At 50.2% G+C, this 57,671-nt stretch carries 49 protein-coding genes, 3 tRNA genes and 1 riboswitch (2 of these 53 cut by a window edge); of the genes, 28 read left to right on the forward strand and 24 right to left on the reverse strand.

Annotated elements, in window-relative coordinates:
• The 4 genes from TH63_RS09350 to TH63_RS09375 form a co-directional block, all read left to right on the forward strand.
• Nucleotides 1-484 carry the final stretch of a DUF6371 domain-containing protein gene (locus tag TH63_RS09350; RefSeq protein ID WP_156180499.1) on the forward strand. Its footprint begins 488 nt before the window's first position, so only the last 484 of its 972 coding nucleotides appear in the window; its start codon lies beyond the left edge, outside the window; its stop codon occupies nt 482-484.
• A gap of 110 nt (nt 485-594) precedes the next feature.
• Nucleotides 595-909 carry a hypothetical protein gene (locus TH63_RS09355; RefSeq protein ID WP_048920714.1) on the forward strand — a complete coding sequence of 105 codons (315 nt, stop codon included), beginning with the start codon at nt 595-597 and terminating at the stop codon, nt 907-909.
• Nucleotides 910-2,068: 1,159 nt separating this feature from the next.
• Nucleotides 2,069-2,578, forward strand: a complete 510-nt coding sequence (locus TH63_RS09370; protein WP_048920717.1) for a GAF domain-containing protein — start codon at nt 2,069-2,071, stop codon at nt 2,576-2,578.
• A gap of 42 nt (nt 2,579-2,620) precedes the next feature.
• Nucleotides 2,621-3,199 carry a heme NO-binding domain-containing protein gene (locus tag TH63_RS09375; RefSeq protein WP_048920718.1) on the forward strand — a complete coding sequence of 193 codons (579 nt, stop codon included), beginning with the start codon at nt 2,621-2,623 and terminating at the stop codon, nt 3,197-3,199.
• A gap of 927 nt (nt 3,200-4,126) precedes the next feature.
• Here the strand turns inward: TH63_RS09375 and TH63_RS09385 are convergent.
• The 8 genes from TH63_RS09385 to TH63_RS09420 form a co-directional block, all read right to left on the reverse strand.
• Complete coding sequence (locus tag TH63_RS09385) at nt 4,127-4,564, reverse strand: hypothetical protein (RefSeq protein ID WP_048920720.1); 438 nt, start codon at nt 4,562-4,564, stop codon at nt 4,127-4,129.
• Nucleotides 4,561-4,983: an STAS/SEC14 domain-containing protein gene (locus TH63_RS09390; RefSeq protein ID WP_048920721.1), complete on the reverse strand. Its 423-nt coding sequence runs from the start codon at nt 4,981-4,983 to the stop codon at nt 4,561-4,563. The genes TH63_RS09385 and TH63_RS09390 overlap by 4 nt, the downstream gene beginning before the upstream one ends.
• Before the next feature lie 239 nt (nt 4,984-5,222).
• Nucleotides 5,223-5,585 carry a CZB domain-containing protein gene (locus TH63_RS09395; protein ID WP_048920722.1) on the reverse strand — a complete coding sequence of 121 codons (363 nt, stop codon included), beginning with the start codon at nt 5,583-5,585 and terminating at the stop codon, nt 5,223-5,225.
• Between the two features lie 59 nt (nt 5,586-5,644).
• Nucleotides 5,645-6,937 carry a PAS domain S-box protein gene (locus TH63_RS09400; protein WP_048920723.1) on the reverse strand — a complete coding sequence of 431 codons (1,293 nt, stop codon included), beginning with the start codon at nt 6,935-6,937 and terminating at the stop codon, nt 5,645-5,647.
• A gap of 429 nt (nt 6,938-7,366) precedes the next feature.
• On the reverse strand, nt 7,367-7,714 hold the full coding sequence (locus TH63_RS09405; protein ID WP_048920724.1) for a hypothetical protein: 348 nt from the start codon (nt 7,712-7,714) through the stop codon (nt 7,367-7,369).
• Nucleotides 7,715-7,716: 2 nt separating this feature from the next.
• Complete coding sequence (locus tag TH63_RS09410) at nt 7,717-8,103, reverse strand: hypothetical protein (protein ID WP_156180505.1); 387 nt, start codon at nt 8,101-8,103, stop codon at nt 7,717-7,719.
• Between the two features lie 277 nt (nt 8,104-8,380).
• Nucleotides 8,381-8,950, reverse strand: a complete 570-nt coding sequence (locus TH63_RS09415) for a hypothetical protein (protein ID WP_048920726.1) — start codon at nt 8,948-8,950, stop codon at nt 8,381-8,383.
• Nucleotides 8,941-11,136, reverse strand: a complete 2,196-nt coding sequence (locus TH63_RS09420) for a PAS domain-containing sensor histidine kinase (RefSeq protein ID WP_048920727.1) — start codon at nt 11,134-11,136, stop codon at nt 8,941-8,943. Before TH63_RS09420 ends, TH63_RS09415 begins: the two co-directional genes overlap by 10 nt.
• Nucleotides 11,137-11,408: 272 nt before the next feature.
• On the opposite strand from TH63_RS09420, the gene TH63_RS09425 reads away from it, so the two are divergent.
• Complete coding sequence (locus TH63_RS09425; RefSeq protein ID WP_048922718.1) at nt 11,409-11,918, forward strand: GAF domain-containing protein; 510 nt, start codon at nt 11,409-11,411, stop codon at nt 11,916-11,918.
• 723 nt (nt 11,919-12,641) lie between these two features.
• Here TH63_RS09425 and TH63_RS09435 read toward each other — a convergent pair.
• The gene (locus tag TH63_RS09435) at nt 12,642-14,171 is read right to left on the reverse strand and encodes a sensor histidine kinase (RefSeq protein ID WP_082161611.1); all 1,530 of its coding nucleotides are present in this window, start codon (nt 14,169-14,171) and stop codon (nt 12,642-12,644) included.
• Between the two features lie 456 nt (nt 14,172-14,627).
• Nucleotides 14,628-14,855 carry a hypothetical protein gene (locus tag TH63_RS09440; protein WP_156180507.1) on the reverse strand — a complete coding sequence of 76 codons (228 nt, stop codon included), beginning with the start codon at nt 14,853-14,855 and terminating at the stop codon, nt 14,628-14,630.
• A gap of 370 nt (nt 14,856-15,225) precedes the next feature.
• Here TH63_RS09440 and TH63_RS09445 point away from each other — a divergent pair, with 370 nt between their 5' ends.
• Complete coding sequence (locus TH63_RS09445; RefSeq protein ID WP_048920731.1) at nt 15,226-15,627, forward strand: response regulator; 402 nt, start codon at nt 15,226-15,228, stop codon at nt 15,625-15,627.
• 382 nt (nt 15,628-16,009) lie between these two features.
• Here the strand turns inward: TH63_RS09445 and TH63_RS09450 are convergent, their stop codons facing one another.
• Nucleotides 16,010-17,962, reverse strand: a complete 1,953-nt coding sequence (locus TH63_RS09450; protein WP_048920732.1) for a KUP/HAK/KT family potassium transporter — start codon at nt 17,960-17,962, stop codon at nt 16,010-16,012.
• A gap of 235 nt (nt 17,963-18,197) precedes the next feature.
• Between TH63_RS09450 and TH63_RS09455 the strand changes: the two genes are divergently transcribed.
• Nucleotides 18,198-19,100, forward strand: coding sequence for a magnesium transporter CorA family protein (locus TH63_RS09455; RefSeq protein ID WP_048920733.1), 903 nt, complete (start codon nt 18,198-18,200; stop codon nt 19,098-19,100).
• 596 nt (nt 19,101-19,696) lie between these two features.
• Here TH63_RS09455 and TH63_RS09460 read toward each other — a convergent pair.
• The 3 genes from TH63_RS09460 to TH63_RS09470 form a co-directional block, all read right to left on the reverse strand.
• The gene (locus TH63_RS09460; protein ID WP_048920734.1) at nt 19,697-20,614 is read right to left on the reverse strand and encodes a GlxA family transcriptional regulator; all 918 of its coding nucleotides are present in this window, start codon (nt 20,612-20,614) and stop codon (nt 19,697-19,699) included.
• A 102-nt stretch (nt 20,615-20,716) separates the two neighbouring features.
• Complete coding sequence (locus TH63_RS09465) at nt 20,717-21,898, reverse strand: DJ-1/PfpI family protein (RefSeq protein WP_076606454.1); 1,182 nt, start codon at nt 21,896-21,898, stop codon at nt 20,717-20,719.
• 617 nt (nt 21,899-22,515) lie between these two features.
• Nucleotides 22,516-23,184, reverse strand: a complete 669-nt coding sequence (locus TH63_RS09470; protein ID WP_048920736.1) for a recombinase family protein — start codon at nt 23,182-23,184, stop codon at nt 22,516-22,518.
• Between the two features lie 363 nt (nt 23,185-23,547).
• Between TH63_RS09470 and TH63_RS09475 the strand changes: the two genes are divergently transcribed.
• A complete protein-coding gene (locus tag TH63_RS09475; RefSeq protein WP_048920737.1) occupies nt 23,548-23,943 on the forward strand; it encodes a hypothetical protein in 396 nt (131 codons plus the stop codon).
• 46 nt (nt 23,944-23,989) lie between these two features.
• Here the strand turns inward: TH63_RS09475 and TH63_RS09480 are convergent, their stop codons facing one another.
• A complete protein-coding gene (locus TH63_RS09480) occupies nt 23,990-24,937 on the reverse strand; it encodes a hypothetical protein (RefSeq protein WP_048920738.1) in 948 nt (315 codons plus the stop codon).
• Nucleotides 24,938-25,064: 127 nt separating this feature from the next.
• On the opposite strand from TH63_RS09480, the gene TH63_RS09485 reads away from it, so the two are divergent.
• A complete protein-coding gene (locus tag TH63_RS09485) occupies nt 25,065-25,295 on the forward strand; it encodes a helix-turn-helix domain-containing protein (protein ID WP_048920739.1) in 231 nt (76 codons plus the stop codon).
• 436 nt (nt 25,296-25,731) lie between these two features.
• Here TH63_RS09485 and TH63_RS19955 read toward each other — a convergent pair whose 3' ends face one another.
• The 5 genes from TH63_RS19955 to TH63_RS09505 form a co-directional block, all read right to left on the reverse strand.
• A complete protein-coding gene (locus TH63_RS19955) occupies nt 25,732-25,896 on the reverse strand; it encodes a type I restriction endonuclease (RefSeq protein ID WP_082161612.1) in 165 nt (54 codons plus the stop codon).
• Nucleotides 25,897-25,973: 77 nt separating this feature from the next.
• A complete protein-coding gene (locus TH63_RS09490; protein WP_048920740.1) occupies nt 25,974-28,589 on the reverse strand; it encodes an AAA family ATPase in 2,616 nt (871 codons plus the stop codon).
• 1,136 nt (nt 28,590-29,725) lie between these two features.
• Nucleotides 29,726-29,799, reverse strand: a tRNA-Arg gene (locus TH63_RS09495).
• Nucleotides 29,800-29,860: 61 nt separating this feature from the next.
• Nucleotides 29,861-29,934 (reverse strand) — tRNA-Pro (locus TH63_RS09500).
• A gap of 111 nt (nt 29,935-30,045) precedes the next feature.
• A tRNA-Ser gene (locus TH63_RS09505) sits at nt 30,046-30,133 on the reverse strand.
• A 285-nt stretch (nt 30,134-30,418) separates the two neighbouring features.
• Between TH63_RS09505 and TH63_RS09510 the strand changes: the two genes are divergently transcribed.
• The 9 genes from TH63_RS09510 to TH63_RS09550 all read left to right on the forward strand — a co-directional run bounded on the left by TH63_RS09510 (nt 30,419) and on the right by TH63_RS09550 (nt 40,823).
• A complete protein-coding gene (locus TH63_RS09510; RefSeq protein ID WP_048920741.1) occupies nt 30,419-31,387 on the forward strand; it encodes a vWA domain-containing protein in 969 nt (322 codons plus the stop codon).
• Nucleotides 31,384-32,295, forward strand: a complete 912-nt coding sequence (locus TH63_RS09515) for a hypothetical protein (RefSeq protein ID WP_048920742.1) — start codon at nt 31,384-31,386, stop codon at nt 32,293-32,295. The genes TH63_RS09510 and TH63_RS09515 overlap by 4 nt, the downstream gene beginning before the upstream one ends.
• 326 nt (nt 32,296-32,621) lie before the next feature.
• Complete coding sequence (locus tag TH63_RS09520; protein ID WP_048920743.1) at nt 32,622-33,806, forward strand: acetyl-CoA C-acyltransferase; 1,185 nt, start codon at nt 32,622-32,624, stop codon at nt 33,804-33,806.
• A 71-nt stretch (nt 33,807-33,877) separates the two neighbouring features.
• On the forward strand, nt 33,878-35,203 hold the full coding sequence (locus TH63_RS09525; protein WP_048920744.1) for a toxin-antitoxin system YwqK family antitoxin: 1,326 nt from the start codon (nt 33,878-33,880) through the stop codon (nt 35,201-35,203).
• A gap of 280 nt (nt 35,204-35,483) precedes the next feature.
• Nucleotides 35,484-36,521, forward strand: a complete 1,038-nt coding sequence (gene bioB, locus TH63_RS09530; RefSeq protein ID WP_048920745.1) for a biotin synthase BioB — start codon at nt 35,484-35,486, stop codon at nt 36,519-36,521.
• Nucleotides 36,522-36,531: 10 nt separating this feature from the next.
• Complete coding sequence (locus tag TH63_RS09535; RefSeq protein ID WP_048920746.1) at nt 36,532-37,683, forward strand: aminotransferase class I/II-fold pyridoxal phosphate-dependent enzyme; 1,152 nt, start codon at nt 36,532-36,534, stop codon at nt 37,681-37,683.
• Nucleotides 37,641-38,291, forward strand: a complete 651-nt coding sequence (bioD, locus tag TH63_RS09540) for a dethiobiotin synthase (protein WP_048920747.1) — start codon at nt 37,641-37,643, stop codon at nt 38,289-38,291. The genes TH63_RS09535 and bioD overlap by 43 nt, the downstream gene beginning before the upstream one ends.
• Nucleotides 38,284-39,570, forward strand: a complete 1,287-nt coding sequence (bioA, locus tag TH63_RS09545) for an adenosylmethionine--8-amino-7-oxononanoate transaminase (RefSeq protein ID WP_048920748.1) — start codon at nt 38,284-38,286, stop codon at nt 39,568-39,570. The genes bioD and bioA overlap by 8 nt, the downstream gene beginning before the upstream one ends.
• Nucleotides 39,571-39,602: 32 nt before the next feature.
• Nucleotides 39,603-40,823, forward strand: a complete 1,221-nt coding sequence (locus TH63_RS09550) for a beta-ketoacyl synthase N-terminal-like domain-containing protein (RefSeq protein WP_048920749.1) — start codon at nt 39,603-39,605, stop codon at nt 40,821-40,823.
• 330 nt (nt 40,824-41,153) lie between these two features.
• Here TH63_RS09550 and TH63_RS20535 read toward each other — a convergent pair whose 3' ends face one another.
• Nucleotides 41,154-41,378 (reverse strand): hypothetical protein, encoded by a 225-nt coding sequence (locus TH63_RS20535; protein WP_197088665.1) that lies wholly within the window; start codon nt 41,376-41,378, stop codon nt 41,154-41,156.
• 346 nt (nt 41,379-41,724) lie between these two features.
• Between TH63_RS20535 and TH63_RS20540 the strand changes: the two genes are divergently transcribed.
• The 4 genes from TH63_RS20540 (at nt 41,725) to lysA (ending at nt 47,389) form a co-directional block, all read left to right on the forward strand.
• Nucleotides 41,725-42,480, forward strand: a complete 756-nt coding sequence (locus TH63_RS20540) for a T9SS type A sorting domain-containing protein (RefSeq protein WP_197088666.1) — start codon at nt 41,725-41,727, stop codon at nt 42,478-42,480.
• Nucleotides 42,481-43,140: 660 nt separating this feature from the next.
• Nucleotides 43,141-44,571, forward strand: a complete 1,431-nt coding sequence (locus TH63_RS09560) for a T9SS type A sorting domain-containing protein (RefSeq protein ID WP_048920751.1) — start codon at nt 43,141-43,143, stop codon at nt 44,569-44,571.
• A 345-nt stretch (nt 44,572-44,916) separates the two neighbouring features.
• Entirely contained in the window at nt 44,917-46,251 is a 1,335-nt protein-coding gene (locus tag TH63_RS09565) for an aspartate kinase (RefSeq protein WP_048920752.1), read from the forward strand.
• Complete coding sequence (gene lysA / locus TH63_RS09570; RefSeq protein WP_048920753.1) at nt 46,244-47,389, forward strand: diaminopimelate decarboxylase; 1,146 nt, start codon at nt 46,244-46,246, stop codon at nt 47,387-47,389. The genes TH63_RS09565 and lysA overlap by 8 nt, the downstream gene beginning before the upstream one ends.
• A gap of 427 nt (nt 47,390-47,816) precedes the next feature.
• Here the strand turns inward: lysA and TH63_RS09575 are convergent, their stop codons facing one another.
• The 3 genes from TH63_RS09575 to TH63_RS09585 are packed head-to-tail and all read right to left on the reverse strand — an operon-like array spanning nt 47,817 to nt 51,447.
• Nucleotides 47,817-49,070, reverse strand: coding sequence for a homoserine dehydrogenase (locus TH63_RS09575; RefSeq protein WP_053093772.1), 1,254 nt, complete (start codon nt 49,068-49,070; stop codon nt 47,817-47,819).
• A complete protein-coding gene (gene metX, locus TH63_RS09580) occupies nt 49,049-50,104 on the reverse strand; it encodes a homoserine O-acetyltransferase MetX (RefSeq protein WP_048920754.1) in 1,056 nt (351 codons plus the stop codon). The genes TH63_RS09575 and metX overlap by 22 nt, the downstream gene beginning before the upstream one ends.
• Nucleotides 50,105-50,112: 8 nt before the next feature.
• Complete coding sequence (locus tag TH63_RS09585) at nt 50,113-51,447, reverse strand: O-acetylhomoserine aminocarboxypropyltransferase/cysteine synthase family protein (RefSeq protein ID WP_048920755.1); 1,335 nt, start codon at nt 51,445-51,447, stop codon at nt 50,113-50,115.
• A gap of 267 nt (nt 51,448-51,714) precedes the next feature.
• Nucleotides 51,715-51,827: riboswitch (SAM riboswitch) on the reverse strand.
• 350 nt (nt 51,828-52,177) lie between these two features.
• On the opposite strand from TH63_RS09585, the gene TH63_RS09590 reads away from it, so the two are divergent.
• The 6 genes from TH63_RS09590 to trpS form a co-directional block, all read left to right on the forward strand.
• A complete protein-coding gene (locus TH63_RS09590; protein WP_048920756.1) occupies nt 52,178-53,113 on the forward strand; it encodes a phosphoribosylaminoimidazolesuccinocarboxamide synthase in 936 nt (311 codons plus the stop codon).
• Nucleotides 53,114-53,181: 68 nt separating this feature from the next.
• Nucleotides 53,182-53,559 carry an STAS domain-containing protein gene (locus tag TH63_RS09595; protein ID WP_048920757.1) on the forward strand — a complete coding sequence of 126 codons (378 nt, stop codon included), beginning with the start codon at nt 53,182-53,184 and terminating at the stop codon, nt 53,557-53,559.
• Nucleotides 53,560-53,580: 21 nt separating this feature from the next.
• Nucleotides 53,581-54,498, forward strand: coding sequence for a ribonuclease Z (locus TH63_RS09600; RefSeq protein ID WP_048920758.1), 918 nt, complete (start codon nt 53,581-53,583; stop codon nt 54,496-54,498).
• A gap of 646 nt (nt 54,499-55,144) precedes the next feature.
• Nucleotides 55,145-55,939, forward strand: a complete 795-nt coding sequence (locus TH63_RS09605; protein WP_048920759.1) for a queuosine precursor transporter — start codon at nt 55,145-55,147, stop codon at nt 55,937-55,939.
• 28 nt (nt 55,940-55,967) lie between these two features.
• Nucleotides 55,968-56,621, forward strand: a complete 654-nt coding sequence (locus TH63_RS09610) for an alpha/beta fold hydrolase (RefSeq protein ID WP_048920760.1) — start codon at nt 55,968-55,970, stop codon at nt 56,619-56,621.
• Nucleotides 56,622-56,722: 101 nt separating this feature from the next.
• Nucleotides 56,723-57,671 carry the 5' portion of a tryptophan--tRNA ligase gene (gene trpS, locus TH63_RS09615; protein ID WP_048920761.1) on the forward strand. The gene runs 26 nt beyond the window's last position, so the window shows 949 of its 975 coding nt (coding positions 1-949); it begins with the start codon at nt 56,723-56,725; its stop codon lies off the right edge, out of view.

The following is a 57,671-nucleotide window of genomic DNA, read 5'->3' on the forward strand; positions in this document are numbered from 1 at the left end:
TAGGCGCGTAAAGGAGCCGGTGAGCAGAATCCACTGGGCGCACCGCTTCTCAAACGACCCCCACTTCTGCCTCAGCCAGTGCCTCTTCGGGGAGCACCTGCTCAGGCTGGAGCCAGAAAAGCCGGTGGCCATCGTGGAGAGCGAGAAGACGGCCATCATCGCCAGCGCCTTCTACCCGCAGTATCTCTGGCTGGCCTGCGGGGGTATTTCCCAGCTCAGCCTAGATAGGTGCCTGCCCCTGAGGGGAAGGGATGTAACACTCATCCCTGATGTCGATGCCCTCCAGGCCTGGCAGGACAGGGCAAGGAGACTGGAGGATGGGCTGCTCCAAAGGATAAAGGTGACAGAAGTATTGAAAGGAATGGCTTCGGAGGGGGAAATGGAGGCGGGCTGGGACATAGCGGATTTCCTGGTGGAAGGAAGGATTGGAATGATTGAATCCGCAAGTATGTCAGAACCAAGGAATGCAACGCCAAGTTCCTGAACCGCAAGCAGAATAGCACCTGGAAGCCCACTTTCATAGGCTTGTATGACTGCCAAACCCCCATCCATGTAGGAAATGAAATAGAAACAGTTTAAAATCTTTTTAAAGACATGAATATTGATCAATTGATTGAGGCACTGAAGAATGACCACAACCGAAACCACCCTGTGATGCGTGGGTTGAGGGAGGAAATAGTAAAATACGAGTACTTTCAGTTCGTAATGGAGACGTGCCTGGATTTGGCCAGGAATGACCTAGACACCCTCAGTGAGAGAATCCACGTGATTAAGATAATGGAGGGGGATGTCTATCCCTCGTCAAAATATTTTTCTGAGTTCCTGGAATCCATACAAAAGGCCGACAACCTTCGCGTACTCATCGAAAGTTTGGAGGAGGCAAAAGTAAAAGGATCCTTTAGCGTATGACCAAGTAAGGATAGGGCCAACAGAATGGGCTTTCCTCTTGCTGCTTACCTCAAGGACTGGCAATCATTAGATGAACTTCGAAGTAATATCTTAGTTTAGGAGACAGCACGGCCTCCTCAATTTCCTGTCGGCAAGAGAGCTGATTTCTTCTAGTATTTATATTTGGTTCCCGAGGAAATGGAGTTTAGGGTGCATGTTGACAAGTTTCGAAAAAAAGCCGGGTTTGAATTCGATTTCCTACGCGACCACAGTTAAGTTCAGAAACGCCTGTTTTGCAATACATTACAGGCGTTTTTTTTTAATACGTACATATATCCTCACCCACTGTAATGCATCCCTTAAAAAGACCTGTTTTAGTATGTATAATTTTCTGCGGATCGGCAACTTGTATTCAGTAGGTGGGAGTATGGTCTCTCGATTGGAACGCTTTGGGTAAGACCGGGTGGGTCCGTTTTCACAGACTGCCCTTTTAGATGGGCGGCAGGCAAGTCAGGGGAATAGAGGCTGCCTGAGGGGTTTTGGAACCTCCCCTTTTCCTCAGGCAAAGGTTGTGTGCCTGGGCAGTCATAGGATGGCAGGCGAGGTTCGGTTTGGGCTGGGCCGCATTATCTGCACTTTCCGCCCTGAAGGCGCGTCTAGTCTCCATTAAGGACCGGTTACCTTTTATCTTCATCCTTCCGCCAGTGCCCTCTTTACCTTAGAGAAGGTTTAGGGAGCGGCACCGTCAGCTTGTTGATTTCCTTATAAGACCTGCCTAGTTTCAGGTCCTTAATTACTTCTTTATGCTTGCCCAAGAACTTCTCATGGCACTCCGTAGAGCCCACCTTTAGGCCCGTGTGCAGGCTGCTGGCCTTCCGGTTCTTTATCACCCTATTAACCCTGAGCTTCAACCTACGTGCATCACTACCCAGCCGAGGTGCAGCATATTGGAGATTGTCAGCTAAGTGAAGAAGAAATGTTTGACATATTAAAGTTAAGTAAACAACCAGCTTTATATGTAGACGCATTTTTTAGGGAACGGCATTTGTTTTGCATAGGCGGGTTAGTTAAAACCAGAGAATTCTAAAAAACAAGGGGTACCTTTACTTTCCATTGCTTCCTTTGGCAATAAGTTCAATTGCTATTTAAGACATTAGGCTTGACATTTGACGCATAAATCATGGAAAATACATTCGGATTGCCCATAATTCCCTCCAATGAGGAGCAACGGCTGGAAAAGCTTCATAGCTTGGACCTAATCGGCTCCTATCAGGAGGAGGGTAACTTCAAGCACATCGCCGGAATGGCCTCCAGGATGTTCAATGTCCCGATCGCTCTCGTTAACTTTGTTGACAGAGATTATGTGCTGACGAAAGCCAGCCAAGGGTTAGAGGAGCCACAGCCTGTGCCACGAGGCACCAGCCTCTGTTCCCTTGCCATCCTGAGGGACAGCACCACAGTGTTTGAGAATGCGCTGCACGAGCCCTGCCTGCTGGCCAACCCCATGGTGACGGGTGAGTTCGGACTGCGGTTCTACGCAGCGGCTCCTTTGACTACTTCAGACGGATACAATATCGGAGCGCTGTGTATCTTAGATAAAGAGCCCCGCGAGTTCTCTGAGATAGACCAAAGAATCTTGGAGAACCTGGCTTCAATCATCATCAATGATATTGAGACCGGGGCTGCTTGATAAGGCCTAAATAATGAAGACTTTACTTTTGAGAGAAACAATATGGAAGGAGTAGAACATGGGCAGGACGTAATGCACGGCTCAATTTTCGTATTGCTGAAGCGTTATGTAGAGAACACGTTTGACTACAGCACCTGGATAAGGCTTTTGGAGTCGGTAGGCATAGAACGCACCTCCTACCTCATGCACGAGATGTACCCGACGGACGAGCTGTTCGCTATTGTAGGAAAGGCATCCGAGGCAACCGGTACCCCGGCCTATGACTTGATGGAGAGCTTCGGCGAGTTCCTGGTCCCTGACCTGCTGCTGGTGTACAAAAAATACGTGAAGCCTGAATGGCGCACCTATGAGATGCTGCTCAACACCGAGGTGGCCATGCACGGCGCCGTCAAGAAAGAAGACGCCAGGACCTCCCCTCCTAAGCTACTGGTGACCAAACAGGGACCTAGCAGGTTGATTGTAGACTACTACTCCAAACGCCGTATGGCCGGGGTCGCGGTTGGCATCATCAGAGGCATCGCAAAGCACTACCATGAGAGCGACAAGGTAAGCGTGACCCGCCTTACCGAGCCGCATGCGGAAAGGGTGCAGATTTTGGTAGATTTCAGGAACCGGACTTAATAAAGAAGAGTCCGCCATGATTATCTACGAAAACGGGTTTGTAAGGCTTCTCTATGAACCTGCAAACGACGTCATCCACGCCACACTGCCTGGGCTCGACAACAACCTTTTCACGGAAGCAAGGCGTTCTTACGACATAGTGGTGGACCATGTCAAAAGTTATGAAGCCTGGACTCCTGCTTGACTCCTCCCAGATACAGGTAACTGTGCCGGAGGAAGTATTGTTGCCGATCCTATCCGACTTTTTCAGGCCACTAGGCACTTCCCGGCTCCAGAGGCTGGCCCGGGTCCTTTCCCCTCTCGCCTCCAGAGAAAGAGCCATAGAGCAGGCTTTAATGGGCTTTACCCCCCAATTCGATTATAAATGCTTTCCACACCCCGCCCAAGCACTTAGTTGGTTGGAGGCATAGCCCATTACTTTAGCCTCTGATCAAGGGCTAAAATAGAAATCCAAAGGAGTGGCCATTGCGAGTGGCACCTTTGTGGGGGGGAACTGCTTCTGAGGAATTTTCCCTGTTCGCCGGGGAAAAACTATCACCTTGTCGTCTCCTCACATAGCAAGTGTATGGCAAAGGGATTATCTCCATAAATAGTTATTTCCCAATTCAGGCAATATGAGACACCTTTTAGATATTGAAGGGCTAAAATCTAAATAGAAACCCTGCATTAGTTTAATGGAACATTTTCCAAAACTCAGCGTATTGAGACTGTGCTATATTTTACTTACCGAAGAGAAGGTGACCCATATTTTAGGGTTACCTTCTTTTTTCGTTTGAATCTAACACATAACCATCTAAATCCTGACCATTAAATTGGGTGTCACTATACTGCTGTGGAAGTAGTGAAATCACCAAAAACAGGTTGGATTTGATTAGGAGAATGTAATTGAAGAAATTTCGGTTTCTGGGTTTTGCCGCAAGGTTTGGCTTAGCCGGCTTGGGAAAGGAGCCAAGTCAGGGCCTTTTGTTCATCGTCGAAGGTCCTGATCTCAAAAGTATCATCTATTCGCTGTATCAGGGACTCGACTGTCATAATAGCGTAGATACTGGTTGGAACTACATAAGCCAGGTATTGCAGACCTTCTTTCCTCATTTGGGGCGCCCACTCACTCTGGACCCATTCCAGCGCCATATCCCAAGAACCTATCACTTCCCTGTTGCAATTGAGAAGCTTGGCATAGGGCTTCCCCGACATCAATTCGAGAAGCTTTTGCCCCCCCTCTTTGACTGTCTCCTCAGACTGAGGCCCGAACCAGCGGGCATGCACGATGGAGTTTTCGCTGTTTCTGGAGATGCGACAAAATACGTTACCGTACACTCTCTTCAACTCTACCTGTTCCTCCGGTTCCATTCCTATAGGGCTCATATGGTGACGTTGCTAAGGCTGTATTGCCGTAGCCACTGGCGTGCTTCCTGGATATTGTCAAATACCCTCGCCTCAAAGTCTTTCAGACTGGAGTAGAAGGCAGAGGCAGAGCCCTCGGCAAAGGATTGGGGGGCGGTGACCATGGCGAAGTGCCTCAGGCCTGCTTTCGCCGCCATGGGCGCCCACTGGTTCACCACCCAGTCCACAGAATGGTCCCAGCTCCCTATAACCTTGGTGGTGTCATTCAATACGCAAAAGAGATCCGCTTTACGTAGGGCGTCAGTGTAGGCCAGGGCGCCGGCCTTGACGCTCTCCTCGGTCAGGTACCCCATCCAATCCGTATGCACCCATCTATTCTCGCTGTCCACCGTCACCGTCAGGTAGACATTGCCGAACGCGTTCCTATATTCTTGTGTCATAATGACTACCTAGACGTAAGTCGCTGTCCAGGGTTACGGAGACATTGTAAATAAAAAATATCCCTTACAATCATCGGCAATAAGAATTTTAAAGGCTGGAATACAAAATGTATTGGCTTTTCACCTAGAAAGTAATAGCAGTGTTTCAGAAAGTAATAGGCTGTCCTAGCCTAAGCAACAACGGTTTATTAGGTGATTGCAATTGCCTGACATTCAAAACAGGAAAACCATAAGTACCATCAGACTTTGCTTTCAATCTCCTCCAGAAGGCGTATAAGTTCCCTCTCGCTCCCGTCTAGGTGCGTCAGCCCCGCGCGGGCTTCGTCTATCTTACCCCCGTTATAAAGGTTAACCAAATCCTTGGCTTTGCCGGTGATGGATAGATTTATCTTTTCGATCTCCCTTATCTCCGGCAGGTGGCCATATTTCGTCAGTGCGGAACTATAGAGCCATTGGCCTAGGGAGTTTTCCCGGGCTGAAAACAATGAATCATCCGTGGAGCTTCCGTACAGGATGGAACGCAGCTTTGACTTGAACAGGATGAATTTCACCCTGGCCTGCTTTATGTCTAAACTCTGAAGGCTATCCTGGCTTTTTAACATGTTGGGAGATTGTCCAAGGGGAACGCCACCGGCGCTAAACAAGTTTATTATTACCTATCTTATTTAACTTGGATGGCTTGCTTTGACTTTACCAAGTCAGTTACCTCAAACCCAAAGGTCACGATACCCGCAACTTTCCCGTCCTCCTTGAAGGCCTGGTACACGAAATTATAGTAGGTCTCCTCCATTTGCCCATTGTCGTGCCTGTCGATTTGGGCCAGCATCTCATTCCCGATATAAGGCTCTCCGGTTTGGAATACCTGGTCCAGCAAATTGAAGAAACCTTGACCTTTCAACTCCGGCCATGCCTGCTCTACGGTTTTCCCTATGAATTGCCTGCTGGGGGCCAACCTCTGGTAGTTCGGGTTCACCAATTCGTAGATATGCTCAGGACCTCTTTGGATGGCCACTAAGGCGGGGGCCTGCATGAACAGGTCATGCAGCATCTGGCGCTGGGATTCTACTTTCCGTGCGGCCTCCACCTCACGGTCGAAGGAGGCCAACAGTTCCTCATTGGTCGCCACGAGTTCCTCCACCATGCTTTTCTGCTCATGGTAGTCGGTGGTGCTCCCCACCCACATCACAACCTGCCCACGCTCATCCAGACGGGGCATACCCTTGGTCAGGTGCCAGCGATAGACGCCATCGTGCCGCCGCACCCGGTACTCCACCTGGTAGGCTGCCTTGGTTTCCACGGCCCTGCTCCAGGCATAGCTGGCATTCTGCGCATCAGCCGGATGGACGGCCTGCAGCCACCCGTAGCCGTACAGTCTATCAAGCGGTATCCCGGTGAAGTCCACCCATCTCTGGTTGTAGTAGTCGCAGTATCCATCGGGCCGGGTGGTCCAGAACATCTGGGGCATGGACTCGGCCATGAACCTGAACTTCTCCTCGCTTTCCCGTAGCGCTTTTTCGGCGGCCTTCTCCTCCGTGAGGTCTTTCACCTCGATGACCGTGGCAACGGGAACCCCGTTCTCGAAGATCGGGCTGGCCGCACAGCTCACCGGGAAAAACGCGCCGTCCTTCCTGATGAAAACGTCCAGGTGCGCCCGTACGCTGTTGTTGGTGGGGAGCGCCCTGTCTATGGGGCAATCTTCCATGGGGTAAGGGGTGCCGTCCGGGTGATGGTGATGGATGATATCATGTAGCGGCTTGTCCTGCACCTCGGCAAAAGTGAAGCCGGTCATCTTCTCGGCCGCCGGGTTCATGAACGTGCAGTAGCCTTTGTCATTCATCATGAACATGGCGACCGTGGCGTTATCGGTGATGGTGTTGGTTATCTTCAGCTGTTTCTCCAGCGCTGATTCATAATCATTATGTTTGGTCGTCTTCTCAGATATGTTGTTTTCCATTTGATATGGGAATATGTCGTCAATCGGATTATTACAGGGTACAAGATAAACAATTAAGGTTAGCAAAGCCTTTGAATGTCCAGCAGGTAGCATGAGAATAAGTCATACTTTGCTTTAAGCAACAGCCGGCTTTGGCTCCAAATGTAAATCCAAGACCAAGCAATCTAGTATAAAAAGGGAGTAACTTTTTAGGTGTGCTCCATACGTCCTTCTAATAGCTTTGGTTCTTCCCTTATACTTAACTAAACAGCAATCTAGGGAGGATAACACTTTAATCCCTTAGCCAGGTCATATCTCTGAATTTGCCGAACTAACTTCAAAGTGTTTCTAAATCAATCTAGATTCTTGGACACAAAGTGCAAATGCCAAAATATGCACTAAGCTGTAACATCACGCATTTGCTTTGAATAACTACTATAAAGCCATGATTTACCTATTGACCATTCGCTTCTCCAGACGGGAAAGTGTATCCATGAACTGCTCCCCCGTAGACTCTATCTCCAGAAACTTCTCCTTGGCTTCTGATTCTTTACCGCTGTTCCAGAACTTTATCAATCCATTCGTCTTATCGGTGAGTTCGTTATGTAGGTAGTTCGCCTCCATTACCTCATCCGTCTCAAGGTGGAAGCGGGTGGCGAGCGCCTCCACCCAGGACCCGAGTTCCTTCAGGTAGGCTTTGAAGTTTTCCGGGTTCGCCTCGCTGCCCAGGAGGAAGCCCCTCACCCTAGCCTTAAAAAACATGTGCTTGGTCCGGGCCTGGTTGAAATCTATGGACATGTCTATTGGGAAAGGATTGCAGGGTCGACTCCTAGCCAATGGCACGCTTCCTTTAGGGAGTCAAAATATTGGAACTCAAATGGGATTCGGTCACCGATGGTCTGCAGGATATTCTTGGTGGCCATCCTGTTGAAGACGTCCGTGGACTCGATGGAGGCCGATTTTCGGATTTTGGACAGTCTAAGAAACTCCGGAAACCAAACCGTGTTGATGTATTCCTGGTCGGCGGGCCGGATTACTTTCATGTTGCGGCTGTCACCCAGCCCCAGTTCTACCTCCTTGGTGGAGACCAAATCCAATACCGCAGCAAGGATTCTACGCAGTTCCTCGCTTGGGGTGAAACCATGGTACTGGGTAAAGACCAGCCTTTCCCGCTCGAAGTATTTCATGGTCGCGTATTCCGACTCGTAGTAAACCATTTAGACTGTTATTAATAAAAAGCTTAATAAGGAAAACCCTTTTAGCACCAAGTGCTTGTAACCAAAGGTAAGACTTATAATAAGCGCCGCGGTGAATTTATGGTAATGGCTTTCATTAAGGACACATTAAGCTGGCTTTGCATCTGACATTTACAGCTTCAAAAGGGCTTACGCTTACAGAACTGTCGCACGCCCTCGCCTAGGCCCAATGTTACGATGCAACTGATTGTAAACCCTAATTTAGGGTTTAGTGTATTAGATTATCCTCTAAAAGCCATGCTTTAGCGGCATCGTAATTCTTGAACTCGCTGAAGAGAAAAGGCAGGCCCTCGATATCGAGTTTTTCTTTTATGCCATCCGAACTGATCTGGCTGAAGATATCCTGCGCCTGCACGCGGGCCATCTTAGTTATTCCTTTGGAGAAAGGGAGGAACCTGGGAAACCAATCCTTGGCCGCCCACTCCTGGTCTTCCAGCCTCACGACCCGGGCCAACCGGTAGTCACCCAGCCACAGCCGGATATCATTCCCGCCCACTGCCTGCAGGTACTGGTTCAGCCCTTCTCGGTATTCGTCACTGGAGGCGAACCCGAGCCATCTCGTCTCTATCAAGTTGTGTTGTCCGTGGTATTCAATTTCGAGGCACTCGGATTTATATAAAAGCATGGTAAGGATTCTCTTTAGCCAACCACTCGCTTCCTCCACTACAGAAGTTCGGTGGGATCGGTAGAAATACGGCTGAACCTGCCAGAAGGATTTGGTAAAATCCTTCAAATTCAGATTTACCTTCTGGCCATATTTGGCGTGATTCAAGGACATACCGCGTCTTTCCTAAACTTTATGCTCACCTTGGTTCCCTTGGATGGGATAGACTCCAGTCTTATCTTGCCTCCGAGTGCATCCGCGTAGGTCTTCGAGAGGAAAAGGCCTGCTCCTCTTCCCGCGTACCCCCTATGGAATTTCTTGTACAGCCTGAACAGATTGGGCTCGACTACGCCCATGTCCATGCCGATGCCATTGTCCACCACCGCCAGTTCCATATTTTTGCCTTTTATGGCCGCCTTCAGGGAAATGTGGAGTGGCACATCCGGCCTCCGGAACTTAATGGCGTTGGAGAGCAGGCATTTAAGGATTTCGTACAGGTACGCTTTGTTGGTATAGATGACTGGCAGCTCTTCGAATTCCACCCTAGGCGCAGGCTCTACCCCAAGTAGGTCAACGCGGAAGTCCGCGACCACCTCCCTGCAGAATACGTTGAGGTCGACCTGCTCCCTGTTTGGCGCGGACCTACTGTCTTTCACCGACAGTACATTATTCATGTCCAGGATGACCCCGTCAAGTCGGTGCGCGCACTCCCCAACCATGCCCAACAGGCGGCCGAAGTCCGGGGAGGCCCTGTCTACGGTAGAGAGGGCGTTCGCCAGCCCGATGAGGTTGGCGGCCGGGGACCGCAGGCCGTGGGAGACGATGTAGCTGAACTGCCGGAGGTCCCTGTTCTGCTCCGACAGGTCCTGGGCCAGGCGCACCATCTCCTCCTCCTTCTGCTTGCGGTCCGTGATGTCCGTCCTTACCCCTATGATCTTTTTGCTGCCCGAGTCATCCAGCGCTGGCGTGATCTCATTATAGAACCACAACTTCCTCCCTGACTTGGAGTAGCTGAAGACCTCGCCCTTGAAGGATTTCCCGGCGGCCAGCCTCTTCTTAATAGTTTTGAGCATACCGGGCTGCGCGTCGCCACCCCCCAAGACCTCCTCCGGCCGTCGCATGAGACACTCTTCCAGGGTGAACCCAGTGGACTTCTCGAAAGCCTCATTCACCCACTCTATTCTCCTCTCCTCATCCATGACCATGATACCGGTGGTTGTCTTGCTGGCCACCAACGCCATCTTCTCCAGTCTGTCCTTTTCCTGCTTTCTCTGGGTGACATCCACGAAATGCACCGCCACCCCCTTGCCCGCGGGATATATCTGGAAGCTGATGATGGAATCCGCCTTATAGGGGATCACCTCCTCGAAAAAGGAGGGTGTCTTATTTCCCAGCACCTGGAGGCACTCCCGGTAGAACCGGGTGGAGGTAGCAAGGGGAAAGACCTCCCAGATGCTTCGGCCCAGCAGTTCCTCCTTTTTTTTGCCCATGTAGGAGGCGTAGTAGGCGTTCACATAGGTGTACTCCCAGTTCTCGTTCAGGGAGTAGAAACTCTCCGGGATATTCTCCATGATACCGCTCACTACATCCACCTGCTCCTTTAATTGGGCCTCGTCCCTCTTCTGAGCCGTGATATCCTTCGCTATCCCCTGAAGACTCACAACCTCGCCCCCTACGAGCACCGGTAGCACGGTGATGCCTAGGTCCGAGACCACCCCGTCCCCCCGCCGAATGGCAAGCTCTAGGTACTGGGTGTTGCCTGACATGGTGTTTGCAAAGGCGTTCTGCGCCAGGGGTAGGTCATCCTCATGGACGAACTTGCCGAAGTGGCTGCCCAGGACCTGACCGTCGGGGAAGCCCAGCAGTTTGGAGACGCCGTGGTTCACCTTGGTGAAGAAGCCGCCCCTGTTCAGCTCGAACACGGCGTCCGGGTGGTTATGGAAAAGGGCCTCGTAGTGGGCCTGGCTCTTCTTCTTCCGCTGTTCCTCTAAAACCCGCTCAGTGACGTCCCGGGAATTGGTGACGTAGCCGCTGACCGCCTCATGCTGCGCCATGTTGGTGACGGAGCATTCCAGCCACAGCCAGCGCCCGTCCTTGGCCCGAAACCGGAAAGGGGAAAGCGTGGCGTAATCGGCTGACACGGCATAGGCCAGTGCCTCCAGCGCGCCCTGCAGGTCTTCCGCGTGGATGAAAGAGAAGGCATTGCAACCGACCAGCTCCTCAGGGTCATAACCTAATATCTTTTTTACCGAACCGGCCACGTACTTATATTGTCCTTGCGCGTCGATAATAGACATAAGGTCGGTACTGTTCCCGAGGATAGCTTCCAGGAAGCCGTCGCCTTGCTCAATTCTACCCATAAACCTGCTTTTTATTCATCACTAATATACATCCAAACAGTCCTGTATCAGTATTAATACCGAATATTGATGAATAAATTTTCAGAAAGCATGGTTCATTTCCTTCCCGAAGAAAGAAGGCAATTCGATGATTTGCAGAATTTTTAATGGAGGGGCAACTTGAACTTCATGACGTTTCCCTTTATTTTTTATAATGTAAATAATTGTATGGTTTAATAGTCATGGCGTATGCGCCGCTACCAAAGGGAAATTGGAATAATAACTCACATAGAATGGAGAATACCTTCGGAATTCCGATCCTGCCAAACAATGAGGAGGAAAGTTTAGCGAAGCTGCGCAGCTTATACTTGCTGAACGCCTACCAGGAGGAGGGCGAGTTCAACCACATCGCGGCCAAGGCATCGAACATGTTCAATGTGCCTATCGCCCTAGTAAATTTGGTTGACAGCGCCTACGTGTTGACAAAGGCCAGCGCAGGGCTTGAAGCCGTTGCGTCAGTTTTAAGTGGGACAAGTCTATGCTCATTGGCCATCCTCAAGGATGGGACCACCGTTTTTGAGAATGCCGTGGAGGAGCCTTGCCTACTGGCTAACCCCATGGTAACGGGTGAGTTTGGCCTCCGCTTTTATGAGGCCGCACCGTTGAACACCAGCGATGGGTATAACATCGGCGCGCTCTGTATCCTAGACAAGGAGCCTCGGGTATTTTCACAGACCGACCAACGGATACTGCAGAATCTCGCCTCAGTGGTAATGGAAAACATTGAGAAAGGTGTGGCATAAACAGGAAACCATGAGTTTAACCTTTTGGGAGACATACCTCTTCTAATAGTGTAACGTGCAGAGCTATGGGAAGAAAATAACCCATTTATTTCCCAATAGGTAAGTCTACTCTGCCTGCAGGTGTTCATGATGGACCCTAGTCAGGAGAGGCGCTATTCCTTAACGCTGTTCATATAAACCAAGCAGCAACCCCCAAAGTAAAGCTGCCTGTACCAGGACAATTTAAATCAAGTCGCCATTTCCCATTGGAGGTGCAGCCAATCGCCCCTCTCCGTTTTCTTCTCCACTTCCCACCTAAGGTTTTGGAGTTGGGTCGGGCTAAGCAGGCCCGGCTCTTGGAGGAGAGTCAGCTTCCTATACAGCATACCCATCATCTCTTCTTGCTGGATTTGCCCGTCCTTAACAGCCGACGGGTTGCGCCTTAGATAAATTTCCCTTTCCATAACACAGGTTATTAAATTTTAAGTGATGTTATTTATTGTATAGGTTATATACGTGAAGGCCTTATTTCCGGCTGACGGTCGTACCTGGGAAGCTGGCAGGATAACGTACTCATGAACTTAACTATTCCAAGGCCTTGTCCTAGTCGGAGAAGGTTTCCATCAGGAAAGTGACCGATAACTCTTGCCTAATATGGTTGATAGTGTTCACAGCCCTGGCGGCCTCGGAGGGAAGAATTGAATGGAGATACGCTAGCTTCAGAAGCGGGGTCCGGGCCAGGCCCTAGGCATGCCTGGCCAGTAGGATGGTGAAGGTCGTACCCAAGTCTTTCCTGCTATCTACCTCAATCTTGCCCCCCATGGCCTCTACCTGGGATTTGACCAGAAACAGGCCTATGCCCTTCCCCTCGCAGTCCGGGTGGAACCGCTTGTAAAGCTGGAAGACCTTGCCGCGCGCCTTTTGCATGTCAATGCCGGTCCCGTTGTCAGACAACGTGACTTTGACGTAGTCATGGGCAGTCATTCGAGATTTGACCATGATTTTCAATGGCCGGCCCTCTGAGCGGTATTTGATAGCGTTGGAGAGTAGGTTGAGGAAGATGCTGTGCAGGTAGGCGCGGTATCCCCGCACCTCGACTCCTGGCCCCAGGTCCGCCTCCACCTCGCCGCCAGACTGCTCCAGCGGCGCGCGCAGGTCCGAGACCGCCTGGTCGAAAACCTCCCGGAGGCTGACCTTCGAATAGACTGCGGAGTCTTTCCTGTCCCGTATGGAGAGTATGTGCGTCAGGTCCATGAGGATTTCATCCAGGCGGATTGCACTCTCTTGGAGGTAACGCAGGGCGACGTCAAACTCCTGTGACTCCTTCGGTTTTTCCGTGAGTAGCCCGCAGAGGCCGAGGAGGTTCGCCACAGGCACGCGCAGGTTGTGCGAGACAATGTAGTTGAACTGCTGCAGGTCCAGGTTCTGCCGGGCGAGTTCCTTGCCGAGTCGCTCCTGCTCCCGCTCCGCCGTCTTGAACTCGGTGATGTCATGGACCATGCCAATCAGACGAGCGCACCTGCCCTGCGCGTCGAAGACAGGCACCGCCACCACTTGCCCGGTCTTCTGGCCGGCGGGGTACTCGGAGACTTCCAGCCAGGAAACCTCCCTGCCGGTCCGGATCGCCTCTGCGTATTTTCCCTTCACGTGCGACAGGGAGGGTTCGGGGATTATCTCGTCCACCAGGCTCCCCTCCACTTTGCCGATGGGCAGCCCGGTCGTCACCTGAAAGGCCTTGTTGGCGAAGGAGAACCTGAACCTGTCCCGCCCCTCTACCTCCAGCACGAAGATGACATTGGCCAGGCTGTCCAGAATCAAGGGAAGAAGGCGGTAGTCGACGTGGGAGGTCTCCCCATCGCGGGCCTTGTCTACCGGGAATGGCTCGATGGTCGTGAGGGGCTGAACCCTTGCCACCAGCGCCCCAACCCGGTCCTTATCCATAATGGGGTAAACCTCCAGTATGTAGCCTTCCTTTACAGGCAGTTTGGCGCCTGCCTTTCCCAAGGGCGCCACCCTTCGTTTGAAGGCTGACCCCGTGGCTAAGACACCTTCTGCTATCTGGGTCAAGGTGGCAGGTGGGATGCCCAGCAGGCTGCCCATTTTCTCTAAAGCCAGGGAAGACGACGGCCGGAGTATCTCGCCCGGGTCGGCGGCGCCCCACTCACAAAAGGCCTTGTTCACGGAGATAGCCGGGAAACCTGTTTCCGCGGAGAGTACCACGTGAGGGGTATTCGATTGGGCGAAGGCGGCCCCTAACGTATCTGCATGTAACATTCCTCTGGTCTTGGTGGATAGGTTCTCGGTAGTTCTAGGAAACTTATCCTAAAATTATAATACGTTATTGTGCCTGGTATTGATTGGCCTACATCAATTGTTGAAGTCCCTGTTTTTACTAAAAGGTCCTTAACCTGATTTAATTTCACCTTAAACTTTCAGTAAGCAAAAAACGCTCACTAGATATTAATATGGTTCAAATATAAAGGACAATAGGAAAAGTATTGTTAGCCTTCTAGGCAGAGGGAATAACAGCCTGTGGCATATACAGAAAGGACGGGGGTATAAATTTCCGATTGAAACGCTCAAGGTCAAATCGGGTACCCCATCGCTTGGGAAGGGGCAAAACTCGCTACTTAAGTGAATGTGGACATATATCTTTTGAATGTCTATCACAGAAATACGGCAACAAGCCACAGGAAGCTTGGCCTATTTCTACAATTCAGTCAGTCGACCTCACTTAGGGCTAGGCTTGCTTAATCGATTCCCCCTTGCTCGCCGGGGGAACCGGGGCAGCCACTCCTTCTCCAGCCACGTGACTGAGTCTGACCAAGGCCCTGAGGACCCCGTGTTGTAATTGAGCCGGAAGGCGCAGCGGGTGCGCTCGTGCAGTTCCAGCCCGGCCACAACGGCTTTCCTCAAATCCTGCTGGGTGGCGGCGCCATGCCATTCGGCCTCCACCATATTGGACTGGGCGTTATACCTTATCCGGTAGAAGGTCCTCCCGAAGACGTTCTTCACTTCCTGCTGCATCGGTGTTGATCGTATGGTTTCGGTGGGTATTTAACACCTGTTATTTCTACAATTACAGCATTAAAGGTATAATGTTTTTCAGTATTCCAAAGCAGGTAAAGAATAAGTCAGCATTTATGTCTAGAAGGATGAATGTTTTCCCGTCCCCGTCGTAATAGCACACTATTACCCGGCAAATCCTTGTCGGGCATTGTTTTTCGTCTCCTCAGGCCCCTGCCTATCGCGTGGACTGGCCGGTGAGAAGAGGCAGGGGTGGGAGGCAAGCGATTCGGCCCATTCCCTTTTACATGCAGGATTGACCATGAAAAAATTTGACCTAGTCATGGTGGTAGAGGACGACCCCACCGCCACGTTCGTTGCCCACCGCATCCTAGAGCGGAGCGCCCTGGCCGAGAGGCTCTGCACGGCCAGGAACGGTAAACAGGCGCTCACCTTCGTGCAGGACCACTTCTGCTCCCCGGACCCTGCCCCAGGGCTTCCCTCAGTTATCCTGGTAGACATCAGCATGCCGGTCATGGACGGGTTCGAGTTCCTGCGGGAGGTCAACCTGCTGGGGCTTGCCAGGAGGCCCCTCATTGCCATGCTTTCCTCCTCCAGGAAAGAGGAGGATGTGCGGAAATCCTTCCAGCTCAAGGCCGATGCTTACTTCACCAAGCCCTTCAGAATAGAGTACCTTGAGCAACTCCTCGTAGAGGCGCCGTAATGTGCCGCCAGGCTTGGCTAGGGCCTTTACGGATACAGGACGTATTTTTCAAGACCTAGGTAATGCTTAGGCCATACTGGGTGGGTCTTTTTTCGGGTAACCCTATTTTCTTGGCTAAGCGGGAAAAACAGGGGCTGTATTTCCCCTCAAACGCCAGAGAAATAGTGTCCAAGGCATATCTTTTGCAGGGGTGTGGAAGGGAAAGAAGCGGACAAAGACCCCATCGTAGTTGATTTCCCTCTCCAGGCGTCAGGCCAGCATGAGTGGGGACACTATCAAACCCAGGCCTACATCCGCAGCTTCCGGAACCGCTGCTGCTCCTAGGGTAGTATACCATTCTACATACCCTTTCTTCAATACGAGTTCCTAGGTCTTGCTAACTTTACCCTATGCGGGTCAGTTCCACGTCCTGCACCGGATTAATGAGCAGGGGAACCTTCTCTATCTTGACCGAGCTGGTGTCCAGGCCGAACCACTTGTCCTCCGAAGCGATGAAGTCCTTAAGGATGTAGTAGGCCTTCATCACCAGGTTCTCCTTCCAGGGCAGGTCGTTCTCCACCGACATGTATTTCTCCAGCACCACAAACCGGAAATCACCTATCACGTTCTGCCGGCTGAGCGACTCGTAGCGGCTGGTGATGTCCACTTCCCCGTTCTCCACCAGGTTCTCCACCACCTTCCGGAAGTACAGGTTGATGCGCTGCTCCACCCGGAAGCCCAGGCGGAAGTCCACCCGGATGACGTCGTTGGGGACGATGTGATGCACCGTGTAATCCATGGTGTAGGGCTCGTCGGTGGTGTACACGTGCAGAAACCAATAGATGTCGGCCCGCTTGGGCCTTTTCTGGAAGATGGAGTAGATGATCTTGGACTCAATGTAGTTCTTGCGGTCGGCGCCGGTCATGAACACCAGGTGCGTGGAGTACTTGGGGACGGACTCGTCCTCGCTCAGCTCCTTGAGCCCCTCCACGTACTTGTCCAGCCGCACCTCCTCGGTCAGGCGGCGCTTGATGTAGAAGGCCTGCAGCATCACGTACATCACCGTGATGAGCGCCGCCCCGATGGCCACCGACACCCAGCCGCCGTGCGGGAACTTGATGAGGTTGGCCACCAGGAAGGACAGCTCGATGGCCATGTACACCCCCACGAACAACCCGATGAGGATTTTGGACACCTTCCGGAGGTGGAGGTAATAGGCCATGAGCACGGTGGTGGCCAGCATGGTCACGGTGATGGCCAGCCCGTAGGCGGCCTCCATGTTCTCTGACTCCCTAAAGTAGAGGACCACGGCCACGCAGCCGGCCCAGAGCAGCCAGTTCACGCTCGGCACGAACAGCTGGCCCTTCACGTTGGTGGGGTAGCGGAGGCGGACCTTGGGCCAAAGGTTCAGGCGGATGGCCTCCCCGATGAGGGTGAAGGAGCCGGTGATGAGGGCCTGGCTGGCGATAATGGCGGCCAGCGTGGCGATGGCGATCCCGATGGGCAGGAACCAGCCCGGCATCACCCCATAGAAGGGGTTGACCTTATCGGAGAGCGACTCGCCCGTGTGCTGGGTAAGCCAGGCGGCCTGGCCGAAATAGTTGAGCAGCAGGCACAGCTTCACAAACAGCCAACTGACCCTGATGTTGTCCCGGCCACAGTGGCCCAGGTCGGAGTAGAGGGCCTCGGCCCCGGTGGTGCAGAGGAAGACGGCGCCCAGCAGCCAGAAGCCCTGGGGATACTCCACCAGAAGCCGGTAGGCATACGCGGGGTTGGCTGCCTGAAGGACCTCCGGGTGGAGGAAGATACTGTGCATGCCCAGTATGGCCAGCATGGCGAACCAGACGAACATGATGGGCCCGAAGGCCTTGCCCACTATCTGGGTCCCGAAACTCTGGGCCACGAAAAGGACCGTCAGGATGGCCAGCACGATGGGCACGGTGGGGATTCCCGGGTTGATGATGCGCAGCCCCTCGATGGCCGAGGAGACGGAGATGGGCGGGGTGATGATGCCGTCCGCCAGCAGGGCGCTGCCCCCAATGACCGCCGGGACTATGAGCCACCTGGCCTTCTTGCGCACCAGGGTGTAGAGCGAGAAGATACCCCCCTCGCCGTTGTTGTCGGCCTGCAGGGTGAGCAGCACGTACTTGACCGTGGTCTGCAGGGTAAGGGTCCAGAAGACGCAGGAGACGCCGCCGTAGACCAGGTCCATGTTCACCACGCTCCCCCCGCTCAGGATGATGGCCTTCATCACGTACAGGGGCGAGGTCCCGATGTCACCGTAGATGATGCCAAGGGCGATGAGAAGCCCGCCCGTGGTGAGGCGGCTGTGGGCGTGGGCAGATTGTTTTTCCATAGGACCCTTAATAGTTTTTACCGTGATTCAGGTGCAATGTACTGCATATTCCCAGTTTTGTTTAGGCAAGTTATCGGGCAGGGTCTTGGCGGAGGGGAACCGGTATTCAATTCTTCCTTATCACCCCGCAAGCTGGGGAGGAATGGAAGGCCCAAAAACGCAGGGCCCTTCGGTTGCTTTATTATCCCCGGATTGCGTAACATTGCCATCCCTTAACGCCAACGTTTAGTCGATCATGAAGAAAGTACTGGTATCCGGGGGAGCCTCCGCCTGGCAGTGGATAGACCTGGAGAACCCCTCAGAGGCCGAACTCCTGGCGGTGGCGGCTGAGTTCGGGCTGCACCGCACCTCCGTGGTGGATTCCCTCCAGCCAGAGCATTTACCTAAGTATGAGGCCATCGGGGCAACGGCCTTCATGATTACGCGGGTATTCGACAGCGGGGCCGACCGGGAGGCGGACACCATCCAGGAACTCACCAACAAGGTGGGCATCTTCTACGCCGAGGGCTATATCATCACCATCCACCGGGGCTCCTCCCTGCTGATCCAGGACATACAGGAGAAATACGTGGCCACCGGGCTCGTGAATTCCACCTCTGAGTTGCTGCTGAAGCTGGTCAAGGCCATCTTCAAAACCTATGAGTCCCCGGCCCATAAATTGGCCGAGGAACTGGACTTCTACGAGGCCAAAACCTTCCTGAACCAGAAGATGCCCCCGCTCATCAAGGGGCTCTACCACCTCAAGCGGAAGGCCACGGTGTGCCGCCGCGTGCTGCGCCTGTCCGAGGTGGTCATCGACAGCATGGGGCAGGCCGGCTTCCAGGCCACCGCCGTGCAGGACCTCAGGGATTTGTACATCCACCTGCAGACGCAGCTCGAGGAGGTGAACGAAGGCACCAACAACCTCATCAACACCTACCTCTCGCTCTCCTCCCAGAAAACCAACGAGGTGATGCGGGTGCTGACCCTTTTCTCCGCCTTCTTCCTGCCCCTCACCTTCATTGCCGGCATCTACGGGATGAACTTCGAGTTCATGCCCGAACTCAGGAAAACCTACGGGTACCCCGGCGCGCTGTTGGCCATGGGGGTGGTGGCCCTTGCCATCTACCTGTGGTTCCGGAAGAAGAACTGGCTGTAGCGAGGTTTTGGATGCCTGATCCATCAAGTATTTGGGGTATGCCGCCCTTTAGCTGGGAATGTGGTCAGAAGGACACGGCCATGGAGGTGGTGAGGGATGCGAACCATAATCACAAACTGAGTCGATCCTTCATCTTTCCTTCGTTTTATGGCAGGTGAAATGACGAATTACCGACGGTTCCCCTTCCGTCAGGCCATTTATTTTAGTTAATGGAATTGCTTAGGGAGCTGAGAACGGGCTTGACTTTCTCAGCGGAGAGGAAAATGAGGCTATGACTCCTGATAATCCTAAAAAACGCGCGGGCCAAGTAACCCTTTTCCCCCGAAATACTACGAAATTTAACGTTTAGGCGAAAAAGAAACCCAATGCCCAGTCAACGAAAAGTCACCGTTGCCAGGGAATTCGCATCCTGAAAAAGGAAAAGTGAGCAGCTGCCGCGTATTTATTCTTTTGGAGAAGGAAAACAGTCCCAGGAAGAATTTATGGGGATAGTTGTGACTGCTTTCTCCTGTCTCTTAATTGGGCCGTTAAACGAAACAATGGAGAACCTTAATCCAAATACGCATGTAGAGACCCGTGAATGCGGGAGATCTAACTTATGGATGCCCCTTCAGTATTCTCTGCAGTTGCCGGGGCGTTTTGAAGCCGCACTGGGCCGCCACATAGTCCACCGTGTAATAGGGGTTGCTTAGAAGTGTCCTCGCCCTCTCCACCCTGAGCCGGGTGAGGTATTCCGAGATGGTGGTCCCCGTGTTTTCCTTGAAGACCCTGCTAAGGTTCCGGGGGCTCATCGCCACCAGAGAGGCCAGGGTCTCTATGCTGTTGTCCCCCGCCAAATTGGAGACAAGGTGGTCCTGCACCTCATGGACTTGGGGATTGAGGTGGTTGCGGTAATCCAGGTAAACGCTTTCCTGCCGGTGGTTTTGGCCTCGGCGGTGGTACACCACCAGGCCCCGCGCTATCCGGTGGGTAAAGAAAGCCCCCTTCAGGTCCTCCAATACGGAAAGGGCCAGGTCAATCCCGGCGCTTATCCCCGCGCTGGTGTAGATATTGTCCTGCTTTACGAACAATACGTCCCCAATGACCTTCGCCCGGGGAAACCGGTCCTGCAGATCCTTCACCCTCCTCCAGTGGGTCGTGCATTCCCGCTGGTCCAGCAAGCCTGCCTCCCCCAGGACGTACGCGGCATTGCAGACGGAGCACACCGTCACCTGCCTGTCGGCGGTTTGCCTCACCCAGGAGAAGAAATCCGCCTCTCCCCTGAATGCCGCGCTGTTGAGATATTCGAACTCCATCCCAGGGAGGAAAAGGAAATCCCCCTCCCCCAGCGCAGCCTCCCGGTAATCGGACACCTTCCCCATCGGTAACCCGGCGCTGCTCACACTTTCGGGCTGGTAGGAATAGAACTCCAGCCGGACGTCCAAGCCCGAGGACCGTGCCTCTGTGAATACCTGCAGCGGGCCCGCCAGGTCCAGGAGTTCAACGAAGGGGGGAATGATGAAGGCTACTTTCATTTCTATTGGTTGGCCACTCGGGCTTTTTGGCTTGGTATCTGATGCAGGGTGGCGGTCTGGCCGTAAATTCAGGGGCAGGTCAATCCACGCTCTTTGGTTTCCTTAGTTGTAATCCAATGTCAGCTTGACTGCCTTCCGGAAGCCATGCCCGTACAGGCTTCCGATCCTGTCCAAACAGACCTCAAAAGGATACTTAGGAGTCTCCCCATACTCCACCAGTTCCCTGTATTCAATGGGGCAGGCCGCTTCCCCGGGGAAGGTCTCCGGCCTGAGGATGTGGAGTTCGTCCAAGCGTCCCACCTGCAGGTTACCGGTGGGGAGCAAAGTTAACCCGAACTTGGAGGAAACGGAACCGCCATCCAAAGCAAAGGTGTTGAGGGAGGCGGGGAAGGTGCGGGAGTAGGTATCTAGGACGGAGCCCAGCTCGAACTCATCGGCTCCTTCCTGCAGTAGCACGCCTAAGTCCCGGTCATGCTTGAACAGGACTTTTTTCACTATGGTCGCAATCGCTGCGGCGCTCACAGTCTCATTCGCATGGCCTGTCTTAACCTCAGCGTGGGGATAGCGCACCTCCCTCATCACCTTTAGCATCGTCTCTTGCCCAAACATCGCCTCTATTACGGCTAGGCTCCCCTCGGTGGCATTGGAAACCCCGGCCGTGCTATACAGGTTTCCGGACCTGGTGTAGCTCAGGCCCTTTTTCCAATCGCCCCTGGGGTAGAGTTTTTCAAGTTTTCCCCAGTCACTTGAGTGCGTGGTGATAGGCAGGCCGTCATAGAGCCCGGTTGCGGCGGCTGTCGCTGCCCCGTCACAGATGGCCAGAAGGATATTCTTTCCGGTGTACTGTTTCCTGACCCAGGCGACCGTGGAGGGCCTGGGTGGCGACTTGAGGTGAACCGTCAGGTTGGGGACGACGATAACATCAGGCTGGATTCCCAGGGAGTCTATCTCCCGGAAAGAGTAATGGGGAAGGATGAAGAGGCTGTTGACCAGCAGCACAGGCGCCTTCTCCTCAGACACCACGTACACATTTGCCTGCCCAGTGGCGTTGAACAGGTAGAAGGGCGCCATAAGGTCAAACATCTCCGTCCCCTCGTTGCTGGCGATGACGAAAACGGTCTTTTCCCCCTTGTAAAACGCCGGGCTGGGCCAGTTGAGGTTATCCTTGCCCCGGTAGACTTTCAGGCCTTGCGCCATAACGGGGTGAAGCGCCAGGTAAAATCCGGTGCATAGTACCAGAAGGCCACTGAAAAAGGAGAGCGATACTATTTTGTGTTTGTTCACTTGTTGGAAGGGTAAGTGGTGAGTTGGTGTGTCATGGAGGGCTGGGAAAGTGGGCTAGCCGCTGGAATCATGGTGTAAAGGTAAGGCCTGGCCCAAAGGCCTGAAAGGACAGGGAGGCGTCCATATCGGACAAAGTATGCTGCCTTGCCAATTAATTAATGACTCTTAAGGTGACCAATACCACCCTTGGCTCTCCTAGCTAAAATCTAGCCTTACAATCCCCTCAAGAATCATCCACTTGTATTGGAAGGCAAAAGAATAAAGTTCATAACGGCTCTTATATAACTCTCGCAGGAGATTCGCTTAGCTAATAATGGATCATATGTAAAGCCTAGGAAATTACACCCATCCTAAAACGGATGGTATGAAAAGTTGGATAAGGTTCTCATTGCCGTAACAATTAGATTAGGAGAAGGATCGGTGGCTTATGCTAAAGGGGTGGGGGGTGTTCTGGCCGATTAGAACGTTATGGGTCAGACCGGGTAGGTCTGTTTTTGCCAAGGGGATTTTTTTGTTTGCGAACGCGTTTGCGGCCTATGCGGAAGGTGGTAATGGAAAGTAAAATCTAGCCTGGTATCTAAAACTTCATCACACCGGCAAGGAGGACAAAGGCGTACTCAGCCTATTCCAGGACTAATTACCGTTGCACTTACCGCACTTTCTGTACTTATAGCGCGCTTGGTCTTCATCACGGTGTTGGGGGAGACAGCGCATAGGGTGGCGATTTCCCTGATAGAGCAACGGCCCTCATTCAGGTAGTCAACAATCCTCTTGTTCTCCCGCAGGAACTGCTCTGTACTCTTCACGGTCCCCTTGGGGCGGGCAATGTGCTTGCCCTGTCGTTTGGCCTCCTGCTGCCCCGAGACGATCCTTTCCACGGTGGACTCCCGCTCCATCTCGGCCAGGTCCGCCAGGATACCAAGGACCATCATGGTGACGTTGTCTTTCTTCCTTCTCTTGTCAAGAGAGCGAAGGTTCCGGTTCACCACGTGGGTGCAGACGCCTGACTCTGCTAATTCCAGGATGATATTGCGTACGTCCATGGCGTCCCTACCCAGCCTGGACAGCTCCATACAGACCACCTCCGTGATCTCGCCGCTTCTGGCCATCTCCAGCACCTTCTCCATGCCCGGGCGCTGATATCTGTTCCTTGTGCCGGAGACTGTCTCACAGGCCTTATAAACCACCTCGTAGCCATTTCTCTGGGCATAGTCTTGTAGTTCGTGAAGTTGGCGGCCGGTGTTCTGCTTGGCGGTGGAGACGCGTAGGTAAAGGGCTGCTTTCATAGGAGGGATTACAGACTAATGCTATAGCCCAAATATAGTAATTGTATCATGAAAAGCTATAGCTTATCGTGATACAGTAAAAGACTGTTTACAACTTCTTTTTTGGTGCCTGACGGCCCTTAAGTTAGGCAGTACTTATTTTGACACAGTCAGGTATCCTTAAAGGACAGCTGTCATTTGGCAAATTACTATTAACTGAACTTCACCCGATAAGGACTATCAACGGGAAATAAGGCTGAAATTTCGTATATTGAAGGTAAGGCAGTTGCGGTAATTTCTTCCTTTTAGAATTTTCAAGATGTAATACACACGCAACTGTAACAGCTACATTCCGATCCTAACCTTTTACATCTCATATAACGCATGAACATATCCCTGTCAGACCTTCCAAGTATCATGGCCGTCCAGCACCGCGTTCTAAAGGACCTGAAGAAGAAGACAGGCCTAAGGCAGCGGGACTGGGAGGTGCTGTGCGCCTGTGACCGGCTGGCCCTGGCAAACTACCCCTTCACCGCTGCCAAGATTGATGCTTACATGCTGGGTGCTTACTTCCTTCCCTGCATCTATGATTCCATAAATGTGCTTCTGGGGAAAGGCTTTATCCAGGTAGTAGTGCCTGGTAAGCCATTCAGGCCGGAGTCCTATGAACTTAACTCCACCGGGAAGGCATTGGTAAGGGAATGTACCAATAGGCTCAGGTGCCTTTATGAACAGCAGGACGAAAGGGTGGTTGGTATACCCCTATCAAGGGTTTGGTGACTCTCCCTTAAGAGAACCATCCTGTACTGATGAGGACCTGAGAATTTTAGTTGCCAAGCTGCAAGGGCAAAGACATCTGGATGGGAGCCTCAATCCTGTCCTTCTTCCTGATGTTATCCTTTCCCCAAAGTGGCTGGAGGTTCGTGTAATGGAAGCATACCCTCTGCTGCTCGGAGTCACTCAGGTCGAAGGAAGCACAAGGCACTATATGGTCGATATGCCACTCTCCCCTGTTATCCCAGGTCATCCCTGGTTTGAAACGTCTTTCAACGTGGTCTTTGAAAGCCTCAATAGAGCAGCCTACTAGTTCCATCGTCTTGGCGGCCTTCCTGGTTCCCGTTCCCCTAAGGGCGTGTATGATCCGGGACCGCAGCCTGCACTCCATAGCGAACCCAGGATCGGTTTCTATTTTTTTTCGCATGTAATCCCTTTTGGTTTTCCTGTACCTCTCAGGATTTTTGAGAATGGAACGCCTGCTGATTTCCATCACTTTCTGCCTGTTGTTTCGGGCATATTTGTTCGAAATCCTCTTCTTCACCTCAGGGTTCCGCAGGATATAGTCCTTCCGCTGCTGCTTGCTTTTCTCAGTCTGGTGGTAGACCCTCTTGCGTTCCTGTATGATGTCCTTATTCTTCTCCCGGTACTCCTTCCATGTATAGAACAGGGTCGCCTTGTTTTCCTCTACCCACCTGCGGTGGCAGACCTTGCACCAGGGACTTAATCCGTCTCTACTTTTAGTTGCTATGTTGAACTCGCTTTTAGGCTTCTCCTCCAGGCAGACGGTGCATTTCTTCACTGGGCTGGCAAGGGCCTCCAGTCGGGCCTTTTCCTTGGCCTCCCGCTTGGCCTTAAGTTTTGGGGCCATTTTCTCCCGTCGATAGTCAGCCTCACAGACTTTGCAGACACTCCTCTTAAGGTTGTTTTTTGAGGAGCGGTTGGTGAACTCGGTCTCCTCCAGTTTCGGTTGTTGACATTTGGTGCATGTTCTATACATGTCTCTCTGGTTAATAGGTGAACACATTTCAGTATACCTTGGGGAGGTAGCCTCCCCAGGTGAAATGCATCTACTTATTTAGTAACAAATTTGTTACCATTCTAACCGGTTAGCCATAGCACCTTTGATGGTGCGGCACCTCAAGAAGATAGAGTCATTCGGAATACACCTTAGAAAAATTAGGGAAGACAAGGGCCTTTCCCAGCAGGCCTTGGCAGATATGGCAGATATTACCAAAATGAGTATACTGCGTATTGAGAATGGTAGGAACGCCCCATCCTTGGACATGCTCCTCTCCTTAAGTGAGGCATTGGAGATTCCTTTCCTGGAGTTGATGGATTTCGAGAAAAAGAGTTAATTATACTTTGCCATTTAGCATTAACTGCTTTAGTATCCATTTTCAGGAGCAATTAATATATCTCCAACTCCCACACCTAGCGTTCATATGCCTGCTCCACCACTTCATCCAGAATCTCCTGCAGGTCTTCGTTTACCTTAAAGCGTAGCCCTTTTTCACGGCCAGTTGCAGCTGGGCTTTTGTGTCGTTCTTATTATACCAGTGTAGATGTGAGGCACTTATCTTGACCTCAGATAAAATCTTCTTCGGCAGGCCTTTTATGAGGGTTTCAAAATCGAAGCAATTTTCTAAACCTCCAAGCCGTTTATTTTTATCCAGGCGCCGTACCCCTCCAAACGGCTGGTGAACATGCCGTGCAGGATGGACAGGTCGATACGGACCACGGTGTAGGGGTTTATTCAAACACCTGCGGAATGTCAAGGATGTAGTGCTACACCTAGTGGAAGGCGGGCTCAATGGTAGAGTCTTGGTTGAACAGGTTCTTGAACTCAAAGAGTACCAGCGGCAGGCTGTTTACAAAGATGATAAGGTTAGGAATGTGTCTGCGATTACTCACAATGGCAAGTTGGTTGGCTTCCTTAAAGGCATTGTTCCTTAGGATATCAAAGTCAACGGGGTAGAAGTGGCCGAATCGTTTTCTGCAAAAATTATTTCCTTAGAATTTGAGATCAGGCTTGCTCAATTGAGTCTAATCTTTTTAAATTCCTCCTTTAAAGTTATAAATTCTTGTATTTGGAGGTCAAGCATATCAGCATCTGGTGTTATTCCAAATTCATCTGATGGCAAATGACCTTCGATTAAATCTGAAATTTCACCATGCTTTTCTATCACTTTATTTATAAGGGATTTATCAAATTTTACTTCCTTTAATCGTCCCATTCTGATTTGTGGATCAAAACGCTGAACAACTCCGCCCATTATTATAAAAATTGCTAGCGCTTCATAAGAAGCACGAATAGCCGAGTAGCCTGATTTGATGCAATCTAATTTTTCTTCATCTGGAACCCTTTTGCTTTTATTAAGCCATTCTGTAGCTTTTGTAGCATCTGTATATTGTCCTTCATTTGCAGGACTAAAATTCATAATCACTTTCCCACATAGCTTAGTTTCATCTTTAATTAATGAATGGTGAATAAAGCTATTCGGCATTTCTGATAAATGCTTCTTAGCAAAATTTTTAAGATGATAGAAGAATACTAAATCATGTGTAAAGATAATAACTTGCCTTTTTTTGCTTTCCTTAGTCAAGCAGTCAGCAATTTGCTTTTTCCTTTCATTGTCTAAAGATGTAACAGGATCATCAAAAATGATTCCTTTGTTTACGATGGAGAGTTCCATTTCGGCTAAGTAATCAGCAAGAGCAATGACTTTCTGTTCACCTTCACTTAGAATCTGAGAGGGCTGCTTTCCTCTCAGAGAGAGTTGTCTAAAAGAAGAACCAGCTACACCAGTGTGGTTAATTTCAACCCCAAAGTTTCCGTTAAGTTCTTTTGAAATTCTATTGAAGGCGTTTATATAGGCTTGGTTGAAATATTTGTCAGATAACTGTTTTTCACTGTCGGTTATTTTCTTCTTTCCTATTTTGCTTTTGTTGCTAGTTGCGATTGCTGCCCACTGTAGATTCTTGATATAAACTTCTATGGCTCCTAGCTGCTGAGGCAATTTCTCTTTATGGTTTAAAAAATCCAGTTGCTTATCAAACTCTGCAATTTCAGCTTTAGGGTCTTTTTTGTTAAGTTCTTTTACTTGCCTGTCAATATCTGTGATTATTAATTCAAGGCCATCTACATCAATTTGATATTCTTCATGGCTGTTTGCTGCCTTTAGTGTAATATCTGAAATAATGTCCTGGCATAAGGCTTGCTGCGTTGTAATAGAATTTTTAAAAGAAATTAATTTTTCAGAATGGTTCTTGGACAACCAAACTGTAATGGTATTATCATCTGGCAGCAGGTTAAAATTAATTTTCTCATAAACTGATATGGCTTTACCTAAGGCAGCTTGTGCGGTTTTGGCATCTTGTTCTGCCTGGCTTTTTATAAAGCTCCAGTAATTGGATACAAGCTTCTGAGCATCTTCAGAGAGCGATTGGTGGCAAAAGAGGCAATTATCATCTATACTTGGGTAAGAAAGAGGTTCTATAACTTGCTTTTTGGCGAAACTTTCTGCCGCTTCTATAAAGGCTTTCCATTCGACACTACCAATATCTTTAATTTTGTCTGATTTAAAGTTTTCTATACCATCTTTTTTAGCGGTTGCCTCTTTTACAAGGCAATCATTGATAGCAGTTTGTGCTTTGATAAGTTGCTCTGCGGTAAAACACCTATTAATGGTGGCGACGGCAGCTTTTAGGGTTTCTACCTGCTCTCTCTTTTCATTAAGATCAGCAATCTTTTCATCTATTTTCAATAGCATTAAGGAAGCTTTCTTTTCTTCTGCTATCCTTTTACTGGTTTTATCTTCTGCCGTATAAGGCGTGTAATTTCTTAGTGTTTCAATGTTTGTTTTAGCCGAGAGCTCGGCTAGTAAGGTCTTGATTTCAGACGTACCATCGTAAGAACTGGTAAAATCAGTTTTAGCAGTTCTTAATAGAATTTCAGCACTAATTTTTTCTTCTACTTTTTTCACTGCTTCTATTAAGTCAGAAAAAAGGCACAACCCAGCTGGCTTGAAAATGAAGGAGTTTTTATTGTTGAGATGGACAGGTGCGCATTTGTTATCAAACACTGAGAATTGGTGAAACTCTGCCTGAGTACAATCATCTGGATAATTAAGCGTATATTCCTCACCAGTTGAAGAAAAAGAAAACCCTGCTTTTACCTCTTTGTGCCCGCTTGGGAAGTGAACATTGGGTAGGATTGGCTCATCAGCGGCTTTGTTAACAAAAGCTTTTTTCAACAACCTTACATAACTAGATTTACCAGAACCATTGATCCCATAAACAATAGTAACATTAGGACTGAAATCTAAGACTTGGTTTTCAACCAATGCATTCACCCCTTGTACTTTTTGAAGTTTTGTAAGAATTAAATTAGTCTTATAGGCAGAAGAAACATCACCTGTACAATTAATTATTAGCTCAGGCCTGTCTGTTTGAGTTAAGAGACCAGCATCTTCAAGAAAGTAGGTATAAGATTTATCAATATGACTATCTGAAATAGTCTCACCTGCTAAAAGTTTTTCACAAAGATATTGAAGCCAATAAGGAAGGGATTCAGCAAAAGCTTTAACTTCTGATTCTAATGTTTCTACCTGTACTTCTACTAAATCCTGCGTGTCGGAGGCTTGGTCCATTAATTAATTTGTTATTTAATCATATAATTTCCTCACGCCACTTCCTGTGCTTTATTAGCATTCGATTCGTTTAACTCTGCTCTTTTGTATGATATACCCTTATTAAGCAGTAAGAATCAAACTTAAGGCTTCATTTAATATATGAAGTTCAGGAAAAGGTTAGAGTTGCTAACAACTAATTCAGTTCTTGATACTAATGTATAATTATAAATTTATATATACCTATATTTAATAAATAATCATTTTTGTATGTGCCGGGCCCCAACAGGAATTTGAGGCCAAGCACAAACATGCTGCAGTAGGCCAAATCCATAATGTGTCAATTGAGTGGTTTCAGCATTTCTACCAGCAAGTGCACCACACTGCACAGCGTTAAGAACTGTCCTGCGCCGAAGCCCTCGGCAATGGTAAAATTTCCTATTTAGTTAATTCATATATTCAGCCGAAAGTGTTACTTTTGGGGTTGTTAATCTCAGAGAACTTATCTTTAGCGAAAAGGCAAATGAGCCCCGTCACCTTGTTTGGCGAGAGCAGGCTATTCAAGAAGAAATGCACTAGCACGCCTTTGTAGTAGGGGTTGCGTTTAGCGACCGTGCGAAAACAAAGGCTACAACCCAGAGTTCTTTCTCAAAATCTAAATCGCTTTTGGGTGCCTCTCTAGATTTCATTTTCGCAATGCAGGATAATAAAGGGGAGATGTAGGTTTGAAAGGTTAAGATATAAAAGTTTTACACAGCTATAAGCTGAAAATCTTGTACATCAAGATAAGGTTTAAACCTCCATTCCTTTCCTCTACCCCTTGAAGTTCACCACACAGACGATAACCTAATAGGATTGTAAATCGAATATTATACTTCAATTTATATTCAATATGAGGATTTGGAGCAAATAAAATAGCCACTTACAAGTTTTACCTTGAAGTGGCTTAATATAAATTTGACCTAATCGAAATCGAACTAAGTTCTTTTAGCTAATTTATTAAGGAGAAGACTTTTTGTTTTAGGAGACTTTTGAATAAAATTAAATAGCCAGTTTAAAGCAATAAAACCTAAGCAATCCAAAACAAATGTTTGCAAATTGTTTGCAAATAAAAAAGCACTTACAAGGAAATGCCTTATAAGTGCTTGATTATCAAGTGATCCCATTTGGATTCGAACCAAAGACCTACTGCTTAGAAGGCAGTTGCTCTATCCAGCTGAGCTATGAGACCATCGAAACAAAAATGAGTAATGGAGAATGTCTGTACATCCAACATTACTCATCTTTTTTCGTCGGGGTGGCAGGATTCGAACCTACGACCTCCACATCCCAAATGTGGCGCGATACCGGGCTACGCTACACCCCGAGTCTTGCAATTACAAAGTTACCAACTTCTCAAACTTCCGTTCTTCGTAATCGCGGTGCAAAGATATGATTTGAAACCTTCTTTCCAAAATTAATTTTCAAGAATATTTCGCGGAGAGAGGGGGATTCGAACCCCCGGTACCCTTTAGAGGTACGGCAGTTTAGCAAACTGCTGGTTTCAGCCACTCACCCATCTCTCCGGGTTGCTCTTTCGGTTAAAGAGTGTGCAAATATAGCCCAATGCCCACGAGATTACCAAAGCCTGCCCGAAAAAAATTACCCGTTCACCTTCTCCTACCCCACCATCCCCTTCTCTTCCAAGTGCTTAGAAGGGCAGATTTAGTGAAATTTATTTTCTCCCGGCGCGTTTTACGTCTACTACCGGCCCAAAACCGCCAGTTATTGCTTTTTTGCCGGTAGCCCTGCGTTTACATCATTCTTTTTAACTTGCCACCTTATTCCAACAATCGCCACCAGGCAACACTATGAATTGGTACCTACCCTTTACCTCCATGGAGTTCTTTTTCCTGCTCCTGTTTGTGGTGCTCTACGGAGGGTATCTTTTCAGGATCAAAAGCCTGGCGCACTTGTTTAAGCAGAAGGCCAACGCTGTTTGGGTAAAGGCTGTTATCCGGACTATTTATATGGGGCTGCTGGTAGTGGCCTTGTTGGGGCCTTCGTTTGGGGCCATGACCAAGGAGATCCGGACCAACGGGAAAGATATATTTGTGGCCGTAGACCTCTCGGCCTCCATGAAAGCCATTGACGTGCCTCCCTCCCGCTTACAGAAAGTAAAGCTGGAACTGCGGGACTTCATCAAAAACACCAACGCAGACCGGGTGGGGCTCCTGGGTTTTTCCTCAGAGGCCTTTGTCATCAGTCCGCTCACCTATGACCAGAGCGCGCTGGAACTGTACATGCAGTCGCTCCGGACGGGGTTAGCCACCCCTGGGGCAGCCCAACTTAAACCTACCCTGGAACTGGCCCTTCAGAAATTCAAAGAAACCGCGGGCGCCCGTGATACGGAAAGGTCAAAGATCCTGGTGATTTTCTCTGATGGCGAAACCTTTGGCGAAAGCCTGCAAACGGCGGCCAACGGCCTCCGAAACCAGGGCGTGCGGGTGTTTTGCGTAGGCGTGGGCACCTATACCGGAGGGAAGATTCCAGAGGGCCGCGGGTTTAAAAAACAAAAGGATGGCCAGGCCATTATTACCCGTCTGGAGCCCGAGGCCATGAAAGATATTGCCACCAGAACCAATGGAGATTACTTTGAGATAAATCAGAATATTAATGAGATGCCCCGGCTGTTAAGCGCTGTCAATGCTGTAGAGAGCGAATTACGGCAGACCAAGGTCATGGAAGTATCTGCAAACAAATACCTGTACCCCTTGCTGGCGGCCCTTTTGCTCATTGCGCTGGATGTTTTATGGACCTTACAGGTGCTTAGGATATGAAGTACTGGCTGCTCACCTTATTTCTGGCCTTCTCTCCCTGGCAGGGGCTCCAGCGCATTGCGCTCCGGAACCAGTATGCCCGTCAGGCAGGCCATGCCTATGAGCAAAAAGACTACCGGCAGGCAGCGTACTTGTATGAGCGGGTGCGGCAAGCCGAAGGAGATGCCCTGCCCACTACCTCCGTACAGATCAACCTGGCCCATTCTTACTTCAAGCTGCATGAGTTCAGCCGGGCCTCGCCCATTTACCGGGCCCTCCTGAAAACCCCCAACCCGCGGCTGCAGTCCATGGTCGCCACCCAGCTATCGGTGATTGAGGCCGAGGAAGGCAATTTCACCCGTGCCCTGGCTTACTGCAAGCAAGCCATGACCACCGATGAAACGAACCAGGCGGCCCGCTACAACTATGAACTGCTGCAGAAGTACCTGCTGCTTCACCCAGAGAAACGCCAACTCCCGCCGCCTCCCCCCAAAAAGCAGTCCTCGTCCAATGGCCAGGGCGGTTCCCGTCAGGAAAACACTTCCAGACCGTCTTCTGAAGGTGGCGAAAACCCGACCGGGGCTAACGGTGCCGGCCAAAACAACCGGGGTGGCACTAACCCAGAAGCAGGCACTACGGGCGAAAACCAAAACCAGGACTCAGGCACTTCTCCCGGCCAATCCCGCGGACAAAGCGACACTGGCGCCCCGCAGGACCCCAATGGCACTGGCAACCAGAAAAGCAGTCAGCCGGGTCAGGAAGGCGATGCCCAACTGCAAACCCGCTTTGACCGCCTGAAAAAACTGCAGCTAAGCCCTGAAAAAGCCCGACAGCTCCTGGATGCCATGCGCCAGGAAGAAGCCCAATACCTCCAGCAACTCCCCCGCAAATCAACCGGTAAACGGGACAAGAACCTGCCGGATTGGTAAGGAAAAGCAGTGTCTGTTTTAAGGGTGTTTTTGGGAAAACAGGCCCAAAACAGAAAAATCTTCCTAACCCTGACTCCCATTAACTCTAAAACTCAAAACAAACAGTGTAATTCTGACTATAGGCGTATACCACAATATCTGCTTAATTCATTATTAAACCCGGTTATCCCTAAAACCCAATCCCCGCAATTAAGTACCAACCCTATTGTCTACCCCCTATTCCTTAAATATTCTTACCATACTCTAACTCTTCAACCTAACAAGCGTTTGGTTTTTAAAGTGTAAACTGGTAATTTCAAACCATCAACTTAGAAAACACTACTTATATGCAAGTCAAAGAAGTATATGTCATTTCAGCGGTCCGGACTCCTATTGGGAGCTTTGGCGGATCATTGGCTAGTCTTACGGCTACTCAATTAGGGGCCATCGCTATTAAAGGCGCGGTTGAAAAAGCGGGCATTGACAAGAAACTGGTGCAGGAAGTGATCATGGGCAACGTGCTATCGGCGAACGTAGGCCAGGCCCCGGCGCGTCAGGCAGCGGTAGCCGCCGGCTTAGGGTATGAAGTGGAATGTACCACCATCAATAAAGTGTGTGCCTCCGGGTCAAAAGCCATCATGTTCGCGGCACAGGCCATTATGCTGGGTCATAAAGATGTGATAGTGGCCGGTGGCATGGAAAGCATGTCTAACGTGCCTTACTACTTAGATAAAGCACGTTTCGGGGCTAAAATGGGCCACGGGCAGATGATTGACGGCCTTATCAAAGACGGCCTGTGGGATGTTTACAATGACTACCACATGGGTAGCGCTGCAGAAAATACGGCTAAAGAAATGGGGATCACCCGCGAGATGCAGGATGAGTACGCCATCAACTCGTACAAGAAAGCAGCCGATGCGGCCAAGCAGGGCTTCACCAAAGACGAGATCATACCAGTAGAAATTCCGCAGCGCGGAAAAGACCCTATTCTGGTAACCGAAGACGAGGAATTCAGCAAGGTGAATTTTGATAAGATCCCTGGCCTGCGCCCCGTGTTTGACAAAGAAGGAACCATTACGGCTGCCAACGCCTCTACCCTCAATGACGGAGCCGCCGCGGTTTTGTTGATGAGCAAAGAGAAAGCCGAAGAGCTAGGTGTTACGCCTATTGCTAAAATATTAGGCTTCGCTGATGCTGAGCAGGATCCGAAGTGGTTCACCACTACTCCATCACTGGCCATCCCGAAAGCCTTGAAAGCGGCGGGCGTACAGGCTTCAGACGTAGATTTCTATGAGATCAACGAGGCTTTCTCGGTGGTTTCCCTGGCCAACAACCAGAAACTAGGCCTGGAAGGCGGAAACGTGAACGTGTACGGAGGTGCCGTTTCTTTGGGTCACCCACTGGGGGCTTCGGGCGCGCGCATTGTCACTACCTTGATCAATGTTTTGCACAAAAAGAACGGCAAAATTGGGGTTACCGGCATTTGCAATGGCGGCGGCGGTGCCTCGGCTATTGTGCTGGAAGCCATGTAATCTTTCTGAACTATACTAACTTTGAAAAGCCTTACGTTAGAAGTAAGGCTTTTTTTATTGTTTTGTATTCCATGAATAGAATCCTGTTTCTCTTTACCCTCCTGCTCTTAAACCTGGCTTTCCTGCATGAAGGCAAGGCCCAGACGCGAGTGGTTACCTACCATGATTCCCTCCAGACGGCTATCAAGGAAATCTATTTTATCAAAGTGAAACCAGACACAGTGATTCATGGCTACTACCGTAAGTTCTATCCAACTGGTCCGTTGGAGGCTATGGTGAAAGTGGTAGAAGGAATACGGGACAGCATCTATACCGAGTTCTTCCCTGACGGGAAACCGAAGCTTACCGTGCCCTACAAAGACGGCAAGAAGAACGGCTTTTTTCAGGCCATCTACCCCAATGGCAAAAAGCTCCAGGAAGGCACCTATGTGAACGACCTGCAGAACGGGACCTTCAAGAGCTATTATGAAAACGGCCAACTCAAGCAGGAAACCTCTTTTGTAGACGGGTTCCCCGAAGGCGTAATGAAAGAGTATTTCCCGGACGGAAAACTGAAGTCTGAGATTACCTACGCCCGCAAGGCCCAAAACGGTCTTACCCGCACTTTCCACGCCAACGGCCAGAAACAAACCGAGGCCAATTACCGCGCCGGCATGCTGGAAGGCGACTTCCGGACTTATTATGACAACGGCCAGCTGGAAACCGAAACCCTCAGCCAGGGCCCCTCCAAACCCGCCAAACACAAAACCTATTACCGGTCCGGCAAACTGATGACCGAAGGCGGTGTACTGGCCGGAAAACCTGAGGGTCCTTCTACTGCCTACTATGAGAATGGTAACAAGAAAAACACTACCACTTACAGTAAAGGCATACGCGTAGGCCTGGCCCAATCTTTTGACCAGAACGGGAAACTTCAGCAGGGAATACGGTACAGCAACACAGAAAGAGACCGCAAGATTACCCGCTATTATCCATCCGGCGCCATTGCTGAGCAGGAAGAATTCAAGGAGAATAAACCGGTGGGTACCTGGCAGCAATTCTATGAAAACAAGCAGGTGAAATTGACAGAGCCCTATAAAAACGGCAAGATCAACGGGGAGCGCCTCACCTACCATGAAAACGGCCAGGTAGAGTCAAAAGCCACTTACGTGAACAGCAAGATCACCAGCACCCTTATTACCTATTTCCCGTCGGGCAAGGTTAAATCAGAGACGCTCTACAAAGACGGCCTCCGCTACGGCACCTTCAAACAGCTTTATGAGAACGGGAAAACCGAAATGGCTGGCACTTTCAGAAACAACCGGGAAACCGGCACCTGGAAATACTTTGACCAGAACGGGAAAGAAGTAAAAACGGTAGAATACCGAAACGGTAAGGTTGTAGCCGGGAAGAAATAGTTGCTAGTACTGTTTTGGACCTGTTTTCCGGAAAACGGGCCTAAAACGCATAAAATGCTGGCAATACAAATGTAGGGGCAATCCCTGGTGGTTGCCCATGTGCGGTGGCAAATTTAAAGGGCAACCACCAGGGATTGCCCCTAAATAAATCCGTTTCAAGCCTGTTTTTCAGAAAACAAGCCCAAACCATGCTAACACCTGTTAGCATTGGCTGTAAAAAAATTTCTCGTATTCCTTTTTCTGCCGTACTTTGGTCTTCTAAACCAGATTTAAAAAGACTATGACGGACGCTCTTACCACCTCCACTCCCCGCACAGATTGGACTCTGGATGAAATTCGCGCCATCTACTATAAACCTGTGCTGGAACTCATTGTAGAGGCAGCGCAGGTACACAAGCAGTTTCAGGCTACCGGCGAAGTACAGGTATGTACCTTGCTGTCAGTGAAAACCGGCGGCTGTCCTGAAGATTGCGCCTATTGCCCGCAGGCCGCCCGCTACCACACAGACGTGCCCGTGCACAAGCTGCTCAGCAATGAGGTGGTGTTGCAAGCGGCGCAAAAAGCCAAAGACGGCGGCTCTACCCGCTTCTGCATGGGCGCCGCCTGGCGCGAGGTGCGCGACAACCGCGACTTCGACCGCGTGCTGGAAATGGTGGAAGGAGTGAACGAAATGGGCCTGGAAGTGTGCTGCACCCTGGGTATGGTAAATGAATACCAAGCCGAGCGCCTCAAACAGGCCGGCCTTTTCGCCTACAACCATAACCTGGACACCTCAGAAGAGAACTACAACAACATTATCACCACTCGTACCTACGGGGACCGCCTGAACACCATTGAGAACGTGCGCAAAGCGGGTATCTCAGTGTGTAGCGGCGGCATCATAGGCTTAGGTGAAACCAACGAGGACCGCATTGCCATGCTGCACGTGCTGAGCAACTTGCCGCAGCACCCAGAATCTGTGCCGGTTAACGCGCTGGTACCAGTAGAAGGCACACCCCTGGCCGAGCAACCGCGGGTAAGCGTATGGGAAATGATCAGAATGATCGCCACTGCCCGTATTCTCATGCCGCAGACCATGGTACGTTTATCGGCGGGCCGTCAGGAAATGACCGTGACCGAACAGGCCCTTTGCTTCCTGGCCGGAGCTAACTCCATCTTCTCCGGTGAAAAACTGTTAACTACGCCAAACCCCGGCTTCGCCGATGACCAAGCCATGTTTGAGTTGCTGGGCCTCACGCCCCGTAAGTCTTTCAAAACCGAGTCTTCCTGCGGGGTAATCAAAGACGCTGCCGCTCCTGTAACCGCGGCCGCTGAATAGGCATCTGCCCATGAAATTCCCGGAACGCCTGTCCCGGCAACTGGCTACGCGCGCAGAGAAAGGCAACCTCAGGCAACTACATCCACCAGTCCCCGGGCTGGTGGACTTCAGTTCCAATGACTACCTGGGGTTGGCCGCTTCTGAAAAGCTGTCAGAAATGATTGCCCAGGAACTAGAAGGCCACCCCGCCCATGGCGCCACCGGAGCCCGGTTGCTGAGCGGCAACACTGCTTACGCGCAGGAATTGGAAGAAAGCCTAGCCACCTTCCATGCCACGGAGGCGGCTTTGCTGTTCAACTCAGGTTATGCAGCCAACTGCGGTTTCTTCTCGGCGGTGCCCCAGCGCGGCGACACCATTCTCTATGATGAGGCCAGCCATGCCTCCATCAAAGATGGCATCCGGTTGAGCTTCGCGCAGAGTTTCCCCTTTCGGCACAATGATCTGGAAGACCTGCAAACCAAACTGAAACGGGCGCAGGGCGATGTCTACGTGGCGGTAGAGTCTCTCTACTCCATGGACGGCGATTTCGCTCCTTTGGCGCAATTGGCGTCTTTGTGTCAGGAACAAGGTCTGTATTTGGTGGTGGATGAGGCGCATTCCAATGGGCTGTATGGCCCTAACGGTGAAGGCTTGGTACCGGCGTTGGGTCTGGAGAAAAAGGTATTTGCCCGCATCATGACCTTCGGCAAGGCTATTGGCGCCCACGGGGCGGTGGTGGTGGGCTCTAGGGATCTGCAGCAGTTTCTATTGAATTTCAGTCGGCCCTTCATCTATACCACTGCCCTGCCGCTGGCCTCGCTGGCTGCCGTTAAATGCGCCTATCAGCTTCTTCCCGGGTTATCCTGGGAGCGGAAGCAAGTGCAGGTTCTGGCTGAATACTATCAATCACTTATGTCAGAGTTTTCCGTTTTGGGGCCGTTTTCAGAAAAACAGGCTCAAAACAGCCCTATCCAGGCATGGCACCTGCCAGACCCATTGGCGCTCCGAAAACTTTCCACTCAATTACAGGCTTCCGGTTTTGAGGCCAGGCCAGTGTTCAGCCCCACGGTACCGGCCGGGAAAGAGCGCCTGCGCCTGGTGCTGCACGCCTTCAATACCCACGACCAAGTACAACATTTATGCAACCTGCTCCAACAATACAACCCAAACGTTATTTTGTAACCGGCATTGGCACCGACGTAGGCAAGACCATCGCCGCTGCCATCCTCACCGAGGCCCTCGCTGCTGATTACTGGAAACCCGTACAAGCCGGCAGCCTGGACCAAACCGATACGCATACGGTGCAGGGGCTCATTTCTAACCAAAAATCCGTGTTCCACACGGAGGCTTACCGGCTGCAGTTGCCAGCTTCCCCGCATTTAGCGGCTGAAAAAGAAGGCATCCGCATATCACTAGATGAAATCTCGGCCCCGGCCACCCAGAATCATTTGATTGTGGAAGGCGCAGGCGGCGTGATGGTGCCCTTGAATGAGCGGGAGTTGGTGCTGGACCTGATCCAGAAACTGAAATTGGAGGTGATTGTGGTTTCCAGGAACTACCTGGGCAGCATCAACCACACATTAACTACCTTGGAGATTTTGAAACACCGTCAGATACCTGTAGGGGGTATCATCTTCAACGGCGTTCCTACGCCTTCCACCCAGGACTTTATCTTGCAGTACACGCAGGTACGGGCCCTCCCTTCTATTCTGGAAGAATTAGTTTTTGACAAAGCCACCGTAGCACGCTACGCCCAAACCTTTAAAGAATTTTTCACTGCCCATGCCTAAAAGCCTGTCAGAACGGGACCAGTTGGTGAACTGGCACCCCTATACCCAAATGCAGACTGCTCCGGCACCCATTGGCATTGTGCGGGGAGAAGGTGCTTTGCTCTTTGCCGAGGACGGGAAAGAATACATTGACGCGGTTTCTTCCTGGTGGGTGAACATTCACGGGCACGCGCATCCGCACATTGCTGAACGCGTAGCCCAGCAGTTGCGCACGCTGGAGCACGTGATTTTTGCCGGTTTCACCCATGAGCCTGCCGTGGAGCTTTCTGAACGCCTGCTACGGCTGCTTCCTGCCAACCAGGCCAAAGTCTTCTACACAGACAACGGCTCCACGGCTGTGGAAGTGGCCTTGAAGATGGCACTACAGTACTGGCACAACCAGGGAATTCCTAAGACCAAGATCATTGCTTTAGAAGGAAGCTACCACGGAGACACCTTCGGGGCGATGTCGGTGAGTGAGCGCTCTGTCTTTACCCGCCCTTTCCAGCAATACCTGTTTGACGTGGAGTTTCTGCCCGTACCCGTACCCGGAAAAGAAGCGGAAGCTTTGCAGCGCCTGGAAGAAATTGCCGGCAGTGGCGAGATAGCCGCCTTTATATTTGAGCCTCTGGTGCTGGGCACCGCCGGCATGGTCATGTATGAACCGAAAGTGCTGGATCAAATTCTTGCCCTCTGCCATAAACACCAGATTATCACCATCGCCGATGAGGTCATGACCGGATTTGGCCGGACTGGCAAACGGTTCGCCATGGACTACCTTACCCAACAGCCAGACCTGATGTGTTTCTCCAAAGGCCTGACCGGTGGCACCATGGCCCTGGGCGTGACCACTTGCGCTTTGCCCGTTTTCAATGCCTTCCTAAGCCAGGACAAAACCCAAGCACTTTTCCATGGCCATTCTTACACCGCCAACCCTATTGCCTGCGCTGCTGCCCTGGCCAGCCTTGATTTGGTGGAGCACCCTGACTTTATTCGGAATTTAGAACGTATAAGTGCCGCTCATTTGGCCTTTGCCGGTAAGCTTGACGGGCAACCGGGCATCAAAGCCTGCCGGCAAACGGGCACTATCCTGGCGGTGGAATTTGAGGTAGGGGAAACATCTTACTTCCATAACCTGCGGGACCAGTTGTATCACCTGGCCCTGGACCACGGGGTTTTGTTACGGCCGCTGGGTAACATCATCTATGTATTGCCTCCTTATTGTATCACCGCAGCCCAGTTAGAGCAGGTATATGCCGTCATTGAGCAGATGCGGCTTTTGGTGGTAGAGCAGTTTTAGGCGTACTTTTGCAAAAACGGGCTTAAAACGGAATGCACGCAGCGCAGGAGAAGGAATGGATTGTGATCAGGGGCTGGGGCTCTTTGTCTGGTTTGGGGAGTACCCCGGCGGAGATCAAAGCCTCCTATGCCACGGGCAGGACTACCTTCACCACCCTGCCGCATTTGGGCCAAGGCACCCCAGTTTCCCCTCTTTCCGCCTCCGGCGAAACAGCTTTGCAAACGTTGGTACAGGAAGAACCCGTTTACTCCTCCCTGGACCGCTCTGTGCTTATGGCCATCTTAGCCGCCCGGCAAGCAGTGGCGCAGGCTGGTTGGGCAGATTCCCCTGACGTTCCCATTGGGGTGAACATCGGGTCCTCACGGGGTGCCACGGGTTTGTTTGAGCAGTACCATGAAGAATTCCTGCAGAATCCGGGGCAACGCCTTTCGCCCAGTGCCTCGCCCAGCACCACTTTGGGGAACGTAGCCAGCTGGGTAGCCAATGATATAAACGCATCGGGCCCGGTTCTGAGTCATTCGGTTACCTGCAGCACCGCTTTGCAGGCTTTTGCCAACGGGGTGGCCTGGCTGAAGGCTGGAATGGCCAAACGCTTTCTGGTAGGCGGCACCGAAGCCCCGCTTACTCCTTTCACCCTGGCCCAGCTGAAAGCCATTGGCATCTACACCAAGTTTTCCGCCCATGAGAACCCCTGCCGTCCGCTTAACCCCGAAGGGCATAATACCTTTACCTTAGGTGAAGGGGCGGCCGTGTTTGCCCTGGAAAGGATGACTGAAAAGGAAATGCAGGCCCTGCCCCAGAACCAATTCTTTACCGTAGCCGCAGTAGGCATGGGCTTTGAACGAAGTCCATCCAAAACGGGTATCTCTTCAGACGGGCACCACTTCCAAAAGGCCCTGCGTGATGCCCTTAAACAGGCCCAGCTCTCTCCTGATCAAATCAGTTATCTTATTTTACACGCGCCCGGCACCCGCGCCGGTGATGCCGCCGAACTTGCCGCCATTCGCTCGGTTTTCGGCACAGAACTCCCAAATCTCTATTCTAACAAATCCCAGATTGGTCACACGCTGGGAGCTTCCGGCGGACTTAGCACAGCTTACTTTCTTGACCACCTTTCCCATCAACCTACTTCTCCTTCCTTATTAAAGAATAATTTTTTATCAAATTCTTTACATTTAAATAACGCTATAATTTCTTCTGCTGGCTTTGGCGGTAATGCTTCTTCTCTTCTTATTCAAAAAATTACAATTTAAGTTATATTTAAAATAAATATATTTATATAATAATTTGCTTTTTTAGTGGCATTGTAATATTTTCATGAAGTATTTTACCTTATCCAGCAAGACAGGAAGTTTGTGCATGGTTGAGAAAAAACGATAAGGTAAGGGAGCCTCGGTCTTGTCTGATATCTACTTGAATTAGCAAATCCTATTAAATTTTTCTATGATGAAATTAATACCTACCCTCTCCTTGTCTTTTTTTTCAAAGGTCCTATTTTTTATTGGTTTCATTCTATTAATAAAACCTTTGGATAGCTATTCACAAAATGATGTACCCCCTATTAGCCTTGAACCTAAAGGAACTTACATACAAGAATTTGATGGAATGCCTACTACCCCACCTTTTACTGTAATAGGTAATAGTGGGAACCCTACTTTAGTAAATAATTCCATACCATGGGTTAATAATGGAATGGTGAACGGGTGGTATGCCGCAATGACCACTACTTCTACTCCCCTCCAATATTCATCATCAGCTGAAGGTGCCGTTACTTTTGATAAAAGAAAATACACGCCAGGTAGCGGCATGTTAGGTATGGGTCCACAAAGTGGCAGTGGAAAAGATTTGGCTTTGGGTAGCCTTACTGCTCAAGCAAATGCCAACTCATTTACCGGCAACATCTATTACGGAGTTCGGTTTAAAAATACCTCAGCCGCAGATACTATAAAGGTTCTTGATCTTTCCTTCTTTTTAGAACAATGGCTTGATGCAGAACAAAACAACTGGATACAGTTACAATACCAGGTGGCACCCTCCTCAAATACAACTCTCACGAATATATTATCAGGAACCTGGGTAGCCGTGGGTGATTCTACCTTGTTGCGGGCTCCTCAGGACAATGTATCAACTTCGAATAACAACTCTTTAACCCCCTTGAATGGTAACGAAGTCAGACGTGCAATCGTCGTTTCTTTGGGTGGAGTAGGCACTCCTGCGCTAAGCATACCCCCAGGATATGAATTCATGATCAGGTGGGTAGACTTTGATAGTGGCAACAATGCTGGCAGAAAAGACATCTTGGCCATTGATAACTTAACAGTATCTGCTTTTGCCACAGTTGCTACTCCGCTTCCGGTTACGCTCACCTCTTTCACTTCCAAAAACAAAGATGGCAAAGTGGAATTAAACTGGACCACCGCTTCTGAGAAAGACAACGACTTTTTCCAGGTGGAGCGCAGCTCAGACGGCAAGGCTTTCCATGCCATCGGGCAGGTGAAAGGCCACGGCACCAGCAGCATACAGCAAAGCTACACTTTCACAGATGCCTCCGCTATGGCGGGCACCTCTTACTATCGCTTAAAGCAGGTGGACTTTGACGGTAAGTCAGAGTTGACCAAGGTTATTGCCCACACCCTAGGCAAGTCAGTCGCCGCCGCCGCCGCATTGCTGGTGGGACCTAACCCCTTCCAGCAGCAGTTGGCCTTCACGGTGAATACCGTTACTGAAACAGAGGCGGTAGTAGAACTAAGGAACATGCAGGGTACCGTCTACCACCAAGAGAAAGTGAGCCTGGCCGCGGGCAGTTCCCCCTTGGAGATAGCCACCTCTTCTCTACCGCAAGGATTGTATATCCTGTCCGTCACCGGTTCAGACGTACACCTGTCACAACGGGTAATGAAAGTAAATTAACTTTAATCGTTCGCTCACCTTTCCCAAAATCCCTTTATAAACGCTTACCGCTCTTCATAAGACCTCAATTTACCTACCTTATAAAGTAGGCAAATTGAGGTCTTTACTTTTAGGCACTAGGCCGTCCGGCTTTCTTAAATTCATAGAATCTACCCAGCGGAGCATTTAGACTATTCCACGCTTTCTTCTTGCGGGTACCAAGGTTGTGATTGATTTAGGTCACGTGATACCATTGCCAGACGTTACTCCAAAAAATACTCTCACTCTTCTAAAGTCACCTTGATAGTCAAGCAATTGCCAGATCCTGTAGTCTAACCTTTCCTTTTTTTTGCCTAAGGCCCCTTTTTAGATTATTTTTTTAAAATAATTTTTTCTTGTTTTTATCTAATGATCGAAGTTTGAAAATATGTTCTATCGCTTTAAAACCAATTTTTGGTAAACTAGCTAAAACAGTAATATTGTTAAATTTATATTTAAAATTATATACATCCTCTTATATTTTGTTTTTCTTGTTATTTTAAAATAATTTCATGGCGTTATTACGTATTTAATCTGAGTTCAGAATAAATACCTAGAAAAAAATACCTGATAAGGTATAGGCTCCACCGTCTTGTATTTAAACGACTATAACGTCTAATTTTTTCACTAAAAATTTAAATTATGAAATTAACAGCTACCAACTCGTTAGCAATTTTTTCAAAAATCCTATTTTTTATTATTTTCTTTACAACCTATTTAAGTTTTAAGAGTACTGCCCAAATAAGCCTGGGTACCAAGTATACCCAGAACTTTGATGGGTTGCCTGCCACTGCTCCCTTTATGGTGATGGATGGTTCTAATAATGGTAGTCCAGTAGTTTATAATAACTCCGTTGCTTGGATAAACGATACCTATGTAAGAGGTTGGTATGCGGCAATGAATACAACAACCACTCCTCTTCAATACTCCTCTTCTTCTAACCCAGTGTATGAATTTAAAAACAAAAAATACACAATAGGGAATGGCATAGTAGGGATGGGGTCACCGGGTGAGCTGTCCTTGGGTAGTTATACAGCCCAAGAAAACGCCAATGCTGAAACCGGTGATATTTTTTATGGGGTAAGATTCAAAAACACCTCTTCTAAAATCATCACTTTTATTGAGTTGAATTTTAGATTGGAACAGTGGCTAGACGCCGATTTACAAAGTAACCTACTACTTGACTACCAGGTATCTAGTACTCCTATAACCGATTTAAAAGCGGGCACCTGGACAAACGTTGGTGGTTCTACTCTAATGGTTGCTCCTCAAGATAATGTGAATAATGCCAGTAATGCAGATCTAACACCCGTGAATGGGAATGTGGTTTTCAAAGATATTACCGTAACTATTGGTTCACTGGCAAATTCGCCTTTTGTAGCCTTAGCAGTTTTGCCCGGCCAAGAAATAATGATCAGATGGGCAGATCTTGCTGGCACCCAGAATGCCGGTAAAAAAGATATTTTAACCATAGACAACCTGGTAGTAACTCCTTATGGAGAAGATGCTGTCCCACTTCCCGTTACGCTCACCTCTTTCAATTCCAAAAACAAAGACGGCAAAGTAGATCTTACCTGGACCACTGCTTCTGAAAAGGACAACGATTATTTCCTTGTGGAGCGCAGTTCAGATGGCAAGGCTTTCCATGCCATCGGGCAGGTGAAGGGCAGTGGCACAAGCAACGTACAAAGAAGCTATACTTTTACAGATCCTTCTGCCAATGCAGGAACCTCTTATTACCGCTTAAAACAAGTAGATTTTGACGGCAAATCAGAACTATCCAAAGTCATTGCCCACACCTTAGGAAAATTGAATGCGGCGGCGGCTTTGCAGGTTGGGCGTAATCCCTTCCAGCAGCAACTGGCCTACAGTGTTCAGTCCCCTGCCGCCACCGAGGCAGTCGTAGAGCTTAGAAACATGCAAGGGAAGGTTTTCCACACGGAAAAAGTGGCTTTAGCCACAGGCACCTCCCAGTTGGAAATTAGCACTGCGACACTTCCTCAAGGCGTTTACATTCTGTCTGTTACCGGCACCGACCTGCGCGTGTCACAGCGCGTAATGAAAATTCAATAACATAATTTACCCAGGTATACAGAGACCCCTGAGTTAGCATTTCATTAATTTACATAGACCCTTTGTTAAACCCGGGGCTACTGTAGCTAAGCTACAGTAGCCCCGGGTTTCTTTTTATGGGTACTTCTATACCTTTTGCTCCTACTATTGCCATTTAATCTTTCGCCTGAAAAGATGAGACAATAGAATTGAAAGCAAATCCGTCTGTTTAAAAGCCTTCCAGTTCAGGTACTTAGCAACCCCTCGCCCCTGCTTAACTAATGTAAATTTTTACAGTGTTTGGGATAGATTTTTTCAGGTACCTACGCATTCATTTAGTAAATTTGCAGGAATTATTTCGTTACTATGAAAATCATGAAATTTGGGGGCACCTCCGTAGGCTCTGCGGAGCGGATGGGTGCTGTCTCACAACTACTTCCAACCCAGGAACCGGTTATTGTAGTGCTGTCTGCCATGTCAGGCACCACCAACCACCTGGTGCACATTGGGCAGGAGCTGGCGCAGGGAAACACTGACCAGGCTGAATCTCTCATAAACCAACTGGAGCAGCACTATAAACAGGTAGTTGCCCAACTATATAAACAGGAAACCTCCATTGAAAAAGGCAAACAGGTTTTGGCTACCGTTTTCCAAGACATAAGAGCACGACTGGACCTTCCGTATTCCGGGGTAACCGAAAAAATCATTCTGGCTCAGGGCGAGTTGTTGTCCACCCAGCTTTTCCAGATTTTTCAGGAAGAGAAGGGCATCAAATCTGTGTTATTGCCGGCGCTGGAATTCATGCGCATTACGCCAGACGAGGAACCAGACCAGGCTTACATTAGAGAACACCTGAACCAGTTGCTGGCCCAGTACCCAGACAATCAGCTCTTTATTACGCAAGGGTACATCTGCCGCAACGCCAAAAACGAGATAGACAACCTGAAGCGGGGCGGAAGCGATTACTCGGCCTCTATCATTGGGGCAGCGGTGAAGGCGTCTGAGATCCAGATCTGGACCGATATTGACGGCATGCACAACAATGACCCGCGGGTGGTGAAAAACACCTACCCCATTGCCGAACTGTCTTTTGACGAAGCAGCTGAGCTGGCGTATTTCGGGGCGAAGATTCTGCACCCTTCCAGTATCTTGCCTGCCCAGCAGGGCAATATTCCGGTTAGGTTACTGAATACCATGCAGCCTGAAGCCACCGGCACCACCATCTCGTCTAAAAAATCGGGTAGCAAGATAAAAGCAGTGGCGGCCAAAGACGGCATCATTGCCATTAAGATCAAATCCAGCCGCATGTTGCTGGCCTATGGTTTCCTGCGCAGTGTTTTTGAGGTGTTTGAACGCTTTAAAACGCCTATTGACATGATCACCACTTCTGAGGTGGCCGTCTCCCTTACCATTGACAATGACAAATACCTGCCCGAGATCACCGAGGCCCTGCAGCGTTTTGGCACAGTAGAGATTGACTCGGGCCTGACCATTGTCTGCGTGGTGGGTGACTTTATGGAAGACAAACCAGGAGCCGCCCTGCGGGTGGTGCAGTCGTTGGCCCAGATTCCGTTGCGCATGATCTCTTACGGCGGAAGCAAAAACAACATTAGCTTTCTGGTGAACACAAAATTTAAAGAAGAAGCTTTGATTTCCATCAATGAAGGCGTTTTCCAGGAAAGAGAGGAGGCCAATGCTTAAGGAGCAACTTTCGGTATTTGAGCAACACACCACCCCTTTCTATGCCTATGATCTTGGTTTACTGCGCCAGACCTTAGATTTGGCGCGCGCCGAGGCCAGCAAATACGGATACCACGTGCACTACGCCCTTAAGGCCAACGCCAACGCCCCTATTCTGGCCGAGGTGCTTGAAAGAGGGTTCGGGGCTGATTGCGTAAGCGGGAATGAAGTGCGCCGGGCGCTGGAAGCCGGTTTTGGCCCGGAGCAAGTGGTCTTTGCCGGCGTAGGGAAATCTGACGCTGAAATCAACTTCGCCCTGCAGTCCAACATATTCTGCTTCAACTGTGAATCTGTGCAGGAGTTGGAGGTGATTCAGGAACTGGCGGCCACCCAGGGAAAAACAGCCCAGGTGGCGCTTCGCATAAACCCAAACGTAGACGCCTACACCCACAAATACATTACCACCGGCCTGGAGGAAAACAAGTTCGGGATTAATGTATGGGAACTGGAAGGACTGGTGCTCCGCTTCGCGGAATGGCCTAACCTTAGATTGATTGGGTTGCACTTCCATATTGGCTCCCAAATCACTGACTTGCGGGCCTTTGAAAACCTGTGCGTGCGGGTGAATGAAATCCAGCGCTGGTTTGAGGACCGCGGTTTGGTATTCCCGCACCTGAACGTAGGCGGCGGACTGGGCGTGGATTACCGCGCCCCAGAGGAGAACCCTATTGCGGACTTTGCGGCCTATTTCAAGATCTTTGATCTGTTACTGGAGAAACGCCCTGGACAGCAGGTTCATTTTGAGCTAGGAAGAGCCTTGGTGGCCCCCAGCGGAAACCTCATCTCCAAAGTACTGTACCTGAAACACGGTCAGAAAACCAACTTCGTGATACTGGATGCGGGTATGACTGAACTTATGCGCCCCGCCTTGTACCAGGCGTACCATAAAATAGAAAACCTCAGCAGCGATTTGCCAGAGAAAACCTATGACGTGGTAGGTCCCATCTGCGAGTCAACGGACTGTTTCGCCAAGGGTTATATCCTGCCCGAAACCAAACGAGGAGACCTGGTTGCCATCCGGACTGCCGGTGCGTACGGGGAAGTGATGGTTTCAGAATACAACCTACGGGATAAGGTGAAAGCTATTTATTTATCATAAGTCTAGGGTATTATACTCAAGTCTACTTTTTAAAATCTGTTTTAGGGCCGTTTTTCATAAAACGGCCCTAAAACAGATTTTTTGCTTTATGCCTTTCCCATGGGTTCATTTCGGAGTGGGCATTAAAAGTAATTTGCTGAGAGGAGATAACTATTGGGAGAATAGAGCTTTATCCTATTGGAATATTGCTGGCGTTTCGGGCCTGTTTTCCAGAAAACAGGCCCGAAACAGTTTTAGAACCAGGTATCGTTTGGAGACGAACACCCTTGCCCTAAACCAGGAAACAGACTTTGCCCAAACGAAAAGCCCAGCTTTCTAGCTGGGCTTTTGGTAATTAAACGAACTAAAATGAACAAACTACTTTCTACTTTTTAAGAGGATTTAATGTAACTCCCATATTTTACAACCTTATTAGGGGATTAAAAGCTTAGGCGTTTGACCAAGCCACTGATTCTTTTTCCCGAACCTCCTTCACTTCTTCAAATCCTGAGGAAAGGGCCATGATATAAGCACCTGCTTGTCTGATCTGCTCCTGAGATTTAATGAGGTTACCTAGCGTTACGGTACCAATCAGGCTGAAGGCATCTGCCTCGCGTTGCACCGTCTGCAGGTTGGAAAGGCCAAGGGCCACTACCAGGTCTGGCTCGGGGCAACGCAGGTATACCTCCAGTTCATAGTCTAAAGCCAGGGCGGCAGCGTTTTTATGCCGTTGCAGTTTCTTATACCCGTAGCGGTACCCGCGGCTGATGGATTCAATGTCTGAAAGCACGGCAGACCCGGTGGGGTGCCCGCCGGCGCCTCTGCCTTTAAACAGTTGCGTTCCGGAGTAGCCGCCTTCCACTACCACGCCATTGAATTCCTGCTCCACGCCATATAAATCATCTGAGGCCCTTACCAGGCTAGGCAACACCAAGGGCACCAACTCCCCGTCTGCGGTCTCGTGCACAGAGGCCACCAGTTTTATCACGGCGTCATGTTGTTTGGCAAACTCCCAGTCCTGGTGGCCCAGGAAATCAATCCCGAAGAAAGCCACCTCTTCCGGGGCCAGCGTGCGGCCGAAGGCATGGGCCGCCAAGATGCAGAGTTTGTGCCGGGAATCGGCGCCGGCCACATCCAGCCAAGGGTCCAGCTCGGCGAAGCCTTTGTCCTGGGCCTCTTTCAGAGCCTCGCTGTAAGCCTTTTGGTTTTTGAAGATCTGGCTGAGGATGTAATTAGACGAACCGTTGAGAATGCCATGCACCCGGGCCACCGGCTCATTTGAAAAATACTCTTCTACCGTTCTAATAATTGGAATGCCCCCGGCCACCGCGGACTCATACAAAAGCGTGCCGCCAAACTCTTCCTGCAAAGCCAAAAGTTCAGGCAAATGATAGGCCACCAGTTTTTTATTCGCTGTAACCACTTTCTTCCCTCTGCGCAAGGCTTCAGAAACAATGGCATAGGCTTCATTGGCATCACTAATGGCCTCCACCAGAATATCCAGATGCTCGTCCTGCACTACTTCCAGCCAGTCATAGGTGAAGTTTTCCGGGGGAAGCGGCCGCAATTTGTTGGGGTCTTTCACGCAAATGCGCGCTACTTTGTAGGGCAGAGATTCTTCGCGGGCCAATATGTCATATAGTCCCTGGCCTACGCAGCCAAACCCAAACAAGCCAATAGTTAGAAGACGGTGGGAATCCATGTTTTTCGGGGTTGTTTTTTCTGTAAAAAAGTATCCAGGGCACGGCTTATTTGGGCCGTCTCCAGTAAAAAGCCATCATGACCGGCTTCTGAGTTAATGATCTGTAGAGTGGCGTTTGAAATGTGGCGGGCCACAAACCGCTGCTCGTTCACGGGGAACAACACATCTGTATCCACGCCAATCACCAGGGTCTCGGCCTGCACCCGGCGCAGCGCCTCTTCCAGGCCTCCGCGGTTGCGGCCCACGTGATGGTTATCCATCATCTTGGTCAATTGCCAGTAAGAAAAGGCATTAAACCGCTGTGCCAGCTTCTCGCCCTGGTATTGCTGATAAGTTGAGGCGCGGTAATGGCGCTTCCGGTCACCAGAGGAATCACGCTGGGACTGGTTATATGACTTGTAGGTACGGTAAGACAGCAAGGCAATGGCCCGCGCGGTCCGCATGCCCTGCAAACCGGCGTCATCAGTATCTAACTGCCAGGTCACATCTTGTTCAATGGCCATGCGCTGGGTTTCATGGAAAGCGATGGCCCAAGGGGTTTGGCGGGAATTGGCCGCCACCTGCACCAGGCGCCTGGTTACCTCTGGGTTTTCAATGGCCCACTCCAAGGCTTGCTGTCCGCCCAGTGAACCGCCAACCAACACGTCAATCTGCTCAATACCCAGTTCCTGACGCAACAAGTCAAAAGCTTTCACGGCATCCAGAACGGAAAGCGTTGGGAACGCGTGGTAATAAGGCTTACCCGTATCTGGGTTGAGGCTCAAGGGACCAGTGGACCCGTAGCAACTGCCCAAAGAGTTGGCGCAAACAATGAAATGGTTGGTAGGATCAAAGGTTTTGCCTTCGCCAAAGAGGCCTTCCCACCAGTCTTTCACAAAGGCGTTGCCGGTAAAGGCATGGCACACCCAGATCACGTTGCTACGGTCTTCGTTCAAGGTGCCCCAGGTGGTGTAAAAGAGTTGGAAGCCAGGCAATGATCGCCCGGACTCCAAAAGAAACTCATCTGTATAAGTAAAAACGCGTCCTGATAACATGGCAACTACTAGTTTAAAGAGGCCTCTAATTGGGTGTCACGCACCCTTACTTTGGCAAACGCCTGTTCAATATCTGCCTTGATATCTTCAATGTGCTCAATGCCCGCAGACACCCGCAGCAAGGTGGGGTTTACCCCGGCAGACAACTGCTCTTCCTCGTCCAATTGCTGGTGGGTGGTGGAGGCCGGGTGGATAATGAGCGTTTTAGCATCACCTACGTTGGCCAGGTGGCTTACTAGTTCCAGGCTGTTCACAAACGCCTCGGCTTCTTCTTTTCCGCCCTTCAGGTTAAAGCTCAAAACCCCACCAAAACCACGTTTCAGGTATTTTTGGGCCAGAAGATGGTACGGGCTGGAGGAAAGGCCGGGGTAATTCACGCTTTCCACTAATGGGTGTTTCTCCAGCCACTGGGCCAAAGCCAAGGCGTTCTCTACCGTGCGGTCAACCCGAAGTGAAAGCGTCTCAAGCCCTTGCAATAATTGGAAAGAATTGAATGGACTTAACGATGGACCGAAATCCCTTAACCCTTCTACCCTGGCCCTGATGGCGAAGGCGATGTTGCCGAACGGCCCATTGGCTCCGAACACTTCCCAGAAATTAAGACCATGGTACCCTTCAGATGGCTCACTGAATTGCGGAAACTTTCCGTTGCCCCAGTTAAAGTTACCGCCATCTACAATCACGCCGCCCACGGTGGTGCCGTGTCCGCCAATCCATTTGGTGGCAGAGGCTACTACCACGTTGGCGCCATGTTTTAAAGGCTGGAAAAGATAGCCGCCCGCCCCAAAGGTATTGTCCACTACCAACGGCAGGTTGTGCCCGGCCGCCACAGCGGCGATGGATTCAAAATCTGGGATACTGAAGCGCGGGTTGCCAATAGTCTCCAGGTAAAGCGCCTTGGTGTTCTCGTCAATTAAGGCAGCATAAGTAGCAGGCTCTTCATTCTTGGCGAACCGCACTTCAATGCCCAGCCGTTTAAACGCTACTTTAAATTGGTTGTAAGAACCGCCATACAGATTGCTGGAGGCCACAAAATTGTCGCCGGCCTGCAGGATGTTGTTTAGCGCGATGAATTGCGCCGCCTGGCCTGAACCCACGGCTACGGCCGCTACTCCGCCTTCCAGGGCAGCAATGCGCTTTTCAAACACATCGGTGGTGGGGTTCATGATGCGGGTATAAATGTTCCCGAACTGCTTTAAGGCAAACAGGTTGGCGCCGTGTTCGGCACTCTCAAACACATAAGAAGTAGTCTGGTAAATAGGAACCGCGCGGGAGCGGGTAGTAGGATCTATTTCTTGGCCAGCATGCAGCTGAAGGGTTTCAAAACGATAAGGAGAAGACATAGTAATGGCTGGTTACAATTGAAAAATTGAACAAAAACAAGACTCCGGGAAAACTAACGAATAGCAGGAACAACCCTGCCGCGGCACGTCAGACCCTGGAAAACAGGAAAAGGTGGATTAGAAGCGACAACAACAGCCCCGCATGCTACACATTCGCATGCTTGTTGTGCTAATAGAGAAATGAATTGTACTACCTGTTACCAACGCCGTTTGGCGTGACCCTGCATTGTAAGAAGTGGCTTTTGCTTGATTTTCCATCTTCGTATCAATTTATATTCCCCAAGGCAATATGTCCATTGGGTTCAGGAATTAGCACCTTACACGGTTGGTAGGTTGCTAGAGCTTCTCAGAGCCTGTCTCTCCACTCTTCTTTATAAATCAACTACCTTGATAATTGACTTGATATTGCAAATGTAGGCCCCAAAACATTATTTCCAAACTATTTTAAAAAAATTAACAAATTATTTTTGCCAAGCCCGCAACACCTGCTTTCTACCGTTGCCAATGTCATATCGCTACCTAACATTCATTAGCAACTTCACAACAACCCTCCTTTGCACCATCAGTCACCCTCTCTGCTTAAATGGATGTTCTAGGTTTTTAGAAATAGGTAAACCGGCCCGGAGCCTATCGTTTCTGGCCTACCCTGGGGCACAAAGAAGAAACAGTTTTGATCCTTCCTTGCCCCTTATCTATCCTTTCCTAACTTTGCCGCTGTTAGTCCTTTCTTATGCAAGCATTAAAAGAAACCAACTTCCATTTCCCCAACCAGACCGGGTTTTACCGGGGCAAAGTCCGCGACGTTTATTATTTCAAAGACAAGTTGGCCATGGTGGCCACCGACCGCATCTCAGCGTTTGACGTGGTGCTGCCACGGGCCATCCCCTATAAAGGACAGGTATTGAACCAGATAGCGGCTTCTTTCCTGAAAGCCACCGCCGATGTGGTGCCAAACTGGGTCATCAGCCATCCGGCGCCTAACGTGACCATAGGCAAGCAGTGCGATACGTTCAAAGTGGAGATGGTGATCAGGGGCTACCTGGCAGGCCATGCCTGGCGCGAGTACAGTGCCGGCAAACGCACCCTTTGCGGGGTAACGATGCCAGAAGGATTAAAGGAAAACGACCCCTTCCCGGAGCCTATCATCACCCCTACCACCAAAGCGGCAGAAGGCCATGACGAGGATATTTCACGGGAGGAGATTCTGCGCCAGGGAATAGTATCTGAGCAAGATTACCTGCAGATAGAGGCTTACACAAGAGCCCTTTTCAAGCGGGGCACCGAACTGGCCGCCGCCCGGGGTTTGATCCTGGTGGACACCAAATACGAGTTCGGCAAAGCCGATGGCAAAATTTATGTGATTGATGAAATCCATACGCCCGACTCCTCCAGGTTCTTTTACGCCGAGGGCTATCAGGCGCGGCAGGACGCCGGCCAGCCGCAACGCCAACTATCCAAGGAGTTTGTGCGTCAATGGCTCATAGAAAACGGGTTTCAGGGCAAAGAGGGGCAACAGGTACCGGAAATGACAGATGCCAAGGTCACCGAGATTTCGCAGCGGTATATTGAATTATATGAGCAATTACTAGGCGAGAAATTTATTCCGCAAGATTACGCCAGTCAGCCACATAGCCTCCAGGAAAGCATTGCCGCAAACATTTTTTAACATACTTTGTTACAGATATTCCACCAAAAATTGGTAGATTCGCAGTCTAAACCTTTTTGCTGTTACTTATGAAGTACACAATAGATAAAAAAGAGAACTATACCATCATCACTATAGATGAAAAGAAACTGGACACCACGATCGCTCCTGATCTGAAGTCTGAGTTTGTTAAATTGAATGCAGAAGGTATCACCAACCTGATCTTGGATCTATCAAACGTAAAATATACTGATTCTTCCGGGCTTTCCTCTATTTTGATAGCCAACCGTCTTTGCAACTCTTCTGGAGGCGTATTGATTTTAACTGGCCTTCAGGAGCACGTGACTAAACTGATCACCATCTCTAAACTGGAGTCTGTGTTGAATATTTTACCTACCGTAGAAGAAGGTATTGACCGTGTGTTCCTGCACGAAATTGAGAGCGATCTTACCAAAAAAGAAGAATAGTCAATCTGAGGAAACAGCAGTTTGGACTTCGAGCTGAAAATACTTGGTAGCTCCTCTGCCACCCCTTCCTTTGAACGTCATCATACCGCCCAGATTCTCACGGTTGGTAACCAGATCAATCTGATAGATTGCGGCGAAGGTACACAAATGCAGCTGATGCGATACAAGGTAAAGCATCAGCGCATTTGTAACATCTTTATAAGTCACCTCCACGGTGACCATTATTTTGGATTGGTGGGCCTGCTGTCCACCATGCACCTGCAACAGCGCACGGCCCCCATCAACCTTTACGGCCCCAAAGGCCTGGCTGACATCCTTTCTCTCCAGTTTAAGTACGGCGGCACCCAACTCCCCTACCCCATTAATTTTGTGGAGGTAGACACCACCGTTTGCCGGAAGATCTTTGAAGACAAATTCATGACGGTGCACTCGCTGCCCATGCAGCACCGCGTGCCCTGCTGCGGGTATTTGTTCAAAGAGAAAGAGAAACCCCGCCACCTGCTCAAAGGAAAACTCCCTGAATTCCTGACTCCACCCCAACTGGTCCGCCTGAAATGGGGCGAGGACATACGCAACGAGCAGGGCGATATTCTGGTGCGCAACGAAGTCGTGACTACCCACCCCAAGCGCAGCCGCAGTTACGCCTACTGCTCAGACACCAAGTACAAAGAAGACATTCTGCCCTACATACAAGGCGTGGACCTGCTCTACCATGAGGCTACGTTTTTGAGTGACATGGCCCACCGCGCAGAACATACCTTCCACAGCACCGCCGCCCAGGCCGCTTCCTTAGCCCAAAAGGCCCAGGTCAAGCGCCTTCTCATCGGTCACTTCTCCGCCCGCTACAAAGAACTTTCCCCGCTGCTGGAAGAGGCCCAGGCTATTTTCCCTAATACCAATTTGGCTACAGAAGGGAAAACGGTTAGTGTGTTGGAGTAGAAAGGCATTCCTTTAATTAGCTTTTGCCTTGGATTACCTTCTGCTGCTTCCTGAGCCCTACATTACTTTTCTGCCATTGCTGGCGTAGTAACTGCTTTTGCTTTTGAGTTTTTGGGAATGCAATTCTGCTTTAGCTAGCGTGGTTTCTGTTCTTGCCTAAGTACTTATGCTAGGTTATTTCATCTTCACCCTCCGAGCGCTCACGGCCGCGGGGCCCCGTCTTTCCCCCTCGCACTGCCCTTGCGGCCTCTTTGCCTTCTGCCCTTAGTAAAGCTACTTCAGGGCCACAAGCGAGGCGCTCGAGGTAAAGACTGGAATCGAGGGAATGCGTTTGAGGAATGTGTTTTAAGATTCGCGTTTTGAGGCCGTTTTCCAGAAAACAGGCCCAAAACGCTATCCCGCTTCTTCAACGCAGACTCTCCCCTTAAGGGGAGCGCAGAGGGGTGTTTACACAGGAGTGAAGGCATTTCTATCCCCTTTTGAAGTGGGATTGCAAATGCCTAATCTCTACTAGGAATGATGTTTCCAGCCCGTTTTCCTCAAAACAGCCCCAAAACGAAATCACCCAACTAGGCACTTACTTCCAAAATTTTATAATTAACACCTTTATTCCATCTTTACAGGAAATATAAATCCATTTTATTGCATGCCGCTTTCTACCCACTACCACGCCTCCATGGGCGATAAAAAACGACAGCTGTTCATGGTGCTGTGTGGCATTTTTCTTACCAATGCCTTGCTGGCCGAACTGATTGGGGTGAAGATATTTTCGGGGGAAGGGGTGTTTGGGTTGCCGGGCGCGCAGGTACCGGTTCTGGGTAGCACCTTTGACTTCAACCTGACGGCTGGGGTCATCATCTGGCCTATTGTGTTTATTACCACTGACATCATCAATGAGTACTTCGGGAAGGACGGGGTGAAGCGCATTAGTGTCTTGACGGCTATTCTCATTGCATATGCGTTTCTGGTGATTGTCATTGCCACGGCCTTGCCGCCGGCGCAGTTCTGGCAAGACATCAACAACCAGGGACCTAACGGGGCGGCCTTTGACATGGACTTCGCGTTTAACAAGGTGTTCCGGCAGGGCCTGGGAATTATCATTGGCTCTTTAGTGGCGTTTCTGGTGGGTCAGTTGCTGGATGCGCATGTGTTCCACTGGCTTAAGGGCATCACCAGCAGCAAAAAGATCTGGATTCGGGCCACCGGCTCCACGCTGGTCTCACAGTTGGTAGACACGGTGGTGGTGCTGTTTATTGCCTTCTACCTGTTCGGGGACTGGAGTCTGAAGATGGTGTTGTCGGTGTCGGTGATCAATTACCTGTACAAGTTCACCATGGCGGTGGTGCTCACGCCTCTGCTGTACCTGGCCCACCCCATTATTGACCGCTACCTGGCTGATGACAAAAAAGTACCCATGGAAACGTTCATTGCCAAAGACTAGCCCAGCCTCATCCTCGTAGAACCAACTCATGGCGCAACCTCCCTTGTACTTACTCAGCGGTTTAGGAGCTGATGAACGCATGTTCCAATTCCTGGACCTGCATCACCCCAACCCCCGCGTTTTAAAGTGGATTACCCCAGACCCTGAGGACACCCTGGCGACGTACGCCCTCAAACTAACCCAACAGATGGAGCCCAGCCAAGAACCGCCCATCGTGATTGGCCTAAGTTTCGGGGGCATGGTGGCGCAGGAACTGGCCCGGCAAATACCCGTCAAGCGGTTGATCCTTATTTCCACGTTGGTAGATACTAACCAGATTGCCTTGCATTACCGGTTCTGGGGCTGGCTGAAGGTCCAGAAATGGCTTCCGTTTGAGATAGCCAAGCGCTTTACCGGGTTGGGGGCCTGGCTGTTCGGGGTTGACTCCGCTGAAGACAAAGCTATTTTCAGGTCCATCATCCAGGACACTGATGTGCCTACCCTGCGGTGGTCGCTCACCCAGATTCTTACCTGGCACAGCCCCTCCCCGCCCCCCGAGGCCATCATCATCCACGGCGACCGGGACAAGCTTCTGCCGGTTCCTAAGGTGCCCCACCTGCATCTGGTCAAAGGGGGCGAGCACCTCATTGTGTTGAACCGGGCCAAGGAAGTAAGTGAACTGGTGAACCGGTACCTGGACTAAGCCGTTTTGAGGCTATTTTTCTAAAAACAGCTTAAAAACGGGTTTGTCTTTCCAGTTTGCCTGCCAATCGTTTACTTTGTAGAGAACTTTACAGTAACCAAATGGCACGTATCCTTACGGGCATCCAAAGCAGTGGCCGTCCGCACTTGGGCAACCTGCTGGGTGCTATCCTCCCCGCGATAGAGCTCTCAAAAAAAACCGAGAACGAATCGCTTTACTTCATCGCCGATTTACACTCGCTCACTTCTATACGCGATGCCGAAGAGCGCCGGATGAATACCTATGCCGTAGCCGCTGCCTGGCTGGCTTTTAACTTTGACACTGATAAAAACATCTTTTACCGCCAGTCAGACGTGCCGGAGGTAACCGAACTGACCTGGTACCTAAGCTGCTTCGCGCCGTTCCCTATGCTGGCCAACGCGCACTCGTTCAAGGACAAATCGGCGCGCCGAGGTCTGGCGGACGTGAACGCCGGCTTGTTCACCTACCCTATTCTCATGGCCGCCGACATTCTGCTATATGATGCCCAGTTTGTGCCCGTAGGAAAGGACCAGGTACAGCACCTGGAGATCACCCGTGACGTGGCCAGCTCCTTCAACCATATTTACGGCGAGACCTTTGTGTTGCCAGAAGCGACGGTAGACGAATCTGTGATGACCGTACCAGGCATTAACGGCGAGAAAATGAGTAAATCATACGGCAATACCATTGATATCTTTCTGCCGGACAAGGAACTCCGCAAGCGCGTTATGAGCATTGTCACCGACAGCAAAGGCCTGGATGACCCCAAAGACCCTGACACCGATACCACCTTCAAGCTCTACTCTTTGCTGGCTTCGCCGTCAGAAATTGAGGGAATGCGCCAGAATTACCTGGCCGGAGGGTTCGGGTATGGCCATGCCAAACAAGCCCTTTATGACCTCATCATTACCAAATACGCTGAGCCCCGCGAGCGCTTCCAGTATTTCATGAACAACCTCCCGGAACTGGACGCCAAACTAGCCGAAGGTGCCGCCAAAGCCCGTGCCCTAGGGGCACCGGTGTTGAAGC

The organism is Rufibacter radiotolerans, assembly GCF_001078055.1.
GTDB lineage: Bacteria > Bacteroidota > Bacteroidia > Cytophagales > Hymenobacteraceae > Nibribacter > Nibribacter radiotolerans.

Excerpts from the sequence above, each read along its gene's own strand:
- TH63_RS09520 (WP_048920743.1), top strand. The coding sequence starts at position 32,622 with ATGCAAGTCAAAGAAGTATATGTCATTTCAGCGGTCCGGACTCCTATT.
- TH63_RS09550 (WP_048920749.1), top strand. The coding sequence starts at position 39,603 with ATGCACGCAGCGCAGGAGAAGGAATGGATTGTGATCAGGGGCTGGGGC.
- TH63_RS09525 (WP_048920744.1), top strand. The coding sequence starts at position 33,878 with ATGAATAGAATCCTGTTTCTCTTTACCCTCCTGCTCTTAAACCTGGCT.
- TH63_RS09575 (WP_053093772.1), bottom strand. The coding sequence starts at position 49,070 with ATGGATTCCCACCGTCTTCTAACTATTGGCTTGTTTGGGTTTGGCTGC.
- bioD (WP_048920747.1), top strand. The coding sequence starts at position 37,641 with ATGCAACCTGCTCCAACAATACAACCCAAACGTTATTTTGTAACCGGC.
- TH63_RS09515 (WP_048920742.1), top strand. The coding sequence starts at position 31,384 with ATGAAGTACTGGCTGCTCACCTTATTTCTGGCCTTCTCTCCCTGGCAG.
- TH63_RS09460 (WP_048920734.1), bottom strand. The coding sequence starts at position 20,614 with ATGAAAGTAGCCTTCATCATTCCCCCCTTCGTTGAACTCCTGGACCTG.
- TH63_RS09395 (WP_048920722.1), bottom strand. The coding sequence starts at position 5,585 with ATGTTAAAAAGCCAGGATAGCCTTCAGAGTTTAGACATAAAGCAGGCC.
- metX (WP_048920754.1), bottom strand. The coding sequence starts at position 50,104 with ATGTTATCAGGACGCGTTTTTACTTATACAGATGAGTTTCTTTTGGAG.
- TH63_RS09440 (WP_156180507.1), bottom strand. The coding sequence starts at position 14,855 with ATGGTGGAGGCCGAATGGCATGGCGCCGCCACCCAGCAGGATTTGAGG.
- TH63_RS09415 (WP_048920726.1), bottom strand. The coding sequence starts at position 8,950 with ATGTCCTTGAATCACGCCAAATATGGCCAGAAGGTAAATCTGAATTTG.
- TH63_RS09475 (WP_048920737.1), top strand. The coding sequence starts at position 23,548 with ATGAACATATCCCTGTCAGACCTTCCAAGTATCATGGCCGTCCAGCAC.
- TH63_RS09410 (WP_156180505.1), bottom strand. The coding sequence starts at position 8,103 with ATGAAATACTTCGAGCGGGAAAGGCTGGTCTTTACCCAGTACCATGGT.
- TH63_RS09390 (WP_048920721.1), bottom strand. The coding sequence starts at position 4,983 with ATGACACAAGAATATAGGAACGCGTTCGGCAATGTCTACCTGACGGTG.
- TH63_RS09535 (WP_048920746.1), top strand. The coding sequence starts at position 36,532 with ATGAAATTCCCGGAACGCCTGTCCCGGCAACTGGCTACGCGCGCAGAG.
- TH63_RS09560 (WP_048920751.1), top strand. The coding sequence starts at position 43,141 with ATGAAATTAACAGCTACCAACTCGTTAGCAATTTTTTCAAAAATCCTA.
- TH63_RS09370 (WP_048920717.1), top strand. The coding sequence starts at position 2,069 with ATGGAAAATACATTCGGATTGCCCATAATTCCCTCCAATGAGGAGCAA.
- TH63_RS09355 (WP_048920714.1), top strand. The coding sequence starts at position 595 with ATGAATATTGATCAATTGATTGAGGCACTGAAGAATGACCACAACCGA.
- TH63_RS09425 (WP_048922718.1), top strand. The coding sequence starts at position 11,409 with ATGGAGAATACCTTCGGAATTCCGATCCTGCCAAACAATGAGGAGGAA.
- TH63_RS09435 (WP_082161611.1), bottom strand. The coding sequence starts at position 14,171 with ATGTTACATGCAGATACGTTAGGGGCCGCCTTCGCCCAATCGAATACC.
- TH63_RS09455 (WP_048920733.1), top strand. The coding sequence starts at position 18,198 with ATGAAGAAAGTACTGGTATCCGGGGGAGCCTCCGCCTGGCAGTGGATA.
- TH63_RS09450 (WP_048920732.1), bottom strand. The coding sequence starts at position 17,962 with ATGGAAAAACAATCTGCCCACGCCCACAGCCGCCTCACCACGGGCGGG.
- TH63_RS09585 (WP_048920755.1), bottom strand. The coding sequence starts at position 51,447 with ATGTCTTCTCCTTATCGTTTTGAAACCCTTCAGCTGCATGCTGGCCAA.
- TH63_RS09605 (WP_048920759.1), top strand. The coding sequence starts at position 55,145 with ATGCCGCTTTCTACCCACTACCACGCCTCCATGGGCGATAAAAAACGA.
- TH63_RS09595 (WP_048920757.1), top strand. The coding sequence starts at position 53,182 with ATGAAGTACACAATAGATAAAAAAGAGAACTATACCATCATCACTATA.
- TH63_RS09445 (WP_048920731.1), top strand. The coding sequence starts at position 15,226 with ATGAAAAAATTTGACCTAGTCATGGTGGTAGAGGACGACCCCACCGCC.
- TH63_RS09565 (WP_048920752.1), top strand. The coding sequence starts at position 44,917 with ATGAAAATCATGAAATTTGGGGGCACCTCCGTAGGCTCTGCGGAGCGG.
- TH63_RS09385 (WP_048920720.1), bottom strand. The coding sequence starts at position 4,564 with ATGAGCCCTATAGGAATGGAACCGGAGGAACAGGTAGAGTTGAAGAGA.
- TH63_RS09375 (WP_048920718.1), top strand. The coding sequence starts at position 2,621 with ATGGAAGGAGTAGAACATGGGCAGGACGTAATGCACGGCTCAATTTTC.
- TH63_RS09590 (WP_048920756.1), top strand. The coding sequence starts at position 52,178 with ATGCAAGCATTAAAAGAAACCAACTTCCATTTCCCCAACCAGACCGGG.
- TH63_RS09490 (WP_048920740.1), bottom strand. The coding sequence starts at position 28,589 with ATGGACCAAGCCTCCGACACGCAGGATTTAGTAGAAGTACAGGTAGAA.
- bioA (WP_048920748.1), top strand. The coding sequence starts at position 38,284 with ATGCCTAAAAGCCTGTCAGAACGGGACCAGTTGGTGAACTGGCACCCC.
- bioB (WP_048920745.1), top strand. The coding sequence starts at position 35,484 with ATGACGGACGCTCTTACCACCTCCACTCCCCGCACAGATTGGACTCTG.
- TH63_RS09485 (WP_048920739.1), top strand. The coding sequence starts at position 25,065 with ATGGTGCGGCACCTCAAGAAGATAGAGTCATTCGGAATACACCTTAGA.
- lysA (WP_048920753.1), top strand. The coding sequence starts at position 46,244 with ATGCTTAAGGAGCAACTTTCGGTATTTGAGCAACACACCACCCCTTTC.
- TH63_RS09610 (WP_048920760.1), top strand. The coding sequence starts at position 55,968 with ATGGCGCAACCTCCCTTGTACTTACTCAGCGGTTTAGGAGCTGATGAA.
- TH63_RS09400 (WP_048920723.1), bottom strand. The coding sequence starts at position 6,937 with ATGGAAAACAACATATCTGAGAAGACGACCAAACATAATGATTATGAA.
- TH63_RS20535 (WP_197088665.1), bottom strand. The coding sequence starts at position 41,378 with ATGCCGCTACCTGGCGTGTATTTTCTTTTATCAAAAGTAACGGCACCT.
- TH63_RS09420 (WP_048920727.1), bottom strand. The coding sequence starts at position 11,136 with ATGGGTAGAATTGAGCAAGGCGACGGCTTCCTGGAAGCTATCCTCGGG.
- TH63_RS09510 (WP_048920741.1), top strand. The coding sequence starts at position 30,419 with ATGAATTGGTACCTACCCTTTACCTCCATGGAGTTCTTTTTCCTGCTC.
- TH63_RS09470 (WP_048920736.1), bottom strand. The coding sequence starts at position 23,184 with ATGAAAGCAGCCCTTTACCTACGCGTCTCCACCGCCAAGCAGAACACC.
- TH63_RS09405 (WP_048920724.1), bottom strand. The coding sequence starts at position 7,714 with ATGTCCATAGATTTCAACCAGGCCCGGACCAAGCACATGTTTTTTAAG.
- TH63_RS09480 (WP_048920738.1), bottom strand. The coding sequence starts at position 24,937 with ATGTATAGAACATGCACCAAATGTCAACAACCGAAACTGGAGGAGACC.